The organism is Nostoc parmelioides FACHB-3921, from assembly GCF_014696625.1.
GTDB lineage: Bacteria > Cyanobacteriota > Cyanobacteriia > Cyanobacteriales > Nostocaceae > Trichormus > Trichormus parmelioides.
This window is the reverse complement of sequence record NZ_JACJQL010000015.1, coordinates 1-57,671: the sequence shown is the minus strand read 5'-3', so window position 1 is coordinate 57,671 and position 57,671 is coordinate 1. Positions and strand designations below refer to the sequence as shown.

Sequence of the window (57,671 nt, the reverse complement as noted above, 5' to 3'; positions counted from 1 at the left end):
AATTAATTCATCAACAATATAACTAGTGAATCCGACAATATTATTGCCCTCAACTGCAACCCAGAATGTTTCTGATTTCATCCTTTTGAGAATATGAGAACCATCTGGTTTAGACAGATGATTACGCCAAGCTAACAATTCTTGGCGGGTGTAAAAAGTTGTAGGTAGAGCTTTGATAGCAGCAATATGAACTGCACTCAGTACCCACGCATCTTGTTTTTCAGCAGGTCTCAAAAATATTTCATTGGCATTCATACAGAAATTTTATAGTTGAGAGATTACTGCTGGGGTAAGGAGTTGTGTGATCTCATGTTCTAATGTCAGGATATCAAGTTTCTTGAGCCATGTTTCACTTTTGGTTAATTACATGGACAATTTGTCGCCTGGTTTCCGGTAAATTTTGACTAGCGGCTTGGACACATACCAAAACATCCGCAGGAGTGGTTGGAGAAGAACTAGCTACTATTAACGGGAGCTTGGGGATTGTATTTGATTTGTAGTTGAATGTCTTGAGCGATCGCCTCTCTAAATCTTTGACTGTAATGCGATTACAGTCAATGCCTGCCCGTTCTTTTACTACTTCCACGGAGTAGGAAGCAATGATAATTTTTTCTCATCTCTGCTCATCTGTCTACATGGCAAATTATCACAAAATTAGCAGATTTACCCCTCCTATTGCGCTGTAAACTACTTTTACAGGAGTTTAATAGGTAAAAGCAGCCTTGGAAAAATTGTTGAAAATATCGAGAATAATTGATGCCTTTACAGAACGCATAGGTCGATATACCAGTTGGTTGGTATTAGTCATGGTCATACTAGGTGTGTGGAACGTTGTCGGGCGATATTTAGGGCGCATTAGCGGTAACAACCTCACATCCAACGCTTATATAGAAGCTCAATGGTATATTTTTGATGTAATTTTTTTCTTAGGGGCCGCTTATACCCTGAAGCATAATGAACACGTCCGCGTTGATATTTTTTATAGTAATTGGCAACGTCGGCGTAAAGCGATCGCAGACTTTCTCGGAACCATATTTTTTCTCATTCCTTTCAGCATCATAGTGATTTTTGTTTCTTGGGACACCATTGTCGCATCATGGCAGATTGGTGAATTATCGCCCGATCCTGGTGGGTTGCCCCGCTACCCCATTAAAGCCATGATTATCGTTGGTTTTGTGTTGTTAATTATTCAAGGAATTTCCCAAGCAATTAAAAACTTAGCAATTATCCAAGGCAGACTAGAACCCCAGGAGGAAAATCATGACACTGGCTTATGAGTGGTTGGGGCCAGTCATGTTTGCTGGTGCTTTAGTTTTATTGTCTTCAGGTTACCCAGTAGCTTTTGCTTTGGGTGGAGTGGCGATTTTATTTGGATTGTTGGGAATTGGTTTAGGTGTCTTTGACCCTATATTTCTTACAGCCATGCCACAGCGCATTTTCGGCATTATGGCTAACTATACCCTGTTAGCAATCCCCTATTTTATTTTTATGGGGGCAATGTTAGAAAAATCTGGCATTGCGGAAAGACTCCTAGAAACAATGGGTATTTTGTTAGGACGCTTGCGGGGTGGACTGGCTTTAGCTGTTGTCTTAGTAGGCGCATTATTAGCCGCAACCACTGGTGTAGTAGCAGCCACAGTGGTGGCAATGGGTTTGATTTCTCTACCAATTATGCTGCGCTATGGATACAACAAAGAATTAGCCACTGGTGTGATTGCGGCATCGGGAACTTTGGGACAAATTATCCCGCCAAGTGTAGTGTTGGTAGTATTAGGCGATCAATTGGGTGTATCGGTAGGAGATTTGTTCATCGGTTCCGTGATTCCCGGTTTGATGATGGCAAGCGCTTTTGCCCTTCATGTATTAATTGTGGCTTTCATCAGACCGGATGTAGCTCCCGCCTTACCTGCCGAAGTGAGAGAAATCGGCGGTAAAGCCTTGGGAAAAAGGGTTATACAGGTGATGATACCGCCTTTGATACTGATTTTATTAGTATTAGGGAGTATCTTTTTTGGCTTTGCTACACCAACAGAAGCAGGTGCAGTAGGTTGTGCTGGGGCGATCGCTCTTGCAGCTGCTAATGGTCAATTCACTTTAGAATCATTACGCCAAGTCTGCGATACTACCTTACGCATCACCAGTATGGTAGTTTTTATCCTCATTGGTTCCACAGCATTTAGTTTAGTTTTCCGGGGATTGAACGGCGATCAATTCATGTTCGATGTTTTAGCCAATCTCCCTGGTGGTAAGGTGGGTTTTTTGTTTGTCAGCATGACGACAGTATTTATTTTGGGCTTTTTCATTGACTTTTTTGAAATAGCCTTTATTGTCATACCTTTATTTGTTCCAGTAGCCCAAAAGTTAGGCATTGACTTAGTTTGGTACGGTGTGGTTTTAGGGGCAAATTTGCAAACATCCTTTCTCACACCCCCCTTTGGCTTTGCCCTATTTTATTTACGAGGTGTAGCACCACCAGAAGTCACAACATCAGACATTTATCGCGGTGCCATACCCTTTATTTTGCTACAACTTTTAGTCCTGCTGTTAATCATTATTTTCCCTGGAATTGTGAGTTTTTTACCTTCTTTGGGAAGTTAATGTTTAGGAAACCAAGAACAACTTAAATGCAGCTTTTTGGCTAGCTGTCAACGATGCAGTCATCAATGGTTGACCGATATTTATGACAGCTTCTGTCAATTCCGAGCCTGCGTTTTCTGGGGAACCACATCCAAATGGAGGTAAAGGATTATACTCTAGTATCAACTCAATTAACTTAAGTTGAGTCATATCTGGATAGATAACTAGACCAATAGTATATTTAGGCTCATCATTCATATGAGAAAGTTAAAAGGTTGTCATGAATACAGTTATCCTAAAGTTGAATAATTGAACTGCCAATTACCCAGTTGAGTACATTTTGCTATGTCCCATAGCTTTCACACTTTGATTCACAAAATAGCGATCGCCAAAGATGAACTCCAACTACGCTTAAACTATATGGATATGGCGGGGGATTTATTTGATAGTCAACACTGGGGGATTTATTTGTACGATAGCCAAGAAAAAAGTCCCACCATTGATCTTCAAGGACTACCCGATAGTTTTATCGATTACTACCAAAGCATTGGTGCAGCGATTGATCCAATCATGGATTACGTCAGCCAAAATCATGCACCTGCCCACGAAGAAATCATTTTTAGCCCATCAGACTGGAAGCAGAGCCAACTATATCAAATCGGGTGTGGCAAAATTTATGACCATGAACATATCATGACGGGGCCGATTGTTGGGCAGGGAAGACTAATTGGTACTGTTCATTTTGCCCGAACCAGTGGAACCCCCGCTTTTGATATGGGGAATTTAATGCAGTTAAGTGCCATTTGCGCGCATATTTCCACAAAGTTAGCATTTTTGCGATCGCAGTCTGATTTGATTTTTTCGGAAAAGACGACTTGCTTAACTCCAAGAGAATTACAGATAGCAAGCTTAGTCGCTAATGGTTTAACCAATGCAGAAATTGCTGCCGAACTTTGGATTAGTCAAAATACCGTCAAGCAGACATTAAAGAGAATTTTTCAGAAACTGAGTGTATCGGCACGGGCTGAAATGGTAGCCAAATTACAATTAGCTAGATAAACAGGCACAAATCAATCAGTAGATTCATGATGTAGATGTAGCAAAATTTTCATAGCTCAATTCATTTACCCGATTCCAGGCGAAAATCTGCTTACGGAAGGCTTTCCACTGGTCGTAAACTTGTTTGAAAGCTGCATCCTTACTAGCATTTTCTTCAAAAATATCAAAAGAAATTTTCTGAGCTGCCTGCATAATTTCTGGACTGTAGGGAACGAGCTTTGTTCCACCTGCTAGTAACCTTGAAAGGGCTTCTCCGTTTAAAGCATCATACTGATTGAGCATGGTTAAGTTAGCTTCTACCGTCGCCGTTTTAAATACTTCCTGATATTCCTTTGGTAGACGATTCCAAGCATTCAGGTTAACTAATACATCCAAAGTTGGGCCTGGTTCCCACCAACCAGGATAATAGTAAAATTGAGCAGCTTTATTCAAACCTAGTTTCTCGTCATCATAGGGGCCTACCCACTCGGCTGCATCAATTGCACCTCTGTCTAAAGCTAAATAAATTTCGCCGCCTGGTAATACTTGCACATTTACACCTAAACGGGACATGACTTGTCCGCCTAAACCAGGAATCCGCATTTTCAAACCTTTGAGATCAGACACAGATTTAATTTCTTTTTTGAACCATCCCCCCATCTGTGCGCCGGTACTACCAGCTGGAAAATTAATCACGTTGAAATTAGCATAAATTTTTTGGATAGCGGCTAGTCCACCACCTTGATAAAGCCAAGCATACTGTTGTTGGGCATTTAAACCGAAAGGTACAGAGGTGGCGAAAGCCAAAGCTGGACTTTTACCGATGTAATAATAACTAGATGTATGACCGCATTCTACAGTTCCAGCTTGTACAGCATCGAGAACTTGCAAGCCTGGTACTAATTCCCCCGCCGCAAATGGTGTAATTTTGAAACGCCCGTTGGTCATTTCTGCTACTCTTTTGGCAACGGTTTCTGCACCAATAAAAGTTCCTAAAGACTTAGGCCAGCTAGTCGTCATCCGCCAGCGCACGTTTGGTAATCCTGCTTGTACGGAAGATGTACTAGTTTTGGTGCAGGAAACTAAAGCTGTAGTTGCTGTGGCGATCGCAGCAGTATTCAAAACTTCTCGGCGTTTCATAGTTTGGTGTTAGTTTGGGAAATGACGCAAATCCAGGCTGATACAGCACTTTATCAGTTTTTTGCCATTTTTTGCTTATTCTGCATTCAAATAAGCGAAAAATATACCAGCTCGTAACTCGACAGATGCACCTACAAACACAAAACTTTGTAGAATGGGAAACTATAGGTGTTGACGGTTGACGGTTAACTGTTGACAGTCAACCGTCAACAAATTTAAGTGGAATAATTTATTTTTTGGTTTTCCCTTATAAACTAAATTTTAATTTTGTAGCTTGAGCTTGCCGGAGGGTATTTTGAATTAATGTTCTCTATCAGGTTGACTTAGTTTGGTTTGTCTTCATACAAAATTGGTACAACAAACTAAAGTCATTGAATCTTTGCTGAATTGATGATATATATTTCTCATCCCAAATACTACCTAATAATAGTACCCAATCTCCTTCATTTGAGGGAAATAAATGAATGTCTAGAGCAATTCCATTATTAGTTTTGATATGGGGTAAAAACAAAGGAATATCATCAAGCGGTAATAAACCTTCCAAAAAAAAGGCTTGCTCATTAAATTTTTCTCCCTGATAGAGATTTGTAAATCCATATTTAGCTATATCACCCCCCCATGTTGATAAGCTACCATCTTTGTTTACTAAAAAATAGGCAGGCGATCGCTCCATCAAGATCATATCCAGCAGATAGTTAATTACTGGATTAGGTATATTTAGCATTTATGTCTCCATAATTTTTTGAGCCAAAATTTGGAAAACCTCCTCTACTCCTATTCCAGTTTTAGCACTGGTTTCTACTACATTCCACCCTTTTGTTATTAAAGAATTAATTTCAGCCGCTTCTATCTCCCATTCATCAGTTATATCCCATTTATTCATCACTAAAACAAAAGGAATTTGACCAAAGTTAGCTTCCAAACTATTCTGTAAACTATAAGCTGTTTCTAATGTATTTTTGCGAGTTCCATCTACTACTAATAAATAGCCAGAACATCCGCGCATATATGACATTTGTAATTTCTGTAATTCATCTTCACCGTAAATATCCCAAATGATTAAATTAATGGGATTTTCTGAGAGATTAACAATTTTTTTATCAATTTTGACACCAACAGTAGTTTGATATTTTTCCGAAAAAAGGCTATAAACAAATCTAGCTACTAAACTAGTTTTACCAGTAGCAAATGCACCCACCATACAAATCTTTTTTTGAATCATACCCTTGAATTTGATTTATTTCTAGCGGTCAACCCTCATAATTATGACCTTGAAAGACACTCTGCGATTAAGTTTTTTACCTTCATCTGTCAATTCTGCTTGCAAAGGTTCGCTAGAACTTACACCTAATACTTGTAACTGGTTGGTACTAATTCCTTGAGAAGATAGATAAGATAAAACTCTCTTACTGCGTCCTTGGCTTAGTTGAGCATTCCTTGATTCTGTACCAGTGGTATTAGTATGTCCTATTATTTGAATACGCACATCTTTCTCTAGATATTTAGCAACAGCTAAAAGTTTTTTAACTGCTAATATCACTTTATTTAATTTAGATAATTCACTAGGAATAATTTCTTGAGAGCCTTCTGGAAAAAAGATAGTTTCTCGCTGAATTTGACTTTGGTATAATGCCAATTCGTTTAGTTCACTTTCTACAAGATACTGATCTTGAAATTGAGTTAATCCGGGTATCACAGACCAAGATTTACGTGTAGCTAAAATCCATTGACGGGGTGCAGAACCAACAGCATAAAGAACACCATTTTGGTCAATTTTTAGTGATGCAGTAGGTGGAGGTTGGAGTAATTTATTTACCCTTTTTATCATCAACTGGGGTTCTAAAGATAAATAACTTTGCCAATGACTGACAATTGTTTGCGGATTGAGTTTTGTTTGTTGTAGTAAGGTATGGGGATCTGATGCTAGGGGATCACGTAATCCAGAGATAAAATATTTACCGAACTGCTGTTTGGTTTCAGTTACCACAATACCGGGTTGAGAATTGAGTTCTTGCAAGTAAGCACGCCAACGTAATTGTTCTCTGACAGCAAAAAAACTCCAAATCCCACAGGCGATCGCCACGATACCTAAAAAAGTCCAAGCATATTTGTAACTTTTTTTTGACGCAGATTGATACTGACTGACTAGGCATGATTCTAAATAAGGCTGACATACTTGAAATGGTTCTGCATCCCCAGCAAAGTCTTTCATCTCTCTACTCAGCTTGAGATGAATTTTTTCAATTGCTGCTTGCAGACCTAATCTCAATGTTTGGGGAGGATTACCCCGGATTGTCGCCGCTAATAATGCTTGTGGCCCTTCTGTAATCCAGATTTGCAGTTCTCCAAAGCGCAAACTTTGCAATTGATCCGTTTTTTGAACACTAAAAGAGTCTTTGATAAAATCTTGAATAGCGGTCAACATCGCAACCACTAAATCTGGGTCTTGGCTGTTTACTCGATTGGCCACAAGATGTCGCAACAATAATCCTGTGTTTTTATGTATTAAGAATATCTGTTCTACTCGATAGACTAATGTCCGCAGTAGAACTATTTCTGCAAATGATTTCCCTGTACGTTTCGCTTCTAGTCGCCATTGCAAACTTTTTAAGGAAAAACTATGCTCTAGAGATTGGTTGAGGGATTGCATCATTTCATCCAGTAATGAGGCGATCGCTTTGCGAGATGCAGGAAGAATAACTGGAAAAAAAGCTTCTGCAAGTATATTTTCATCTTGTTGAACAGAAACTTGAATTGCTTCTTCAACAATAGAAATCATCGCTGTAATTAGTTGTTTATCTTGCTGCGATCTTAAGATTACAGCTTCTGGAAGTAAGCGGCTAATATCTTCTGGTCTGATTTGCGGGTTATCTAACAACTCATAAAGTTGGTTAAGTTTAGCTGGCTCAACTCCCAACAACAAACTACGAAGTTTACTGAGTTCTTCATCAACTTTAGTCCTTTCATTAATTAATGAAAAGTCATTACCAGGGGATACTTGACTGCTGGGATCTATTGCATCATTATCCACTAATATAATCCCTCAAACTACACTCTATAATTAAATAATTTTGGTTTTTCAGTACCTAGTATGCTGTATTAAAGCTTGAAATAGGAAACAGGAAACAGATGAATAAACTAGGCTAAAAACCTCCTTCTTAGCCTGACAATCACTGCCTTATCCAATCTGCAAATATCTATGCTATTTTGCTTATCTAATGAAATTTTGGATAATTTTTTATTTATTGAGCCGAAAAGCAATTTCCGTGAATAAATCTGCTAGATGAGTCCTGTCAGCTTTATCATGAATTAGTTGCTGAGTTTCTTTTTCTATCAAACTATTTATTTCTTCATATTTTTGTCTAATCTCATCCTGTAAATTTTTCGATTGAATCAGTATTTGTTCGCGTAGATTACGTTGATTACTAATAGTTTGTTCAGCAAATTGAAGCAGTTTCTTCTCTAGTGATGTATGGAGAAATTTATATTCTTCTGTAATTGCCTTTAAATGAGATTCTCTTTCCAACTGCTCATTTTTTATACTTTCGCTTAAAACTTCAACTTCCGCTTTTATATATACCTCTAAAGCATCCAAGCGTTCTTTAGTCTCATCTCGTACATGAGATAATTCTTTAACTATCCGTTCTTCCAAACCAGTAAACCTTTTGTCAAGTTCCTGCATTTGGTTGCCGATGAGAATCTCTCTAATTTTGTCTAAATTATTACTTTCACTAACACCAGTACGGGATTGCTGTTTATTTATTGTTGAATTGATACCACCGTTTTCTAATGATTTTGCGTTGTTATCGGTAGAAGCTTCGGTTAGATTCATAGATGACAATCCTGATTAATACTGAAAAGATATACAAGATTTATTCCTGCATATCATCCTCAATAATAGCATTCTAGATAAGAGTGTGTAATTATACCCACTACAAGTATTAAAGATATCTAATTTTCACTGAATGTAAATAAATTCTGCTAAATCAAAAACCGGATTAATACGTACAATGCGGAGGCAATTAGTTGTAATATTGTGACTGGAATACCATAGTGAAGAAAAGTTTTAAAAGAAATGCGTCGTCCGTGCTGCTCGGAAATTCCCGCCGCTACGATGTTAGAAGATGCACCGACTAACGTACCATTCCCGCCTAAGGTTGCACCAAACATCATGGCGTAAAACAGGGGTAAAACTTCTGGGGGAAATTGTCCTTGAAAGTCCCGTGCTAAGACTTCTGCGGGTGCTAATCCTACAGTGACAATGTATTGCTTAAGCAAGGGAACCATCGCCACTACCAAGGGAATATTAGGTACGAGACTCGATAAAATTCCTACAAGAAACAACAACACCAGGGAACCCAAAATAATATTTTTTCCTAAAATAGTTGCCAATATCCCTGATAAACCACCAATTACACCTGTTTTCTCTAAACCGCCAATCAGCACAAAAATACTCATAAAAAATATTAATGTACTCCAGTCTACATCACGTAAAATGTTGTTGACTGTATCAATTCTGCTATGGTGAGATAGTAGTAAAGCCAAAGCTGCACCTAACAAAGCTACAGCAGCCGGAGAAATCGGTATTGGTAGAGATTCTCCAATCACAAAAAATAGCAGGACAAAAGCGACAATTACTGCACCCAGACTCAAAACCCGTGGATGATTAATTTCTGGGTGTGGTAATTCTTCCAAATTTTCTAATTTTGTATGCCAAATTTTGCGAAATAAAAATGGCAAAGTGAGAGTTACCATAGCGACTGCAATGACACCACCTAAACTTAGTTTCCATAGATAATCTACAAAACTTATATTAACGGCATCACCCACAATAAATGTCGCTGGGTCGCCTACTAATGTCAGCAATCCAGCACTATTAGCAATCAAAACCATCAATATCAACAAAGGTACAAAATTTATCCCTATTTCTTGTGCCATTGGTGGAATTAGTGGTGCTAACAACATAACTGTTGTTGCATTTGGTAACACTGCACAAATGGGAGTGACAATACCAACAATACCAAGTAAAAGGCGCTTACCATCGCCTTTAGCTAAGATCACTATTTGGGTTGCTAAATAATCAAATATCTTAGTAGGCTCAAATGCTCTAACTAAAACCATTACCCCAAAAAATAATCCCAGTGTGCCATGACTGTTACCAATGTAAGCAACAGCTTCTTGTAAAGTCATCACATTAGTAAATACTAATAATAATGCTCCTAATAAGGCTGCAATAGTCAAATGCACCCATTCCGTCATAATTAAAAAGATGACGCTGATAAATACGATGACACTTAGGAGTGCTTGCCAGTTTTCCACGCCTACCTCTTGTAGTTTATGTTGTTGTGTAATAGCGAAAAAGTCACCTATAATACGGTGACTTTTTGCGGTATTTTCATTTAGGTAAATAACTTCTGAAAGTCAGAATTATTCATCTATACATTCAGGAATCCCTAAGACAGCACAAGGGAAATTATAACCCAATGTTTCAATGAGAGGATGATAAACAGATTTACAACCTACAAATAAGATATCAGCAGCTTCAAATTCTGCAACTTTTCTCAATTCTGTACTTACACAACCAAAACGTAGATGAGATTTGAATGAACCTTGCCATTCTTCAGCCAAACTTCTTGCCTGCCAAATCACTCTATCTGCTTCTTGCAGGGGTGTTAGTGTTTCTGTTTGAAGATATGATTTAATTCCTGTCAGTTTCGGTTGAGTAATTACAGAGGTGCTGGATTTTTTTGTTTCACTTGGCGGCAATTCTATTGTCGGCAAGCGTTTAGCAAAGCTTAAAATATTAGAACAATTTGTGGTGTTGCTATCTTCCACTACATAAACAGCTTGCACTGTGACTTGTTGATTAGTCGCCAACCTTGTTTGATGGGCAATCCAACAAGCTATATCTAGTGCTGTATGGCTGTTAGGAGAAGCGTCATAACCAACGATTAAGTTGATTGATTGTGTTGTTTGACCTTTTTTTTGGGGTTCTGGCAATAACACCATTTGGTCAATTAAATCATCACGACCCATAGCACTTTGCAGACGTGCTAACATTGGCTTAATTTTCACAGCTTTAACTTCTCCCAAACTTAACGAACACATCAATGAGAAGCAGGGTAAAACGGACATTTATATCCGTAAGGAAACCCCAATAACAACTGGTATAAAAGCCAAAGTCTTGGGGGTTCCTTCCATTGCCGACGGAGTTAGCTGACGGGCTAAGACTGGAAGGTGTCTCTCTTAAGAGTGCTGAGTAATGAGTGCTGAGTTTAATACTTTGTTACTCTTCGCTTTTTACTCATAGGTTAGCTACTCTCTGCAAGATGCGCCCCATAACATGGTTCCTCCGTTCCAAATGATCGCAAACTTAATTTGAATTAGGCTACCCACTAAAGAGATAATAGACTACTTTACTCTTCTTGAGCAAAATATTTGTCGAGAAAGTTTAAGGCATGATTACGAAGTTCAAAGTATTCTTTTGAGTTACGCATAGCAGACCTGTCCCGTGGATGAGAAAAAGGTACTTCTATTATTTCTCCAATGTTGGCGGCTGGGCCATTTGTCATTAAGACGATGCGATCGCTCATATAAATTGCCTCATCGACATCATGGGTAATCATCATTACTGCTTGGCGATTATTTTCCCAGATATCTAATACTTGTCTTTGTAATTTACCTCTGGTTAAAGCATCTAATGCGCCAAAAGGTTCATCCATTAACAGCATTTTTGGACGAATGGCTAAGGCTCTGGCAATCCCTACTCTTTGTTTCATACCTCCAGAGATTTCATCAGGATATTTATCTGCTGCCGGGGTTAAGTTTACCATTGCTAAGTGTTCGTTCACAATGCTAATTTTTTCTGCTCTATTAGCATTTTTTAACACTTCATCAACTGCCAGACGGATATTTTCTCTCACTGTTAACCAAGGTAAGAGGGAATAATTTTGAAATACCATCATTCTTTCCGCACCTGGCTTGTGAATTTCTTTACCGTCAAGCCTAACTGAGCCAGAAGTGCTTTTTTCTAAGCCCGCTACAATTTTTAACAAAGTGGATTTACCGCATCCAGAATGCCCAATTACAGAGATAAATTCGTTTTCACCGATGGTTAAATTCACTCCATCTAAAACAACAAAGTTACCTTTATCTGGTGTTGGATAAGACTTAACTAAATTCTCAATTTCTAAAAAATTAGAGCTAGACTTAGTTTTTGGATGATTATCTACTAATGGCGGTGTATATTTCATATCAAATACTCCTAAAAATCTTTAACTATATATCAACAACAATCACCGTCTCTAATCTTCGATTCAAGACATAAAAAAACGAGTGGGCGCGTTAGCCCTAATTACAAAACTATTTAAATAGCTAACGGGATCACTGGGGTCAAAACCTTTCTTATCTATAAATACTTCTGGTGGTTCGACTTTGTAATCGTCCTGGGGACATTGAATCCCCATTTCGGCGGTTATCTGGCGATATAAATCTGTTCTCCAGCCTTTTTCGGCTAATTGTTCAGCATTTTTGGGAAATTCTTTGATTTGTCCCCAACGGACGGCTTGAGTCATTAACCAAAGACTTCTGGATCGCCATAAAAATGTAGAATGTTCGCCTGGTTGTTTGGGCAAGTTGTCGGGAATGTCGTAGAAAATTGTCGTGTCTGCGGCGGGAATTGTGCGGTCTTTGCCATCAAATCCGCCATAGTTGTATGAACCAATAATTCCCGGTGCTGTTAATTTAGTGATTGGTACATTTTTATTTTTCGGTCTTGTACCAGTGAAGGAACGGTTTGTAATTAGTTCGGCGACTTCTTGGCGATTTTCTGGCTTACTGCAATATTGGCAAGCTTCAATCATGGCTTTTACCAAGGAACGGTAGGTTTTGGGGTATTGATCAATAAAAGACTCCATCACTCCCAATAATCTATCTGGGTGTCCTAGCCAGACTTCTTTTCCTTGGGCAAAAGTAAAACCAATGTCTTCGTTACCTGTTATTGCTCTGGTATTCCACGGTTCTGCTACCATGTATGCTTGCATTGCCCCTATTCGCACATTGGTCACCATCTGCGGCGGTGGAACAATAATGACGCGAAATTCTTTGAGGGGGTCAACACCAGCCGCAGCTGAGATATAACGGACGAAATATTCGTAAATTGCCGAACTTAAAACTACAGCCCAAACTTTGTTTTCTGGTGGTTGTTTATCAAAGTAACCCCGAAAATCCCGTCCAAAGGCTTCTAATGCACCATCGCCATATTTTTCTTGATATTCGTACCAAGGACGCAGGCCAAAATCCCACATGGCTTTGTTCATGGTCATGGCGTTACCGTGACGATGGATTGTCATGGCTGCACATAGGGGGGCGTGGCGTGCGCCTTCTGCACCTATGCGGGCGTTGGTGACTGCACCAGATACTACAGGCGCAGCATCAAGACGACCAAAAATTAAGCCGTCGCGGGAGGTAGCCCAACTAGCTTCGCGGTTGAGTTGGACGTTTAAACCATACTTGCGAAAAAAGCCTTTTTTCCAGGCGATCGCAAATGGCGCACAATCATTTACAGGAACGTATCCCACAATCAAATCGGGTTTTTCTAAATCGCTGGATTTGATTACTGGTTTGATGGCTAGGGCTTCTGGGGTTAGGCCTGTGGCGGATCTATCTCCTGAAGGGTTACAGGCAGATAAGGTAATGCCGGCTGTGGTGGCTCCTACACTTTTGATAAAGTCTCTTCTAGTCCAGTTATGATTGCTCATGTTGTGGCTGGGATTAATTCAGTAGTTAAGCTATTCTGCTTTTAAGTTGCACAATCCATCGTGGGGGCTATTAACTGTCAACAACCCTTATTAGTAGTTATCCAATTTAGAAGCGCATTAGCTTATTTAGCTGTTGTGGGGCGATGGGTAACAAATTCTTGGAGTTTACCAACGGCGAAATCTAAGATTAGTCCCGTTAAGCCAATGATGAAGACGGCGAGAAATACTGAACTGAGGTTTAAACGACTCCATTCGTCCCAGACAAAGAAGCCGATGCCAATACCGCCTGTAAGCATTTCTACTGCAACTATGACTAGCCAAGCAATGCCTAAGCTGATGCGTAAGCCTGTAAAGATATAAGGTAAGCTGGCTGGCCAAATAATTTTGGTAATTCGCCGCCAACGGGGCATTTCTAGTACTCGTGCTACGTCTAAATAATCTTTGGGAACGCTGGCGACTCCTAAGGCGGTATTGATAATGGTCGGCCAGAGGGAGGTGATAAAGATCACAAAAATGGCTGAAGGGTCTGCCAAGTTGAAGATGGCTAAGGCAATGGGTAGCCAAGCTAAGGGCGATACGGGTTTGAATATCTGAATAATCGGATTGAGTGCTAACATCGCGGGTCTAGACATCCCAATCAAGAATCCCAAGGGAATGGCAACTACTGCACCTAACAGAAAACCAATCAAGACTCGTCGTAAACTGGCTATCAATAACCAACCAATCCCCAAGTTACCGGGGCCTCTCTGATAAAAGGGGTTTAATATATAGTCCAGGTTGGCTACTAATGCTTCTGGTGGAGTGGGCATTAATTTATGATTTGCCAGGGCAATCACCCACCACAACAAGATAATTCCTAAGAATCCCAAAGCGGGAAGTATGACTACATCCCTAAGCAAAATTGGTTTTGCTGTTTTCCATGCAGCTTGAGTTGCAACAGCTGCGATCGCTGCTAAATTTAATTGAAAGATCATTGTGCCACCCCAACAGAGTTCAGTGCAGGTACAAAAAATGAGCAGTACCAGCCTCGGACACTGATGAGAGCAAAACATTTATTAAATGCTGCCTCTTCAGTCTCCTCTCAATGCCTACGAAGTTAGCTGACGGGCTAGGGCTGAGAGATGCCCCTCTCTTGGGAGTGCTGAGTAACGAGTGCTGAGTTCAGTATTTAGCTAGATTTAATGTTTAACTCTTGACTCTTTCTTTGACACTCTCTGTGAGATACGCCCCACAAATTGGTTCCTCCGCTCCAACTTTAAATACTATGGTGGGTTGGATTAGGCTGACTTACTCGAATAGATAATAGTAAAGGTAACCGTAACATCTTTTTTACAGAAAAACAATCCCCAATTTGTAAATGTTGTTTACATCATTACAAACAGGTAACTGAGTAAGGAAGTATTCCATAATCAATAACCGCAATTGATTGAGTTATTCTGCTTTAAAGTTGCACAATCCATTGTGAAGGGTGCTGACTGTTGACCGTTGACTGTCAGCAGTCAACAGTTAACAGCCCTTATCAGTATTTATGCAATTTAGGCACGCATCAGCTTAGTATCATAACCAAGCACAATTAAGCATGAGAATACCTAACTATGTGATTAGTCTTATGTTTAGCCACTGGTAATAATCAATGCTGCTAGAGAGTTAATCAGGATTTTTACTGAGTTCTCAACAATATCTATCACTTGATAGGTGAATTTTCGCTCTGCTGGCGATAATGTCCGCTCTGCTCGTTAAACTAATTTCATATAGAATTAATTCCTCTATCTTGTAGCTGAATTTAAAATAATGGAATTTAGTCAAGTACTGGCTGACAATACTAACATCATCATCGCCAAGTGGGTTGTGGCAGTGCGTGAGGATAGACAGATAGAAAGCGCTGATGATTTATCATACACAGCCATTAAAAACCATATTCCTGATGTTTTTAAGGCAATGGTTACAGTACTTTCACAATCCCAGGAGAGTGATATTAAATCCATTGTAACGGCAAGTTGGCAGCACGGATTACTACGGGCTGAACAGGGTTTTGATCCGTCGGAAATTGCCCGCGAATATAGACTATTAAGAAAAGTTATATTTGATACGATAGAAGCTGATTTATTACAGGGAACACCTGCCGAAATTATTCGTTATATGCGTTTAATTGATGCGGTGATTGATGAAGCGATCGCCAGATGTTTTCATAGTTATGTTGGGGAACGCTTACGGGAATTAGAACATTTGCAAGCCTCTTTGGCGCTTCATAATGAAGAATTGACACGTTTAGTCACGAGCAATGAAGATAAACTATCACAACTAGCCCACGAACTTAAACACCCACTAACGGCAATTATTGGTTACTCAGATTTATTTTTACGGCAACAAAGGCGAGAAATTGCAAGGAGAGATAACACCGTCAACATAGAACATATTGAGCGCGTATTACGCAATGGCAGACATTTATTGCGGTTAATTAATAATGTCCTAGAACTGTCACGCTATGAAGCCGGTAAAATTCAGTTGCAATCGGCACCAATTAGTATTCGAGACTTAATTAACAATGTTTGTGAGATGCTAGAACCTTTAGCGGCGGAGAAGAATTTATCAATTTTAGTTAATTGGGTACAAGCACCTAGTGAAATAATTACAGATGGTTTTCAATTACAACAGGTTATTACCAATCTTGTGAGTAATGCAATTCGCTATACAGATTCAGGAAATATTAGTATAGTCTGTGAAATAGTAGATGATCAAAAGTGGGCGATCGCTGTCTCTGATACAGGAATTGGCATTGCCGAAAAAGACCAAACTAAGATATTTGAACCTTATTTTCGCGTTAGTTCCAAAGACCGTCCCTACCTTCCTGACAGTACAGGCTTAGGGTTAGCAATCGTTGCGCGGTTAGTGAAGCTATTGCAAGGTGAAATTTACTTAGTCTCAAAAGAAGGAATAGGTTCCACATTTACTGTGACTTTACCTTTAAAATTAAAAACCTGAGCGACTATCAACCAAAAGGAAACGGAATTTTACGCTCGATCAATAAATTTTCCTGCACGAAATTCTCCTGCCAGTCGCCTCAACTTTAAAATAGATGTAGTTGCAATTATCGCCTCATTATATTCAAACTGATGGACAAAAAGAGCAAGCCAGACTGGGCTGGTGAAAGTTTACTCTCCAATTTCGTGAATTTGTTGATTCAAACTAAACCCATTTACGGGGTAATGAAACAGCAGGCTAGACAAGTCCTTATCAAAACGGCTGAGAAAAACGGTATTCCCTGGCGCAAGAACTACGAAGCACTCCAAGCATCACCTGCAAAAAAACTCCTGGCGGCGGTGACTAACCCTCATGTGATTTATCCCGACTACTATAAAGTACCCTTTCACGCTTATCCGGAAGGCAATTTATGCTGGGACGCTGCTTTTGAAACTGAATCAGCTACCTATGCAATGGCGTTGCGGGTATGGCCGCAAGAAAATCTCACTTGGGAAGCTGCTCATGGTAGGCTTAGAGGCACTTTTCATGACGCTTTAGAAACATACGCTCCCCAGCAGGTTAGAGATATTTTAGATATTGGTTGCTCAGTGGGTATTTCTACCTTGTCTCTGCATCGTTATTACCAACGCCGGGAAAGGTATCCAGTCAGGACTGTGGGTTTGGATTTATCGCCCTATATGCTAGCTGTAGCTAAAACTAGGGATGTTAACAGTGAAATATCCGAATGGCTTCATGCTAGAGCCGAAAACACAGGCTTACCGGATAAATCTTTTGATTTGGTGACTATCCAGTTTGTTACCCATGAACTACCTAGCTACGTCAGTCAGGAAATTTTCGCCGAAGCCAAACGGTTATTACGTCCTGGTGGTTATATTGCTTTAGTTGATAATAACCCGCGATCGCCTGTCATCCAAAATCTTCCCCCTGTCCTCTTCACTCTCATGAAAAGCACTGAGCCGTGGAGTGATGACTACTACACATTTGATATAGAAGCCGCGCTACAAGCTGTAGGTTTTGCACCACCAATCACCGTCCCCAGTGACCCTAGACACCGGACAATTATTGCGAGGAAACCAGATTAGGGTGTAGGGGTTTAGGGGTGTAGGGGAAACATCTTTATGCGTAATTCTTACCAGACTAAACACAGACTCCGCGTATCGCCACGTTTAAAGGCCAACTCTGTTTAGCATCGCCAAATGCTGACTGACTGGAACTAGGGTATTAGCCACAATCATCCCACTAGCGGCGACGGCTGGCAGACCGATACCAGGAAATGTGGAATCACCACAGCACATTAACCCTGGAAGGGGTGTACCATGACCAGGAAACAAACCAGAGGCGGAGGAAATTGCGGGGCCGTAGGAACCACGATAGCGGCGTAAAAATCTCTCATGGGTCAGGGGTGTACCTACCAATTGGATTTCACAACGAGAGCGAATATCAGGAATGATACGTTCTAAAGCTTGCCACATCACTTCGGCACGCGATCGCTTTTGTTGTTCATATTCCTGACTTCTCCTGTCCAACCCTTGCCACAGTGCGTAAGGTTCATTACCAGGGGTATATACATGAATTACGTGTTTGCCCTGTGGCGCTAAAGACGGGTCAAGAATTGAGGGAATCGATACCAAAACCACATTCTGGGGTGCAGTAATCCCCAATTCCCAATCATTCACCACAATATAATGACAAGCCAAATCTGCGGGTAAACCTTGGCCATTAATACCCAAATGCAGGTGCATGAAACTATCACATTCAGGTGTGGCTTGGCGCTGGCTGCGGAATGTTGGAGATATAGCCCCCTCCGGTAATAACTTCAGCGTATCCCACACCGAAGCATTAGACACAACCGCCCGCCGCGCCCGAATTTCTTGCCCATCTCGCAGCCTGACACCCACCGCTTTGTTACCTTCTACCAATATTTGTTCAACATGGGCATTAAGTAGCAATTCCCCACCGTGTTTTTTTAATCCCTCTACCAAGGCATTAACTAAAGCACCACTACCACCAATTGGGTAATCTAAAGCTACTCCTGGGCGATACCAATCAGCGAACATGAATGCTACCTCTGCCGCATTGGTTCCCGACGCTGGAAGTCCAGAAAGGAGGAAACACAGTAAATTCAGCCAGTTACTAATAAAAGGGTCATGGACAACCCCATTCATGATGCGAGAGAAAGGCCCCGTTAACTTGAGGAAATTCACAGATTGTTTAGCCAACGTGGGAGCAAATCGGCCGATAGTTAGTGCTGCGCCTATATCCCAGCGTAATGCAGCTGGGGGAAGAGCGATCGCCGCCTGGGCTAGTGGTGTCATCACCTGTTGCAACCGCCGCCATTCAAGCACAGCCGCCTCTCCCCGCAGTCTCCCCAGCACTTCACAAAATTGTTCTGCACCCACCGCAGCATCAAAATCACCTTCAGGTAAGCAACAGCCCCAAGTATCATAAGTGACGCAGGGCAAATCAACACCAACTGCATCTAGCACCTGTCGTAAAGGGTTAACCGAAGGACTATAAGACAACCCAGAGTAAAGAGAAGGCCCCGAATCAAACTTAAATCCTTGACGTTCAAAACCGTGCGCCGCCCCGCCAGGAATCGAATGACTCTCACAAACAGTCACATCAAAGCCATAACGTGCCAGTAAAGCAGCACAACTCAACCCCCCAACGCCGCTACCAATAACTACTACATCTGTTTGCTTCATCCGCGTTTATCCGCGTTTATCTGCGTTTAATTTTTACCCATCCAATACACTATTCTAAATTAGACAGTCCAGTAGTATATCTTTTATAGCTGTTGACGGTTGACTGTTGACAGACTTGACAGACTTGAAAGCCTTGTGTTGTCAGTCCAGTAGGGTGCGTCAGTATGAATAATTTCTTTGTAAAGCTAAGTTTTCTCGCACTGACGCACCCTACACTTTGGATATTTTTTTACCTGGAAGTCCCTAAAAAAAACCTCCCAATGTGTGGGAGGTGAGAAATTTAGCGGAGAAAATCTGTCTACCTACACCAGAACAACAGCGATCGCTCCTCCTAAGGCGGCGAATATTGCGGAAACCACTGCTGTGGCAAATAACCACCAAGAAGCTGTAGCGGCAGCTTTGCGGGTTTCTTCGGCTTGCCGTTGGGCTTGATGTTTCACTTCTTCCAGGCGGCGTTGGGCTTCGTGTTGTAGACGTTCAGCCCGTTGTAATACGGTGTTGCGCGCTCGTTCTATCTGGTCAATGACGCGGTTAGCATCTTCCTCAGAGATGTCCTCGCGGGAACTGACGATCGCTACTAAAGTTTCGCGGTTGAATGAGGATAGGCGATCGCGCAAAGCATCGAATCCGGCCTGTGGGTCTTCTAATAAGGTGCGAACATCCCGCTTAATGCCATCGTAGTTGAGTTCGGGACGTTCCAAAGCGTTGAGGTAGTTACGGATACGGTCAAAAATCCCGTCAATTACGTCGTGAATCCGCCGTTGGATACTCCGCACCTGTTCGACAAATTGCTCTTTTACAGAAACTATATTGTCAGCAATTCTGGCTGCTTCCTCGTCGCTGATATCTTCTCTAATCTTCAACAGAGCAATAATTGTGGAACGGTCAAAATGGGCTAGGCGATCGCTCAAGCTTTCTACCCCAACTCGTGGATCATGCAGTAATAACTGCACGTCACGTTTAATGCCTTCTGGATTCAATTCTTCCTTACCAGTTTGCCGCAAGTATTCTGTCAAGTATGCTTGGAAGTTCTGCACCTGTTGTTGAGTGCGGGTAGCTAGGCGACGCGGCGCGCGCACAATATTGCGGATGGAAGTTTGTACTGAGTCAATCACTTCATTGACTTGCTGTTCGCTCAAGTCTTGGCGTTGACTAAGTAATTTTACTAAGGTGTCCCGGTCTACTTGGGATAAACGACGACGTAAAGCAACTGCACCTTCTTGGGGATTTTCAAACAGTCTATTTAAATCCCGTTGAATCCCTTCGGGGTTAAGTTCTTCTTTGCCTGTTTTGCGTAGATAATCAGAAATAGTTGTGGTTACAGTGTCGTACTGCTCTTTGGCTTTGTCGGCTACTATTTGGGGTGTGTGGCGGACACTATGCCAAGACTCTTCCACAGTATTAATAATCTGATGGGCTTGGTCTTCGCTAATATCTTGGCGTTGACTGAGCAACTGCACTAATGTATCCCGGTCAAAGCGAGACAAACGCGCCCGAATTGCTGAGATTCCAGCTTGGGGATCTGCTAATAGTGTTTTCAGATCGCCACGGATCGCATCAGGGTTTAATTCACCTTTGCCAGTGTTACGCAGATATGACTCGACATTTAACCACAGGGTTTCTGCTTGATATTTGGCTTGGTCTGCCAAGTTTTTCGACTCTAACAAGACGCGATCGCGCTGTCTTTCCAAATCATCAATAATTCTGTCTGGTTCCCCTGGCTGCATATCATTGCGTTCTAACAATATCTGCTGCATGGAATAGCGGTCAATTATTGCCAGTCGCCGAGTCAGGGTTTCATGATCTGCATCTGCATCTTCCAAAAGGGGTTTGAAATCTCGCTCAATCCCTTCTGGTGTCAAATCTGCTTTATTGGTCACCAGCAAATAACTTTCGATTCGGCGTTGCAAATCTTGGGTAATTTCTCGTTCCTCATCGGCTGTGACTATTACCAGAACTGACTGACGCACAGCTTCTAGCTGGTCGGCAATGTGCTGAATTTGGGCTTGGGTAAGTAGTCCCCGTTGTTGCAAGATGTTCACAAAATCATTGCGGGAAAGGCGTTCTAGTTCCCGGCGCACTGTCCCAGGGTCGGCTGCTGGGTCATGGATGACATCACGGAATTCTTCCGCAATTCTTTGCTCACTCAACTGCCAAGCATAGGTGTTAGACAGATAGTTTTCCACATCCGCCCGAATGGGGCTATATGGTTGTGATGGCACAGGTAAGCCTAATTTACCTGCTTGATCTGTAGCTTTATCTTTAGCTGTGGTGAGTGCTTGCCAAATTTTTTCCACATCCAAATCAGATAAATCTGTTCTCCCCAAAGCAATCCCAGTGAGTGCGGATATACCTTGTTGGATGGTGCTTTGAATTGGCCCTACTGCTGTAGATTTTTGGTCTGCTTCCTTCGCGGAACGGCTGTCAGTAATTAATCTGTCCAACTTGGCACTGAGTTCATCAGTCTTAGCTTGTCCCGGTGGCAGAGATTTTAGATATTCAACCAACTCACCCAAACGGTCTTGGGTAGGTTGTTGCTGAGTTACCGTTTGCTGCCAAACATTGTATAAGGTGTCAGCTATCCGCTTCACGTCTCGCTTGGAAAGGTCGGTACGGCTGCTCACTAAATCAATGAACTTTTGCCGATCAATATTACGTAAATCTGGACTACCGGCGATCGCTTTTAATTGAGGGTCACTCAGTAACCTTTCAAACTCACTGCGAATATTAGATATGTCTAACTCTGGTGGACGCAGTTTTTCAATATAATCTTCTATGTTTTCACGGATACTCAAAGGGTCGATGGCACTGCCTAATTCTCGACGCACGGCGGCGGCGGCGGCTTCGGCTGTGGCTACAACCTGTTGATTAACGGCTTTTGCTCCTAAAGCGGCGGTAGCTGTCCCCATAATAGCCTGAAAGCCAGAGGTGGCGGTGTTAACTACCGATCCGATGAGGGAACCAACTGTAGTGGAACTCACCCAAACTAACAGCAGGAAGTATGCACCCCAAATCACCAGACCGAGAATTGCACCCAGTCTAGGGTCTAGAATGACTAGGCTGAGTTTGACCGCTAAGAAAGAAGCGACTAATAAGGCGATCGTCACAGTAATTAGTGTCCACAGCCCCACAGCTGTACCAATCTTGCGAATCGTCCCTCCAAAGCTTCCTGTTTCCCCCGTATCTGACCCTGAGTCAGATGAACGCCCCAGGTAGGAAATACCTGCGGCTACAGAGAGGTTGGTTAATACTAACTGGAAGGCAAAGGCGAGAATCACCCCAGAAAGCAAAGCCACGAAAAAGCGCGGGCCAGAAGTCAGAACCGATGCTTGTGCTGGTGTAACGCCTGTTGTCTCGACTGGAATTTGTGCCACCCATAATGGGGGCTTGAACATTTCCAATATAATTTCCGTACTTTGAAACATTGTATTTCCTTCTTCTAAGCAATTTAAATTTGGATGGATTTAGAATTTTGTCAGCTACGACTGTAATTTCTGTATCTATCGCAATACCCAAATCTTCTTGCTTACAGAATCCAAGAATTTAGTACATCAGAACATCCCTCCAAAGTTTGAAACCTATATCCTGCGGTAGATAGAACTTTGATTATTTAAAGATGGCAATTTTCTGGGAATTTTATCTGAATATGAACCCAAAAGCCTTGCTAATCATAGTTATTCTAAATTTGTTTTTAATTGCTTGATAACCGTGAATATATTTATTTAAATAAGCTATTTTTTTGTGAATTTATCTAGCAAGTTTACATTTATTTACAAATATGATTTTTATCACCTCCTTCAGGGGTATTTGACAGCATTGAAATGTATTCAGTAATAGTCCCCTAGAAGTGCCTATACTTTGTACCCACCGACAGAAAGCATCTGCTCGATGAATAGCTAAAGTAAAGTTAAGTAACGCAATTATTCAGGGTAAAAAAATGGAAACTCGCTCTACTACTGACTTACCAAAAGTTGCCACAGAATACAACGGTGTAGACCGCAACGCTTTTCTGTTTGGTTGGAATCCCCAATCGGAAATATGGAACGGACGTTTAGCAATGATTGGATTTCTAGCTTATTTGCTGTGGGATTTAGCAGGCTACAGCGTTCTGCGTGATGTATTACATCTTATCGGCTATTAGAAAATTTCATCACTGAATATCAGCTTTATTTAGAGGAGAAAAAAGATGGCAACTCGTGAAACTCGTCCTTCTACCGACTTACCAGCCATCGCACCCGAATACAACGGTGTAGACCGCAACGCTTTTCTGTTTGGCTGGACTCCCCAATCGGAAATATGGAATGGTCGTTTGGCAATGATTGGATTTCTAGCTTATTTACTGTGGGATTTAGCAGGCTACAGCGTCCTGCGTGATGTATTACATCTTATCGGTTACTAAAAAATTCTGTAGTCGAACATCAACTTTATTATAGGAGGAAGAACGATGCAAACTCGTCCATCCACTGATTTACCACCTGTTGCACCCGCATATAACGGTGTAGACCGTAATGCTTTTCTATTCGGCTGGACACCACAAGCCGAAATATGGAACGGCCGCCTAGCAATGATTGGATTTCTGGCTTATTTGCTGTGGGATTTAGCAGGCTACAGCGTCCTACGCGATGTATTACACCTCATCCGATATTAAAATCACAGCATCAAGACCCGACCTTTCCAACAGGTCGGGTATTTTTCTGCATGAATTCTTACAACAACCCCTCTATTATTTCGTCAAAATTACGCTGATAAACTTGTTGAGAGTAACTTTGCCAATGTTTTTCTGAAGCATAAGGAGAACGTTTTAATGTTGCCTGCTGCACATAAGCCATCAATGGGCGACGAAGCGATTCATATTTCTCAAATGCTGTATCTATAGCTTGTTGGTCATACCAATCATTACCTTGGGCAATTTTAGCAATTAGTGTGGCTACTATTAACGCATCTTCCAATCCTTGATTAGCACCTTGAGCCATGAATGGGGGCATTCCATGTGCCGCATCACCAACTAATACAACTCGTCCAACACTCCATTTGGGTTGAATTTGAGAAGATGTATTTATACTATTGTCTGAATCTGAACTAGTGACGCGATGCACATAATATGGACGCTGTTTTATATTAGCTGGTGGAGATAAAAGAACTAATTGCCGCAGAGAATCGGGAAATCCCGCTTGTGCAAATACCTGCATAACTAATTCTTGTAAAGAATTATTAGGCGGATTTTGCAAAGACTCCAAAGCTACGGGCAAATGTACGATATATCCAAACTGATTAGCTCTGTGGAATAACAATATTCTGATATCTGGTGTATCATCTGCCGCATTTTTGGATATTTCACCATCAAATATGGTAACAATTCTTGAGCCTTGTAAAAACTTATCTTCGAGTTCTATTTCTAATTCCTTGGGGAGATCAACAAGACCTTGACAAGTTATAGCGGCAAACCCAGAATATTCAGGTCTGGATAAATCTTGATTTGGACTATCTTGATACATAACTCTACGGATTGTCGAGTTAATTCCATCTGCGGCTACTATTAGTTTAGCTCGGAAAGATTTTGTTACTGATTGTTGGAAATTATCCTCAGAATTTTCCGAATCTGTGTCATTCCAATGAGCATAAGGATTGGCTTCTAGTGTAGTGTCAGATAAAAAATCTAACTGCACATATTCATTCTCTGGCTCATCTACAATATTGATGCAACGGTGATTAGCCTTAACTTTATCTTGGGGCAGTAAGTTTCTTAAAGCTGTTTGCAAATCGTACCAAGTTATTGTTAATCGACCTTCACCGTAATCTTGAACCCATTGATCAAAATCGAGAGGAATGGAGTAAATTATCTGTCCTTGTAAATTTCTGCAATGCCACTTTTGTGCAGTATCAGGTTCTGTTTTATTTTGAGATTTAGGCTGAGACTTCGCAAAAGTAATACTGGCCGTTTTCACTGCTTCATAAGCATTATTATCCAAACATCTGAGAGCTTTTAATCCATTGGGAAGAAGATCCAAACTTTGACCAACCTGACGAAAAGCACGGGTCTGATCTAATACAACAATGTTTTCAATACCCCGTTTATGTAAACCGATAGCTGTGGCCAAACCAATAGGCCCAGCACCAACAACAATCACATCGTATATATGTGAATTTACATCAGTGGGTAATGGAAATTGTTGTAATACAGATTGCTCTTTCGTTGTTTCGTGTGTTGATTTATTTTCTGGCATACTTATACGGATAAAGATTTAATAAGCTATTCTGCTTTTAAGTTGCATAATCCATCGTGAGGGCTGTTAACCGTTGACTGTCAACAGTTAACTGTTAACAGTTTTATATTATTAGTTATGCAATTTAGGCGTACATTAGCTTATAAAGCAAGTAATCATAAATATAATAAACTACTGTCGATTCTACGAATTAAATAGTAGGTAATATCTTTAAATATCTTTTTATACTCGTTCATTAATACATGAGTGCTTATTATCTAATTATTCAATAAGCTTAGGAACTTCTTATCAATGGACTCCATCATCATAGATAATGTGAGGAGTTACATCCATGTTTAAATTCTCAATCAATATTGTATTGAATTTAACAATTATCGGATTGTTTTTCAGTTATGTAGCAACGTTTACAAATCCTGTTATTGCTGGTGAAGCGATAATTGATAAAAATTGTCGCTATCATCGCAGAACGCCACAAAATATGCAAAAAATTCCGCCACAAAGCCGCGCAACTATATACTTTACATCGAGGTTTAATGCTAATAAAGAAAAATATTTTTTACAAGTGCTAAAACTTCCCAATTCCACAGGTGTTTTTTGTTTGTTTAGTACTAACTCTCAAAAAACTAAGAAAATAACCGAAACCCAACTGATTCAAAATAAACAGATTGAAAACGTGGAAAAACTCTCTGACCAAGCTGCAACTTATATCATTACCGTAAAAGGTAATAAACATGAAAATATATTCCGAGCTTTCTATAAATTAAACCTTAGCAATCCCTATCACCCGAAGATGACACCAATCATAAGAATATATAAAAGCTAACCATAGAGAAAGCCATCTGTAGAGATATGGCAGTTTTCCGAGAGTTGAGGACATATTTTAGTAACAAAATTTTGATACTAAAAGCCTTCCAAGCCTATTTCCTGTCCTCTCTGCCCCTACAAATGGCTTTATTTATGGTAAATAAAGCTAGTATAAGCTCAACCTAGTCGTTTTTTATTTTCATTTTAGCGATCGCCTGACTAACATCTGCGGTAGCCAAAAAAGATAGGCATATGCTTGTTTTGCGTGACTGTAAAGCGAGAATAACTGGGCTTTACTTAATAATGTATAGGGTTGGAGTGTTTTGAGAATTTCTCCCAACTTATCTTTTCCTACAGTTTGACTGACACCACTAACAACATAATCTTGTAAATGCGGCGGTAATTGCCAGTCAATATTAGCATCTGGTTGATGTGTGACAGGTTCAACATTACCTCGCCATGCAACTCCCATAATTTGCATGGTTTGATATACCATTGTGTTCCAACCTTTCTCTTTCAAATAGTCTAACCCTTGCCCTACATCAGGAGAAGCCAAATCGTGAAATAAAATTAAAGCGTCCGGTTCTGCAAATTGTTCACAAATAATTGCATCATTAAGTGGGGCTGGTGCTTCGTGATGACCATCTATAAAAATCAACGACCATTTACGTTGAAATTGATTTGCTATCTCTTCTACTTTTTGGGGGCTGTATCCTGGTATGAGATTTACCGATTCCTTCACCCCTGCTAACTTCAGTGATTCTGTCACGCTTTCATTAAACAATTGTTCAGCGAGCATAGGATCAATGACATCAAGTTCCACTCCTCCTAGAGCTAAATGACAAGCTGACCAACCCATCCAACAACCTATTTCTAAAGCTTTTTTCCCCTGAAATTTTAAAGCTGTATTGTATAAAATGTGAGCCTCATCTCTGCTAACAAATCCCACCTCTTGACGGCGCTGATCAACATAAAAGTTATGGGCAATATCTCGCCGGAGATAAAACCACAAAGAATCATATCTGTTGCCCAAAATCATATTAGGAAAACATGAATCTGGTTGAATAGTAGAAAACCCAGACGAAACATAATCTCCTGCTGGAAATGACTCATTTTTAACTACTTTTACCGTGTTTTCGTTCATAAATCATTGTCTGAGTATCAGGTAAGCCAAAATTTAGCCACAATATATAGAGCCGATTTTGGTCATAGGTAATGGGTCATTGCTAAATGTTGTCCCAATTACCCATTACCGAAAATTCCACCCACAAGGGGATGGAGTCTTTCATGTCATCGAACTCACGTTGTATCAATCCCTGTCAGGAATCGAAATAGATTTTAACCAAATAACTGATTGATCAGTGGGAAATTTAGCTTAAAACAAGAATTTCCAACTCAGCACGGTTCGTTAACGATGAACTAGCCCGTCAGGCATAATCGCACCACTTAAGTTTGCGCCTATCAACTTTACCAGTAGGCGATCGCCTGAACGAATCCGCGCGCCTGTCAGGTCTGCACCCCGCAAGTCAGCACCACTCAGATCAGCACCAATTAAATTAGCAGAACGTAAATTAGCTTCTCTTAAGTCAGCTAAGAGTAAATTGGCTCTAAACAAGTTGGCCTCTGACAAATCCGCGCCTCTGAGAATCACTTTGTGCATAAAAGTGTCACTGAGATTAGCACCGCTCAGGTTAGCATAGCTGAGGTTTCTGCCAGATAAATCTTTGTTACTCAAATTTGCCCGACTAAAATCTTTGCCACTCAAGTCTGAGTTCTGTTTTTGTGGCTGATGGGTTTCTTGGTATGATTTTTGGGGTTCTGGTGGGCGATGGTGATAAACATGATGAGCCTTACCATTGCCATTTAACGAGCGTAATTTGTCACGAGCTTCGTTAATAGCCTTGAGTTTGTCTTGTGCTTTTTGTTGCAAGCGGACATTATCTTTGGGTAGGCGATCGGGATGCCACACAAACACCAAATCTTTATAAGCTTGGTTAACTTCCTCAAGGGTAGCCCCTACTTCCAATTCCAATACCCTATAATACCGCTCCAGCTCGCTCATAAGATGTTTTAGTGGCGAATCAACTTAATTATGAGAGATATAGCCCTCCATATTTATCAATAGGGACTGGGCAGTTCCGTAGTCACTTTTACATAGTAGGACTTACGCAAACAGATTATCTGTTGAGACCGGGTGTAAGGGTTTAAGGGTACAGGGGTGTAAGGGTTTCAAGCATTTATACTCTTATACCCCTACACCCTTGTCCAAACCCTTGATCTTTGGTTTTCATGGGTAAGTTCTACATAGTTGTAGATGCTACGGTAAAACATTAGTACTCAGACATTATATAAGCCTATCGCAGCAAACTCAGTCTATCAATAACTTTTTTCCCTGCCAGGCCGGAGATGGGAGTTCAGAAATCAGAATCGAGTGTGGAAATCCAACTCTACTTGTTGCTCTATTCTAGATTCTGAAGGCTTTAGCAATTATCTTTCGGCTTGCCTATTTGTCCACCTAGTGATAGCTCGAAAATACGCAGCTACGGGAATTTGATAAACTTCTATCAAAATCCAAATAATAATTGATAAATGTGACAAAAAAGTTAATATTGTCCAAAGATACGGCAGCCAAGTTAGAGGATCATGGACTGTCGGTGGAAAATAATAAGCGACAATGCCAATCAAAGTTGTAGGCAGTAAAACAAAAATAGTGGCGGCTAACCCATAACCCCAACCTAATTCCACACCTTCTAACTGAGCTTCCGCCCAGTTAAAACCATTCCAGCGCCAAACTAAAGGAGGTTGACGAGAAGGCATCTTAATTTGCTGTTGTTCTATATTGACAGTAAAAATCTCGTGGCAAAAATCACAACCCATCGCCTCCATCAATGGTATGTGAGAAATTTTCCCCACTCGACAAACCGGACAGGGATAAACATCATGAGTATCGAAAGGTTTGGTAAAAAGTTTAGACCTGGACATAATCAAACTGTCTTGAAAATAGGAATTAGGAACTGGTGAGCCGACGGGGTATTAGGAGCTTCCCTCATTTTCAGGTTAGCCTTCTCGTTGGGAATTGAGAACAGGAAAGACTGGGCTAACAACATTTCAAATGAATACAGCGTCAGTATTTCGTTGATAGAAAATGGGTTTTTATTTACCAGATTTTCGGTTGAGACCGGGTATAGGGGTATAGGGGTGTAAGGGTGTAAGGGTATAAGAGTTTAAGGGTATAGGGGTGTAAAATAATTATTTTGAATTTTGAATTGATTCATACTCCTATACCCTTCTCCAAACCCTTGATCTTTCGTTTTCATGCGTAAGTCCTAATAGGTTGTACTGCATTTAATTCATAAATCCAATAATTTTGTGTAAAAAATACCTCTATAGGCTCATGTTATAGTTTGATTTACAGATAATTATGCTCATCGATTACTCATTACATAAGCAATAAGAGTGATCTAAATTGAGAACGGTCTATTAATAATAAACATTCCGCTATATATCTACCAGGAAGAGGTTTTTAGTCTTAGATTTGTACTGAGTTTATCGTTTTTCTAGAAGTTTTGCTGGTCTTGACGCTACCAAATTCTTCTGTTATCTTTGTTGGAAGATAACCTAATACATATACTTCTCGCTTACTATCGTGAGTACAATCAGCAGCAATCTTTATTTTTATTTTTGGCGTAAGGCGGTTCACAGGGTGTGAATTAAGTTTCCCAATGGAAACCGCCCAGTGAACCGCAGAGCGAACTCTGCGGTTTTTGTTTTTTCAGGAGTAAAATTTCATCGTCATGACCTATTTTATTAGCTGGTTTTATAGCTTTTACTTTTGGCCCAGACCAAGTTCCGGGTAAATAGCGTCATGCCGATAAATCATACGCGCCCGGAACCCCAAGGTTCTGGGCTTTTTTGTTTTCAACACTCCAGGGAGTCATCAATTCAAAATACCCTACGGGTTCGCGGTAGCGTTCCGAAGGAAAGCTAAAGCTACAAAATTCAAAATTCAAAATTCAAAATTGATAATAACTCCCCAGTCCTTAATCCCCAACCCTTTAGGAGAATCCAACCATGATTAACGCTAAACTCGTTGCCCAATCTCACCCTAATCACCAGACAATTGTTCAAATCTCAGAAACAGTTGCTTTCGGCGGAAAGGAATTAGTCATTATCGGTGGCCCTTGTACAGTGGAAAGCTTAGAGCAAATGGAGACGGTCGCCCAACATTTAGAAGGCTCGTCTGTACAGGCGTTGCGGGGTGGTGTTTACAAACCGCGCACATCACCCTACGCTTTCCAAGGTATGGGAGAGGCTGGATTAGATGTTTTAGCTCAGGTGCGATCGCTTTACAATATGCCCGTTGTGACTGAAGTGATGTCAATTGCTCAAATTGAGGCGATCGCCACCTATGTTGATATGTTGCAGGTGGGTAGCCGCAATATGCAGAACTTCGATTTGCTCAAAGCCTTAGGACAAGCGGGTAAGCCCATACTTCTCAAGCGTGGTTTAGCCGCGACAATAGAAGAATTTGTGATGGCGGCTGAATACGTCGTCAGTCATGGTAATCCAGATGTGGTGCTGTGTGAACGGGGTATCCGTAGTTTCGATAATTACACCCGCAATGTTTTAGATTTAGCAGCAGTAGTAGCACTCAAGCAAATTACTCATTTACCTGTGATTGTCGATCCTTCCCATGCAGTTGGTAAACGGGAACTAGTTGCACCTTTAGCTAAGGCGGCTGTGGCTTGTGGTGCCGATGGTTTAATTATTGAGTGTCATCCAGAACCAGAAAAATCTGTTTCTGATGCCCGTCAGGCTTTATCTCTAGAAGATATGGTGAGCTTGGTTGATAGTTTAAAGCCTGTAGCTTTAGCTGTGGGACGGACTATATCAGAAACAAAAGGGGTGGGTTTCAAGCCTACCCCTATTTGTTGTGTGGCTTAAATTTTTCCTGGGAGTGGGGAGACATAATTTTGTTAGGACTTACCCATGAGAACGAAATATCAAGGCTTTTGGTAAGGATGTAGGGGTATAGGGGTGTAGGGGGCGTAAGTCCTCTTTGTGTCTCCCTTATCCCATCAGGTTTTATTTTGAACTATCAAAAGAGCGATCGCTTGCTTCTAAACTAAGAGTGCCAGAACCGTAGGCGAGGATGAGTAACAGTCCACCAATAATCGACAAGTTCTTGAAAAAATTATTGAATTGACTAGGGTCAGCAAAGGGATTATGAAACACGATGGTAGCAGGAATGAGGAAAATGATCAGTAAAATCGCGCCAATCTCTGCTTTATAGCCGAGAATAATAGACAGCCCGCCTAATATCTGAAATGCAATAGTAAAAATTAGTAGTACTCCTACAATAGGTAGTCCGGCTTTAGCCATAGATTCACTAGTCTGGGCAAAGTTCAAGACTTTGTTCACGCCAGCGTAAATAAAAATCACAGCCAGAAAAGAACGAGCGACCAAAGGAATGTATTTTTTTAACATGGTAGATAGCTCCAGATTCAGGTAGTGAAATTGGGTTAGGGGTGCAAAATGCAAAGATACTGGAAAGTACTAAAACTATTTTGGAGTGCAGCGATCGCTGCTGAGATAGAATATCGTATCAACTTCTTCATCGCTACCCTCAGTAGTATAGGCAATTTAGCAGGCAGTCTGTTTGGACTATTCTTGTTTTACCGGAATGGCTATACTTTTAGTGGCTGGTCATGGGAAGCGGCTTTAGTAGTGTTGGGAATTTTTACTTTACTGCAAGGATTTTCTGCTACCTTTCTTGCTCCCAATCTCAACCGTATTGTTCGCCATGTCCAAGAAGGGACTTTAGATTTTGTTCTGCTCAAACCTATACGTAGTCAGTTTTGGCTTTCCACTCACACCATATCCCCGTGGGGAGTACCAGATTTAATTTTTGGTGGAGTGATTATTGGTTATGCAGGTAAACGCCTGGGCTTGGGAATTACTAACTACCTACCAAGCATCATTCCGTTATTGTGCGGTTTGATAATTCTTTACAGTCTTTGGTTTATACTAGGTGCAACTAGCATTTGGTTTGTAAAAATATATAACGCTACTGAGGTGTTACGGGGGTTATTAGAGGCGGGTAGATATCCGATGGTAGCTTACCCTGCCGCTTATCGCTTTTTCTTCACTTTTATAGTTCCAGTAACATTTTTAACTACTGTGCCAGCCGAAGTCATATTAGGTAGAGTGGAAATTCCTTGGTTATTAGGTGCATTAGTCTTGGCTGCGGTGCTTTTTTGGGCTTCCAGCAAGTTTTGGAGCTTTGCTTTGCGGTTTTATACCAGCGCTTCGAGTTAGTAACAGCTAATTTCTTGCTGCTAGATTACGATATTTTTACATAAGATTCAAAGTTATTACTGAGCCAAAAAGATACATTCATAAATGAAGCTAGAGGGAGTAATTTTTGTGTGCATTTATGAAATTAAACCAGACACTCAAACTAGCTATAATTCCTTTCCTGACAGCATTTAGCGTTTTGGGGACATCAAGTCTAGCACTAGCTGACTACCTCAGCAGTCAAGGAACGGGAGGTAAGTATCGTTACGAATTATGGTCTAGTGATGATAACAAAAGTTACTATCTCAAAATCTGGTTACGTGACGCAAGTCACGACAGTAGCCCCTACACCACAACTAGAGCATTTACCTCTACAAGGGATGCTCTAATTTATTTTGACTGCAATTATGCTGAGAAAAATTTACCAGAATGTTAGGAACTTCTAGATAAAAAATATCCAGTAGGGTGCGTCAGTGCGATATCACCTAACTATACTCAGACATTATTCATACTGATGCACCCTACCAAACCATCAATTTCGGATAATTTATTTTTTGGTGTTCCCTAGTAGTAGGCAATTGGTAATTGACCAGAAGTTCCAATTACCAATTACCAATCCCAGATAGCTGCATAGCTGTTTTAGCTTTCCGAAGTTTCTTGAACAAACTTCTTACGGATGGTTTTTCTTTGTTCTCCACTATTGACAGTGATCAGATAATCTAGCAAGTCTTCAGAGAAGGGGACACGCAGGTGAAAAGTGCCGTCAGATTTGAGGGTGATTGGTTTGCCGGCAATATTGACTGTTGCACCTGGATCTGTGGCTCCGTGGATAATTAACTCAGTATCTGCTAAGAACCAAAAATCTCCTTGAGGACTACTAAAGACACGAACAGTGTCGGAACTGGCGATAGTTACCCATTCACCCTCTGGGGTAGTGTAACCAACTTCTGTCATATAGTCATGATCGCTCTGGGGAATTGACACATAGCGATCGCGGGTGATTTCATCAAATTCATATTGCTGCACCAATTGGGGGCGCTGGTAACTCAAGTCAATATTGGTGGCATCATAAAGCCGTAGTGCTAACTGGGAAATCCCGGCATCCTTGAGTAATTGCTGATGAGTTGGGGAAATGTCCCAACTTACATAAGCCCATTTGGAAGTGCGGTGCTGGAAGACAACACTGCTGGCTTCGTCTATTCCTGGTAAATTTGGCGACAGAGAGTCTATATGTAGACGATCAAAGATGTGGACGCTGGGGGAACGGGCAATAGTAGTCCAGTGTTCACCGCCGCTTAGATAGCCAATTTCGATTATATAATCACGCTCGATCGCCGGAATGGGTACATAGCGATCGCTTGTTCCTGGCTCACATTCATACTGCTGTGCCTGGTGGGGATTTTGGTAACTCAAATCAACGCCAGTAATGTCATAAAGCCTCAATGCCAATTCTGAGGAACCTTGAGCCTGGAACTTTTGCTGATCACTAGGTGAAATATACCAAGAAACATAAGCCCATTCAGGGTTACGGGGTCTAAGGACAATATTACTGTCTTCTTCCTCGTCTGCTAACTTCTCAGTTGTGGCTACTTCAGGAGTATTAGGTGATGCTGGCACTGTGGATGTGTCACTTTCCTCAACATCATTTTTCCCAACCCAGGTTTCTACCCCTACACCTGCTAAGACTGCACCACCGGCTAAAGCCCCTAAACTAGCTGGAGTCAGATATTCTGGATTTTCCAGTGTGCCACCCTCATGAATTTCGGCTGCATCAGCTACCAAATTGAGCGCATCTTCGGGAATATCGGCAAATTTTGGCAGTGAAGCTGTTACTTCCGCCGTTGTTTCTTGTTGGGGTAATTCAGTCGAGGCGATCGCTGCTATGGTTTCCTCTACCTGTGCATCAACAGATGAGATATTTGTCTGTTCTATAATTGGGGCTGTCCAGTTGTTAGCGACTTCGCTATTTTCTTCTGGTTCATCGGCAAAAATCGCCTCAAAGTCTGGTAATTCTGGCAGTGAATCTACTATCTCAGATGTATCTTCGCTAACTGGATAAGTTGTTAATTCGGGTTCTTGGTTATCTTCTGGCTCCCCATGAGTCTGATCTGCTAAATTCTCTGGTGCCTGGGGTTGTTCTTCTGTGATTGGGTGATGATTGTCCCCAGTAGATGAGATTTCGGGGATTTCTGGGGCGATATCTGTTGTTTGTGTTTCTGTATTAGTGGGCGCTTTCCCTACTTCAATCATTTGAGGATAGGAAGTGTTAACCACAGATGCGGGTGCTTCCATATCCCAAGGTGATTGCTCCAATTCAGGCGGGATTTTTACTTGATAATTACTTGTGTAATTGGTGTTTTTCGGCTCTTGATCAGCTACAGCCGTGGTATTTGTGGTGGGGGATGCTACTGTGCTTGTCCCTGCAACTGCGGTCACAGTATTGCCATCACTTACGGCAGGATGTAGCCCATTGCGGTTTTCTACTAATGGTTCAGTGGCAGATGTTTCCGTCTCACCAGAAATGGGTTCTGTAGTGCTTTCTAATACTTTAGTTGCGGATGGACGTTTGACAAACCACAATAAGAGTCCAGCGATAGCCCCTACTGGCAACAACAACCACCATAATAAGGAGCGATCCAATCTAGGTGTTTCCGGGGGAGCTACGATCGCAGGCTGATTCACATTAGCGCTGGTACTAGCAGCATTAGGAAAAGTGTTAGCGGTGGGTGTAGTTTCCAGAATGGGAGAGGAATTGATTGCTGGTGTGGTTTCTGCTGTGGGGGAAGAGTTAGCTGCTGGTGTAGCCAGAGAATTGGCGGTTGTGAAGGATGCTTGTTGGACTGCATCTTTAGCGATCGCTTCTGCTTCAGCTGCTCTTGCCGTTTCTATTGCTTTTTGTCCTGGTGATGCTAAAGCAAAACCGAGAAAAGCGGCGATCGCTGGACTAGGATTCTTTTTATAAACGTAAACTAGCGGCTGAGAAAAAGGATATTTAGGGTCATCTGGTGGGGTATCGTGTAATTCAAGTACCCGCACACCAGGCAATTTAGATATTTGATTGGCTCTGGCGTAGCTGATCCCGTCTTTACCTAGCTGTTTGACAATTTCGGCGGTGTTGTCTTCTGTTACCTGAGTCGCAGTTGAGCCTGTAGCAAATTTAGCAGCCTTGAAGACTGGATAGTTATTTAATGCTTCGCGGGTATCGCTGGTGCTAGGGCGATCAATCACCCGAATCTTAGCTGATGACCCTCCTAGTTGTGACCAATTAGTAATGCGTCCGCGAAAAATTCTGGCAAATTGGCGATCGGTCAAGCTGCCTTTAAAGGGATTTTCTTCCCCAACAATAATGGCTATCTTTTCCCGATGTAACCTGACCTGTTCCAGGCCTTGGGCTTTTTCTTCCGGGGTCAGACCACGACCAATAGCCGCCACATCGATATTTCCAGCTAATACAGATTTGAGAGCAGCTTCTGTACCATTAGTAGCTACATCTACTCTTGTACCAGTGAACTGTTGCTCAAAACCCTGTTTTAGGCTTTGATTCACCGCTATCAAGGTACTTGAGCCATCAATCCGCACCGTCGTTCCGCTTTCCACGGTTTGCGGTAGCGCAAAAGTGGGTGTGTCAGTCTCCGATTGTGCCAGCATCGGGTCTGACAATAATAGATTTGCTGCGATGGGGGTAGTTGTTAAGGCAAACAATAATGCCAGATTCACTATGCCACTATCTTGTTTATTTTTTTGCCACATAATGCTCCTATTCAGGTACAGGGAACAGAAAACGAATAAGTTTTAAATTTATCTTGTTATACAGGAATAAACTGGCTAATTATACATCTGGTGTCAATATTTATTCTCACATTGTTAATTTACTTAGTATGATTAAATACTTTAAATTTTAATTAATCTGTAAAATTTAGCGGGGATAGGGGACTGGGGAGAAAGTTTCCCCCTGCTCCCCGCCCCCCTGCCTCCTTCCCCCTGCCTCTTGTTGACTGCTGTACCAAAAGTTATAAACTATAGTTTATGGCATCTACTATTCAAGCTTTACCTCAAGAAGTCGTGTACCTCATTACAGCAGGGGAGGTCATCGACTCATTTGCTGCTGTAGTGCGGGAATTGGTAGAAAATTCCTTGGATGCAGGTGCAAACAGAATTGTAGTTTATTTATGGCCGCAGCAATGGCGTGTTCGTGTGGCAGATAATGGTTGCGGGATGAACTTAGATGATTTGCAACAAGCCGCTTCAGCCCACAGCACCAGTAAAATTCGTTCTAGTGCAGATTTGTGGAAAATTCATAGTTTGGGATTTCGGGGTGAAGCACTACATAGTTTAACGACACTAGCAGATGTAGAAATTATCAGTCGCGCCCCAGAAAATGTGGGCTGGCGAGTGGTTTATGGTGATAATGGGGAAGCAACTCAAGTTGAAGCGACAGCGATCGCTCCTGGTACAGTAGTCACAGTCTCGAATTTATTCGCCAGTTGTGCGGCTCGTCGTCAAGGCTTACCCACAACAGCACAGCAAATGAAAGCTGTGCAAGCCACAATTCAACAAATCGCTCTTTGTCATCCCCAAACCACCTGGCAAGTTTGGCAAAATGACCGGATTTGGTTCACCATCTCCCCCGCCGCCTCAGCCGGGCAACTCATACCCCAATTTCTTCCCCAACTACGTCCCGGTGATTTACAAGAAATCAAGCTAGAGATACCCAACCCAGAAAACCCACCACTCAGCACCAACATCGAGCCAAACGCCACAACACTTTCCCTAGTTGTAGGATTACCAGACCGTTGTCATCGCCATCGTCCAGATTGGGTACGGGTAGCAATTAACGGACGGATGATTAAGTCGCCAGAATTAGAACAAACAATTTTGGCAGCATTCCACAGAACATTACCACGCGATCGCTACCCCCTTTGTTTTCTCCATCTTCTGATTTCCCCTGACCAAATCAACTGGAACCGCAACCCCGCGAAAACAGAAATTTACCTCCAGGATTTGAGTTATTGGCAAGAACAAGTGACTCAAGCCATTAACCAAGCACTACGCATTAGCGCTGCCAATATAAAAGAATCTGTCCAGACAACGCGAGTTAGTCAACTACTCAAAGCCGCCGAAGAAAAGGGAAACTATAACTTTAATCCTCAAAACCCAAATCCAGCAGACAACACTCAGCACTACCTAAAAGCAGTAGCCCAAGTTAGTAACACTTATATAGTCGCAGAACATCCTGGGGGAATGTGGCTAGTAGAACAGCACATTGCCCATGAGCGAGTTTTATACGAACAATTGTGTGATAGCTGGCGACTTATTCCCGTTGAACCACCAATTATTCTTTATCAACTATCCCCAGCCCAAGTTGCCCAACTGCAACGCATCGGTTTAGATATTGACATCTTTGGCGAACAACTTTGGGCAGTGCGTAACTTGCCAGCAATGTTACAACAACGTGAAGACTGTGCCGAAGCTATTTTAGAACTCAGTTGGGGAGGCGACTTACAAACAGCCCAAGTAGCCGTCGCCTGTCGCAGTGCTATTCGCAACGGTACTCCCATGAGTTTGCCAGAAATGCAGAAATTACTAGACGATTGGCAACGCACTCGCAACCCCCGCACCTGTCCCCACGGTCGGCCGATTTATTTGTCATTAGATGAATCTTCCTTATCTCGGTTTTTCCGTCGTCATTGGGTGATTGGCAAAAGTCACGGTATATGAATCAATTCAAAATAAGTCAACAGTCAACAGTCAACAGTCAACAGTCAACAGTCAACAGTCAACAGTCAACAGCCAACACTAAAATCATCAGATTGAGTCAGCATTTGACTTCCACTCAGGGTTAATATCGCTCTACACTAAATATTGTCCTTACTGCAAACCGGCATTAGCCCAGAGATACTGTCCATGCTAGTCTTGAAAACAACCGACCAAGAATTTTCTACCAGATTCCAAAGCTTGGTGAGCGATCGCCGAGAAGCAACGGTTGATGTGAGTGGTACAGTACGCGATATACTCGCTCATGTAAAAACGCATGGTGATGCCGCAGTCCAGGAATATACCAGTCGTTTTGATCACTATAGCCCCCATTCTCATCATTTGAGTGCGGCTTTCATCAGCGAACAAGCAGCGAAATGTTCAGATGAGGTAAAAGCAGCCTTAGAACTAGCGGCTGCACGTATTAGTTCTTTTCATCAAAAACAACTACCCCAAGATATTGGTTACACCGATGCCGCAGGCGTAAAACTAGGCTTAAATTGGGTAGCTTTATCGCAAGTGGGAATTTATGTCCCTGGCGGACGCGCCAGTTATCCCAGTTCGGTCTTGATGAATGCCCTACCCGCCAAAATTGCAGGTGTAGAACGCATAGTTATGACTGTTCCTATGCCTCATGGGGAAATCAATCCCGCCGTCCTGGCTGCTGCCCAAGTTGCCGGGGTGACCGAAATATATAGTATAGGTGGGGCGCAAGCAGTCGGGGCGTTAGCCTACGGTACAGAAACTATCACCCCAGTAGATAAAATTGTGGGGCCTGGTAATGCCTACGTTGCTGAAGCCAAACGCCAAGTATTTGGGACTGTGGGGATTGATAGCATTGCTGGGCCTTCGGAAATTTTAGTTGTCGCCGATCGCCAAAACAATCCCGAATGGATCGCCTGGGATTTATTATCCCAAGCTGAACACGATCCCAGCGCTCAATCAATTTTAATTACCGACTCCGAATCCTTTGCCCAACAAGTAATTGGAACTGTTGAGCAAATTCTGACCACGTTACCCACCACCAAAGTAGCCAGTAGCAGTTGGCAAAATCACGGGGCAGTAATTATTGTCAGAGATCTAGCCGAAAGCATCCCTTTACTCAATCAACTAGCTCCAGAACACGTAGAACTGTGTGTAGATAATCCCCAATTGCTAGCTAGTCAAATTAAGTGTGCTGGCAGTTTATTTTTAGGCCGTTATACTCCAGAGGCGATCGGCGACTATTTAGGTGGCCCCAATCACGTATTACCTACTTCCCGTTCTGCCCGCTTTGCTTCCGGCTTAAGTGTCTACGATTTTCTCAAGCGAATCACCTATTTAGAATGCAATCAAGCAGCATTACAGAAAATAGGCCAGTCCGCCGTCACTCTTGCAGAAACCGAGGGTTTACCAGCCCACGCAGGTAGTGTATCGGTGCGTTTGCAAGCGTTGAGAAATGAGTAGGTCAGGGTGTAGGGGTAATAGGCTGTTCAGTTAGCGTTAAAAAACTGATTTAGTGTAGGTTGGGTTGAGGAACGTAGGCGCAGCCTTCTCGTAGAGTAAACCAAAATTCTTGCCACTTTGTTGGGTTTCGCTATCGCTCTACCCAACCTACAATTATCCTTAACTGAACCGTATTGGCTTTTAGTCAGGGTTTTGGTAAACAGGCCAAAGTGATGCTGAGATTAGCTCCCAGCCAAACCCAAAGCCAGTCAGCTTGAGCTATTTCCGTCAGCAGCCCCACGCCGTCCCGGAGGGCGGCGCAGGGAGTATGTCACGAGGTATTCATGCGGGAACGATTGTCAAAACATTTCAAGATTCAAAATTACTCCGTGGGTAGGAAATAGTTGTATTACCTCTGAAGCATCGCCCACACAAAATTAGCTCCCCGACCTTGAACTCTGGCCATTTGAATCCACAGCAGAGTCATGTGTTCTAGATGCAAACTCATAGAAAGATTGCCCACATCAACAGCTTCCCAACCCAGTTGTTGGCAGAGAGTAGAGACAACTTGCTTTGCGGTGACATCATTCCCAGCAATTAACATAGCAGGTTTGAGGTTGCCATAACCAGGATAGGTATTATTTTCAAAGTTTTCAAAGCCATAAATCGTAAATGCTTTGACTACTTTGGCTTGAGGTACAAAACTTTGAACAAGTTCACTACCGGATTGTTCACTTTTGAGTCCGTGAGTCAGATTTGCCCCCACAGGATTAGTGCAATCAACGAGAATTTTGCCCGATAAATCACCAACTTCTGCTAAAGCTGCTTGATTAGCAGCAAATGGGGTAGCTAGAAAAATCACCTCAGCTTGAGCGATCGCCTCTTGGGGAGAAGAAACTTGTAGTGCTGGATATTTAGCTAAAGCTGTTTTGACACTATCTGAATTAGGGTTGCGTGCAGCAATAGTTACAGTGTGGTCTAACGACAGTAATTGACCTGCTAATGCACAACCGACTTGTCCAATACCAATAAATGCAATCTTCATTATTAGACTCCTGTGATACCCAACGCATCTAAGACGAGTTTGGCGGTTTCTGTCCCAGAGTTCTGTTGTTGTCCAGTAATCAGATGTCCATCTCTGACAGCATGAGGTGCAAAAGCTTCTTTAGTGACGAAGTTAGCACCTAACTTTTTGGCTTCGTCTTCAATGCGGAATGGCATGATTTTTTGACCAACGACATGATCCGCATAATCTTCTTCGCTATTAGCAAACCCCGTGATTGTTTTACCTTGAATCAGAGGTGAGCCATTGTTTAACTTAGTTTCTAATAGTAAACAGGTACCGTGACATAAAGCTGCACTGGGTTTGTGATCTGCGTAAAATTTGAGAAACAAATCCACCAAAACGGTGTTTTGACGAAAAGTAAACATAGGGGATTGCCCACCGCACACCACAATTGCATCAAAATCATCTGGATTAAGGCTGGCGATCGCAGGTGTATTTTCCAGTAATTGCATGAATTTGGGTTGCTGAATATACTCCAGTGACAGTGTGTCATCTTGGGAATAACCAGAAGCATCACGAGGATCGCTGAAATTATCAAATTCCACTTTGCCCCCTTGGGGACTAGCAATAACTACTTGCAAGCCAGCTTTTGTAAATACATCGTAAGGATGTATCAGTTCTGATGCCCAAAACCCGACAGGCACACCCAAAGTAGTTGAAATGGAAGGGTTGGCCACAATCATGAGAATCTGCTTGCTCATGGAAATCGTTGTCCTAATTACGACCACAGTGATAATTTCATCCTGGATCAGGGATGATATATTTGTCCAATGGATAATTTGTATGAGTAATATTCACCACATCAATTTAGCCGGGATAGATTTAAATTTGCTGGTAGTTTTTGATGCACTGATGACTGAGCAGAACGTTACTCGCGCCGCTCTCAGATTGGGGTTAAGCCAACCAGCAACAAGTAATGCTCTAGCTCGGTTACGTAATTTAATGGAGGATGAATTATTCGTCAGAAAAACCACAGGATTGTCCCCCACTCCTAAAGCTATAACTCTGGCGCAACAATTACGTCCCGCCTTGCAACAAATTCAATCAGCCCTATTAGAACCACCATACTTTGAACCAGCAACGAGCGATCGCGTCTTTGCGATCGGAATGTCAGACTATGTAGAATTTATATTATTGCCAAGATTAGTAGAAACTGTACAAGTAATAGCACCTAACATCAGCTGGCAAATCAGATCAGGGGAGCGTCAAAAACTACTCACTCTACTGGATAAGGGTGAAGTTGACTTAGTATGTGGAATTTTCCCAGAAAAAAATTCATTACACCAAGAACAATTTTTGTTTGATGAGGTTTATTGTTGTTTGTGTCGTCAAGCTCACCCCAGGATTGGCAGTAGTTTATCTATAGAGGACTATCTTGCAGAGTCACATTTACTGGTTTCTATTCAAGAAGATCGAGTTGGACGCGTTGATACATTATTGGCACAAAAGAATCTACAACGACATATTGCTGTGTCTATACCGCATTTCCTCATAGCACCGTTCATTCTCGCTCAAAGTAATTTACTAGCAACTCTACCTCAAAGAGTAGCCCTAACATTTACCCAGAGCCAATCATTGAAACTGTTGCCAGTCCCGTTGTCAATGGAAGGTTTTTCGGTGTTTATGCGTTGGCATCAAAGCACAGATAATATACCTGCTGATGAGTGGCTGCGAGCATTAATCACACAAGTGAGCAATGCAATTTAATTGTGGTGGCTATTTTAACTTAATATTTGCTTTCGTCTCAGTAATAATTGCGCGTTGTTACCGTTATACTTCAAATATCAGAAAAACCTGATGATGATACATTTACTCTCAATTTTGATGTGTGAAGATTCACTCTGAAAATATTTTATGAGAAACGTTGATCAAATTTCTTTAGAGATTATATCGGGAAAAAGTAAATCTACAATGGTAGTAATCTGTATATATAGCGAGATTAACTGATAATATTGAAATTAATATGCCGCACCAAAAAAAAGACCGCAGTGGATGTGGGTGCCTAAATATTCCATTATCCGTAATACTAGCTGTCGTGGGAGGTGGTTACTGGTGGTTCAGTAAAGCAGAAAATTTAGATACGTTCAGCAGATTTTTATCCAAGAATGAACGAATAAGTATCCCGATTTTCAATCCTACTCCAACGTCCGCCTCAATTTCCCTACCCACTGCTTCTGCAACTCCAAAGAATTCTTTACCTACATCTGTAAATGTAGCTTCTAAAAATAACAAAGCTTCAAGCACAATAACACAAGAGAGAAAAACAGTATTACCTCCAACTCCTTGGGAGAAAAAACTAATTAGAGGGATTTATTTAAGTCGTTATCAAGCTACAAATAATGCCGATGAGCAAACGATTCGCCAGAGAGTTCGCTACTATCGTTCTCAAGGTATCAATACCATTATTCATGGTGTTTGGGGTAATGGTTGTACGATGTACAAAAGTGATGTGATGCAGCAAACTTTAGGGTATAGCAGTTGTCCTAATCAATTTCAAGAAGAATGGTTAAATTGGCTGATTGATGAAGCACATAAACAAGGAATGCAAGTTCATGCTTATTTTGAGAAGGGAATTAAAATAGATAAAAATAGTCCGATTTTTGATTTAGCTGTTGCTAAAAATTGGATTGTGCCAGGAATAGATAAAACTTATGCCGGGATTGACCATTATGTACTTGATGTAGAGAAACCAGAAGTTGCTACTTTCTTCAAAAATATTTCAGTCGAGTTCGTTAAGAAATATCCTAATGTTGATGCAGTTCAATGGGATGATTATCTAGGATATTATGCTGAATTACCGGGAAAAACTGACAGAACTAAGCATTTAACTAAGTTTGTACAACAAATGACAAGCTCGATGAAAGAAGCGAATTCTTTGGTAAGTTTTGATATTTGTCATCATAACCCTTATTGGGCTAAAAAATATTTTGCGGCTGATTGGGAACAGTGGGGTGTAGACCGAGTATTTATTCAAGCATATAATGATAATAATTTTACTGAAGAACTAAATTACGCCCAAAAATATGCTGGAATTGCAATTACAGATCAGCAGCTTAGTCGTTTAAAAGAATTAGTGAATAATCCCAATATTCAGAGTATTTTAGTTTTCCCATTTTCCGGTAATCCAGAAATGACAGCTTCTAATTTAAAACAAGCTATTTGACATTTATTTTGTCTTAGGGGCGCGATCGCCCCTGTCATCAGGCTATCTCGGCTCTATGTCATCTTGCCCCTAGTGTCAGCTATGCTATGTTGACCCCAAGTTACATTAAGTCTACGGACTTTTGATTAACTGTTTTTGTAACGCAACAAGCACAGCTTGAGTGCGATCGCTCACTTCTAATTTTTGTAAAATCGCATGGATATGAACTCGCACTGTTCCAGGTGCAATACACAGTTGATGAGCGATTTCTTGATTAGTTTTTCCAGCCGCTAATAGTGACAGAATTTCTTGTTCACGTCCAGTTAGCGGGTTGGAAAGCTTTGCTGTATTTTCTGGCTCAAGTTGAGGTGTTTCGTAACTCAAAGAAGAACGAATTTCTTGTGTTGCAGTTGCATCCCACCAGGAAGCACCACTCGCCACAGAACGTAATGCTAACACTAATTTTTCCGCAGCAATTCCTTTGAGACAGTAGCCTTGTGCGCCTGCTTCAATCAAACGTGTAATTAGCGGCTTTTGCGAATGGGAAGTGAAAACTAAAACTGGTAGTAGAGGATTTTGCTGTTTAATTTGTCTACAAGCTTCTATTCCTCCAATTCCTGGCAAACCTACATCCAAAAGCACTACATCCAGAGGAATTTGCTTAAGTAGCTCGATAGCTGTTTCACCATCTTCAGCCTCAGCGACAATCTCTAAAGCTGGTTCTTGTTGCAATCGCACGCGCAAACCCAAGCGGAAAAGTTCGTCGTCCTCAACAAGCAGAATTTTAATTGGGATAGAGGACATTTTACACAGTTAGAGATGAAAATGGATAAACAGGCAGTTTGAATGCAAACATAGCACCAGTGGGTACTCTGTTCTCTGCCCAAATTATACCTCCGTGGGCTTCAATAATTTGGCGCGATAAATAAAGTCCTAATCCCGAACCCTTGGCTTGGCGTAGGCAAAGCCCGCCGAAGGCATCGCTATGTCCTTGATAAAATCGTTCAAATAAATGAGGTAACTGTTCTGGTTGAAGACCTGCACCTGTATCTAAAATCTTCACCACTTGGTAAGAGGCTTGCCCTTCTAAAACTACTTCTACCTTTGCGCCCCGCCGGGAATGATTGATCGCATTCACTAAAAGGTTATTAAAAACTCGTTGCAGTTGCAGCGCATCACCTTGAACCCACAATGCGCGTCGCCAATCAGAATCACCGTAACTAACTGAGAGATGAACGCGACGATTGGCAGCTAATGCAATCAAACTACTAGCCACATCTTCTGCTAAGTTGGTCAAATCTACAGGTGCTAAGTTCAGTTTTAAGCCTTCAATATCGTTGCGATAGACATCTAACAAAGTTTCTACAAGTTGTAGAGAAGTCTTGTGGCTGCGTGCCATTGTGTCTAATACTTGCTGCTGAGTGGGTGAGACTGAGCCAAATTGTTCTTGCTGAAATGCTTTGATTGTTTCAATTGCTCCCAGTAGCGGTGTTTTTAAATCATGGGTGAGTGTAGAGGCAAAATCTTCTCGCAGTTTGATTAATTCTTGTTGAGATTCGAGTTTGGCACGGGTAATGGCGATCGCTTCTTGGGAACGACGCAGGCGCTCGCTTAACACACCAGTTACAATTAAAGCCATTGCGGCGATCGCTCTACTGGCAACTGTGGATGTTTTAATAACTTCACCCCCTGGTAAGAAAATATTTAAAATCGTTAAGAAAACTGCGATCGTCGTCGCTCCAAAGGTCGCCCTCCCCCCGAACCATGAGTTCGTTAATAATATTGGCCCTGTATAAAAGTAGCCAAAAACATACTCTGTAGGTGTAGTAAACTCCAACAGCACGACAGTTACAAACAGCCCTAACATGACTAGCAATCTACTCAATCGTGAGTTTTTAGTCAGAAGTTTCGTAGGAAGTAGAAGCATTGAGGATATATTTTTGGTCATGGAGGCTGTTAATTCCATGATAAATAATTAAATTCTGATATTCAACTTAGTAGAATTTATTTAATTCTTAACAGCCAAGATAACGTTTAGATAAAAAATATTTTGTTTAGGAATTAAGTATATCCGGTGCGCCTTAAATTTAACGGTAAAACTATAATTAATAAGTTATTTATTTTAAGTTAATCAAAATAAATTTTCATAAATAAAACATAAAACCCTACTTAGGCAAAACTAGCGTTTAGAAAAAAATAAACATACTAAACGTTTGTGTATATTTTACCTAAACGATAGATATAGAAATATAAACGCTTTATAAATAAAAAATAAGCCTATTTTTATATCTTCTATGTCTTGTCTTCCTTCGCAAATCAATGAGATTATGTAAATAAATTGATACAAAAATTGCAGACAACTCTATGTCTATGTACGGCAACTCAAGGAATTAGTATTAACTCCTCCAATCAAAGCAGAGTATTTGATGAAATTGAAATGTTCTGACTTACAGCAGATTGCAGGTGAATGAGGTACAAATTTTAACCAAAAGCCATGAAAAAAAGACTTTCAAACCTGTTACCTGCTGTAGATCTGAGCCTGATTGATACTCAATATTTCCAATAGCTTTGGATATTCTTTATTACAAATAATCAATTGGTATAACTCATGCTACAAGGATGGCTACAAATAGCATTAACGCTACTAATTGTCGTAGCAATAACTCCCTTTTTTGGGCGATATATGGCGCGTGTCTTTCAAGAACAACGCACTTTGCTCGATCCAATATTGAACGGTGTGGAGCGATTGGTTTATTCTCTGATAGGTGTTGCCACTAAAGAAGATATGACAGGGTGGCAATATGCCAGAGCCATACTGTACAGCAATGTAGTGATGGGAGTATTTGTTTTTTTGCTGATCCTCAATCAAGGATGGTTGCCCCTCAATCCTACTAATTTAGGTGCGCCAACTTGGGATACAGCATTACACACCGCTATTTCCTTTATTACTAATACCAACCAACAGCACTACTCAGGGGAAACCTACTTAAGTTACGGTAGTCAAATGTTTGGGCTGGGATTTCATATGTTTACCTCAGCCGCAACAGGGCTTTGCGTAGCTATTGCCTTTATTCGTGGGTTAACTGGTAGACCATTAGGCAACTTTTATGTAGACCTAACCCGCAGTATTACCAGAGTTTTGCTACCGATTTGTATTGTCGGTGGGATTGCGCTGATGGCGGCTGGTGTTCCCGAAACTTTAGCAGGGCCAGTTGTCATTCCTACCTTAGAAGACCCTAACATTAGTCAGGCGATCGCTCTTGGGCCTGTGGCTCACTTTGAAATCATCAAAGAACTAGGAGAAAACGGCGGCGGTTTTTTTGGTATCAACTCAGCACATCCCTTTGAAAATCCCAACGGGTTTTCTAACTTAATTGAGATTGTGGCAATGCTGTCGATTCCCACATCTCTGATTTACACCTACGGTTTGTTTGCCAATAACACCAAACAAGCTTGGTTAGTTTATGGCATGGTAGGGGTTATTTACGTAATATTTATTATCATTACTGCCATTGGTGAGTATAACGGCAACCCGGCTGTCAATGCACTATTGGGCAGTACACAACCTAACTTAGAAGGAAAAGAAGTCCGGTTTGGTTGGGCGCAGTCTGCATTGTTCGCTGTCAGTACAACTGGAACTATGTGCGGTGCAGTTAATAGTTTGCATGACTCCTTTATGCCTAATGGGGGTTTTGTCACACTCTCTAATATGTTTTTGCAAATTGTCTGGGGTGGACAAGGTACAGGCACAGCTTACTTATTTGCCTACTTGATTCTGGCAGTGTTTGCAACGGGTTTAATGGTAGGACGCACACCAGAATTTCTCGGACGCAAAATTGAAAAGCGCGAAGTGGTGCTTGCCAGTTTTCTGATTCTGTTAGTTCATCCCATCGCCATTATGATTCCGGCGGGAATTACCCTAGCATTTCCTGATCAATTATCAGGCATTAGTAATCCTGGCTTTCATGGTTTTGCTCAAGTCATTTATGAATATGCCTCGGCTGCGGCTAACAACGGTTCGGGATTTGAAGGCTTAGGTGATGGACAGCCTTCACCTTTAGCTATTGCAGGCGGCGCACAACCAACAATTACAGGTTTGTGGTGGAACCTCAGTGCTTGCTTTAGTCTTCTCGCCGGACGCTACATCCCCATTATCGGTTTGTTGTTATTAGCAGATAGTATGTCCCGCAAACAACAAGTTCCTTTCACCGCAGGCACATTGCGAACCGACACCGGATTATTTACAGGCGTAACCGCAGGCGTAATTTTAATCCTCGGCGCACTGACATTCTTCCCAGTCTTAGCATTCGGCCCCATCGGTGAAGCCTTTTTGATTGCCAGAGGTATTGGATAAGGAGTTATTGGTCAATGGTCAGTCCAGAGTCAAAAGTTATCTTTCCTTACTCCCCTAATTCCTCATCACTTCATTTCCTATAATCTATGACAACTAATATAAACTCATCACCTCGTCCTCCCCGCGTTCCTCAAGGAACTCGTGATTCACGCAGACATACTCCCAAGGCAGATATGCGGGGGCTTTATCAAAGAGCCATAAAAGAATCCTTTGTCAAGCTTAATCCCCGCATTGCTGTCAAAAACCCAGTCATGTTTGTGGTTTGGGTGGGAACAATCGTCACTTTTTTGGTAACTCTTAACCCTAATTTATTTGGCACAATACAGGCAGATGTTAACCAGCAACGCTTGTTAAATGGCTTAATTACCTTAATTCTGTTTTTTACAGTTCTGTTTGCTAACTTTGCCGAAGCAGTTGCCGAAGGTAGAGGTAAAGCACAGGCAGATTCTTTGAAGTCAACCCGTTCCGATACCATTGCCCGTAAAATACTGCCTAATGGTTCGATTCAGCAAGTTAATTCCACAGAATTACGCCGCAACGATTTGGTGAAAGTGGTTGCCAATGACATGATTCCTGCCGATGGTGAAGTAATTCAAGGTATCGGTTCGGTGGATGAATCAGCAATTACTGGGGAATCTGCCCCTGTGCTTAAGCAACCAGGTACAGATATTGCCTCTTCTGTAACTGGAGGTACGCGCTTACTTTCAGATGAATTAACAATTCGCATCACCGCCGATCCTGGTCAGGGCTTTATTGATCGGATGATTGCTCTTGTGGAGGGGGCAGAACGGACAAAAACACCTAACGAAATTGCCCTGACAGTATTGTTAGCCGTACTGACGCAAGTTTTCTTAATTGTCGTGGCTACCATGCCTCCCTTTGTTAATTACATTGCTAACTTTATCAGTACCGTGTTTGGGGCAGAAGCAGCAAACAGCTTACGGGCAGGTGCTAGCGTTGCGATTTTGATTTCGCTATTGGTAGCTTTAATACCCACAACTATCGGTGGTTTACTCAGTGCGATTGGTATTGCTGGGATGGATAGGGTAGCTCAATTTAATGTTATTGCTACCTCTGGACGTGCTGTAGAAGCTTGCGGCGATATCAACGCATTGGTGCTGGATAAAACAGGTACAATTACCCTGGGAAACCGCATGGCTGATGAGTTTATCCCTGTGAATAGCTACACAGTTGCAGATGTAGCGCGAGTTGCCCTAGCCGCCAGTGTATTCGATGAAACACCAGAAGGCAGGTCAATTGTCAAACTAGCCGAAAGTTCTGGCGTGAAAACTGATTTTGACCTGAAACAAGCAGAAGGTGTGGAATTTTCTGCCAAAACTCGGATGAGTGGTACTAACTTACCCAATGGAAAGGAAATTCGTAAAGGAGCAGTGGATGCAATTAAAGGATTTGTCCGTTCTCGTGGTGGTCGAATTGCTGATGATGTAGATACAGCTTATGAGCGAGTTTCTCGTTTAGGTGGTACACCACTAGCCGTATGCCAAGATGATCAAATTTTTGGAGTCATTTATCTCAAAGATATTGTCAAACCCGGCTTACGAGAAAGATTCGACCAATTGCGGCGCATGGGTGTGAAGACTATCATGCTCACAGGTGATAACCGCATTACCGCCAGTGTCATTGCTGAAGAAGCCGGAGTTGATGATTTTATTGCCGAGGCTACACCAGAAGACAAGATTAGTGTGATTCGTAACGAACAGTCTCAAGGTAAGCTGGTGGCTATGACTGGTGATGGTACTAACGATGCACCTGCATTAGCTCAAGCTAACGTGGGTGTGGCGATGAACTCTGGTACGCAAGCCGCCAAAGAAGCTGCTAATATGGTGGACTTAGATTCTGACCCCACCAAGTTGATTGATTTGGTGACTATTGGTAAACAATTACTCATTACCCGTGGGGCGTTAACAACTTTCTCCATTGCCAACGATATTGCTAAGTATTTCGCCATTATCCCGACTATCTTCGCGGCGGCTGGCATTGGCGCACTTAATATTATGGGATTAAAAAGCGCCCAATCTGCGATTATCTCAGCCTTAATTTATAACGCTTTGATTATTCCTATACTCATTCCTCTTGCACTTAAAGGCGTAAAATTCCGTCCCCTGTCAGCAGATCAACTACTAAAACGTAACATCCTGATTTATGGTTTGGGCGGCATTATTGCACCTTTCATTGCCATCAAACTCATCGATGTCGTTTTACCTTTGTCTTAATTTCTAGTTACTCAAAACTACTATGAAACCCCCTCTGAAGAAGATTATTCCCCTTCTTTTACCCCAGGTACTTGCAGGAGTAAGTGAAATTTGGTTGCAGTGGCGCAAACAAAAACTACCTCTGTATTTGTTCTTGGCAATGTGTTTAAACCTGATAGTTGCACCTGTTGTCTATGCAGCTACGGGCGAACAATTTTCTCATTTTCAAGCTTGGACATTAGGACTGTTAGGGCTAGTAACGTTAGGGCTTTCTACATATTTATTTTTTGTAATGTTTGTACCGGAGAAATTCTAATGAGTTTTGCAAGAGAAGCCAGCAGAGCAATTCGTTCTACCATCGTTCTTTGGGTGATTAGCGCAGTTATTTATCCGTTTGTGATGATTGCGTTTGGACAAATTGTGTTTCCATCTCAAGTAAATGGTAGTTTAATCAGAGATAGTCGGGGTCAAGTTGTGGGTTCTAGTTTAATTGGTCAACCATTTAGTAGCGATCGCTATTTTAACTCCCGCCCCAGCACCACCAGCTACAGCACCGCCGACCCGAAAAAAGATGAGGCTAAAGTCTTACAAACAGGAGTCTCCGGCGCAAGTAATTTAGCTCCCAGCAATCCAGCTTTAATAGAACGTATCAAAGGTAAAGATGACCCAGATCCCAGCAAACGGGTAGAAGGCGATTTGAACAGACTGAAAACAGCAGGTGTCCAACCTACCGCAGATTTAGTTTACACCTCTGGTTCTAGCCTTGACCCCCACATTACCCCTGAAGCTGCCAGAGCGCAAATTACTCGTGTCGCCAAAGCGCGAGGAGTCCAACCCCAACAGTTAGAAACTTTGATTAGTCAAAATACTGATGGTCGCTTTTTGGGAATCTTTGGTGAACCTGGGGTAAATGTTTTGAAATTAAATCTTGCTGTAGATACTTTAAAGTCTGCGAGTTAAATCAGACCAATTTTCATGATTACACTAGAAAAAATCAAAATATTGATTTGTTTTCACTTTATTACCTGGATGCTATTCACATCTCTCTATTTCTGGTTCATTTTGGGATGGAAACATCAATATTTTCCATTGTTAACCGACATGATTCTGCTAACAGATGCTCAAGAAATACAACTATTTCAGCGTGAACGTGGTGGTGTCAGACGTATAGGTAACAATAGCCAAAGAAATATCACAAAGATAACTTTGAGCAAAACAGTTTAAATCATGCAATTTAAGGAGTAATCCGTTGTATGTGCGGCGGTTTTCCTGATAACCAAAAAGACCTACAGTCTTCAGCAGTAATTAGTGATTCTGGATGTAATCAGTCATATAACTTACTCAATGATCGCTACCGTATTATTAAACCTCTAGGACAAGGCGGCTTTGGAAGAACTTTTCTCGCTATTGATGATAAATCCCCCCAAAACAGCCCTACCAACTTCTGTGTCATTAAACAATTTTTACCCCAGTCTCAAACAGACTACAATAACCAAAAAGCCTTTGAACTATTTCAACAAGAATCTCTCCGGTTAGCAGAACTTGGTAAACATTGCCAAATTCCTGAATTACTAGATACTTTTGAGCAAGAAGGTCAAAAATATTTAGTTCAAGAATGGGTGGATGGACAGAACTTAGAACAGGAATTAGCTGAAGCTGGAGCATTTAATGAAGCTGAAATTAGGCAATTGCTTGGTGAATTATTACCTTTATTACAATTTGTTCATACCCATCAAGTAATTCACCGAGACATTAAACCTGCTAATATTATCCGTCGCCGCCAAGACCGCCAATTATATTTAGTAGACTTCGGATCTGCTAAATATAATTGGCAAAGTTTACTAACCGGAACTATTATTGGTAGTGCTGAATATGCTGCACCGGAACAGATTCGCGGTAAGGCTGTATTCGCTAGCGACCTTTACAGCTTGGGTGTAACTTGTCTACATTTACTTACCCAGATATCACCATTTGACCTCTATGATTGCAGTGAAAATAATTGGATATGGGACTCATATTTAGTCGAGCCGATAAGTCCATCTTTAGAGAAAATTCTCTGCAAATTGGTGCAACCAGCAACTAAACTACGCTATAATTTTGCAGCAGAAGCACTGATAGATTTGAATAAATTACCAAAATACTTTAGTGGTTCATCAAATCCGTCTGGTAACACAAATAATGAAGACTTTGAAACTCCTTACTTTGGGTGGAGGCGGGAAGCAGATTTACTTGGTTCTGTAACATCATTTGCAGATAGTTCTGTTGCATCTGTCACTATCTTTGACCCTAAAACAAAAACTTGGCATTACATACCTGCTAAAACTGAAGGTGGCGAACTGGCGCGAAAAGTAGCAGCATTTTTATCCCCACGCCTAGCCGTGCAAGAGGAAAAATCGATTGCGGTTGATAAGAAAGGTAGGAACAAACTAAACAAGATGTACCAGATAATTGTGACTGCGATCGCCTTTACTATTGCTTGTCTAGCTTTAGTAGTTGAATCAAACTCAATTTCTACCAATTTGAAAGCGGAAATATCGAGAACCATACAGCAATTTATGAACATCGGACATAACGAAACACCACAGCATTAAGTCTTCAGTTTCTTTGTCTGAATTTCTCGAAGTTCTGTATTAGCAATCATTTTCTCGTAGCTATGAACTTCAAACACTTTAATCTTCAACCAACTTTTTCTGTGAGTATTGTTTCTCATTCGAGTCAGCCAAAATTGGCAAATCAGCCGGAACAAAATAGTGGTTATCTAGCAGGTGTTTTTGTAAGTTCCATAATTATTGGCTTTCTCTTAGGATGCTACTTACGGTATAAAAAGTTCAAAAATCTACGTCATCAGCATTCAATAGAAATCATCCGCACAATTAAATCATTAGATAATGCCCAGGAACAAGTACCTGATATTGATCAACAAATGACCACTGAAAGCAGAAAGCAAATTGAGATTTTAGAAAAAATCTGGAAGAAATCTGCTTAGTAGTGAGCTACTACGTCTCTACATAAACCAGGTGTGAGGAAAAGACAAATGTTTCATCTATTATGGAAAATTCTGGTGTTAAGTCCAGTGGGTTTAGCAACAACTTTGTTAGTAATAACTAATAGCATTGATAGCGTCAAAGCTGATGAAAATCGCATTTTAGAACAAGTCAATATTTACAGCAGCGAGGCGAAAAATCAAAATCCCATGTCTCAAGTGACATCAGTTTCCCAGTTTTCTGATGTACAGCCAACGGATTGGGCATTTCAAGCATTGCAATCTCTAGTTGAACGCTATGGTTGTATCGCTGGGTATCCCAATGGTACTTACCGAGGAAACCGTGCCTTAACCCGTTATGAATTTGCGGCAGGTTTGAATGCTTGTTTAGATAGAGTCAATGAACTGATTGCGACAGCAACCTCTGATTTGGTGACAAAACAAGATTTAGCCACCCTCCAACGTTTGCAAGAAGAATTTTCCGCAGAATTAGCCACTTTACGTGGTCGAGTAGATGCTGTAGAAGCGCGTACTGCGGAGCTAGAAGCAAATCAATTTTCTACTACAACTAAGTTAGTCGGTGAAGCAATTTTTGCTGTTACTGATAGCTTTGGCGACGACGACGACAACAACACCGTCTTTCAAAACAGGGTACGTCTAAGTTTGCAAACTAGCTTTACAGGTAAAGATATTCTTTACACCAGGCTTGCTAGTGGTAATGCGGTGGGATTAACTTTACCAAATGGCACATTTGAAGGTACTCAAACTTTTAACATATCGCCCAATACCAGTAACGGTGTTGGTATAGATTGGTTAGCTTACTCTTTCCCCATAAGTAACTCCCAAGTATATATAGCAGCTACAGGCGGTATTCACAGCGATTATGTTCCTACTGTTAACCCCTATTTTGAAGATTTTGACGGTGGTAACGGTGCTTTGTCTACCTTTGCATCTGAAAGTCCAATTTATCGCATAGGTGGCGGTGCAGGTGCAGGTGTTAATTTAGTTTTTGGTAGTGGGAACAGTAGTTTTAAACCTTCATTAACCTTGGGCTATTTAGCTTCCGAAGCGAATAACCCAAACCCCAGTGCAGGTTTATTTGAAGGTAATTATGCCGCTTTAGCACAGTTAAATCTGAATGTGGGCGATCGCCTCACCTTAGCCGCCACCTATGTTCATGGGTATCATGGGGCAAATAGTGCTTTATTTTGATGCTGGCTTGGTAAGTAGTGCTGTAGTCGGGACTGCACAAGCTAACTTTGTCGGTGGTGGTAATCCCTATCAAAGTAATTCCTATGGTATAGCTGCGGCTTTCAAACCCAGTGACAGACTTTCGATTAGTGGTTTTGTACTTTACAGCGATATTACAGACTTAGTAGCCAATAATAATGGTGAAGTTTGGAGCTATGGAGTAGGAGTAGCTTTACCAGATTTGGGTAAGAGGGGTAACGTTTTAGGGTTGTTTGCAGGTACTCAACCGTACTTGGGGAGTGTAAGTGGCGATCGCCCCTATCACATTGAAGGTTTTTACAAATATCGCCTCACTGACAACATTTCTATCACTCCTGGTGTGATTTGGTTAACCAATCCAGGTCAAGTTACTAACAACAATGATGCCGTGATTGGCACATTGAGAACTACCTTCACTTTTTAAAATTTCACAACTTCATTAAAACAAAATCAAAGGACTTATGAGACAGAAAGAAACAGTATTTGTCATTCCTACCCATCGCTTAAGAGATGTAGCCCAAACCATTGAAAAGTATGACGAAAATTTTTGGGCTAATGGTCATGCTACTAAAATTATCATCTTTGATGATTCCAGTATTGCCAACTACGAAAAATACTATCCACTGTTGGAACAAACCAAAACTGTAAACGATGTATTTTATGTTGGCCCTCAAGAAAAAGAAAAGTTTATTACTTTCTTAAACGAGAGATTGCGAGATAAAAAACTAGAGTCACTTGTTAAAAACCTATTTCGACCTAGTTACGGTGGAAACCGCAACTTCACACTGATGTACACTCTTGGACATTTAATGGTCAGTGCAGATGATGATATGCGACCTAATGCACTAGTAGAAACCAGTCCAGAATCTTTATCACCGGATGAAATTTGTCGCGGTAAACTAATCAAGTCTAATCAGGAAGGTGGGTATATTCATAAATCTTTCGATTTACTTACTGCCTTTAATGATGTTTTAGGTAAAAAAGCCAGTCATGTACCAGAAAACTACGAAGCTGGCGAGTTTTTGATTGACACAGCGATGGATTTAGAAACTAATACGACAAAAGGTTACTTTACAGAAAACTCTTTGTTATTACAAAGAGGAAGAGTATTAAATAACTCGGTTGTCAAAATTGCTCAAACATTCCGCACAGGTACTAACGATATTGATACACTTGACTTTGTGCATATGTATCTGAATGATGAGAATCAAATCAGTCCTTATGACCTGAACGATTATTATATTCTCACTAATTTTAGACCTGTTGTTACTAACAAAAATTGGCGAATGGATTGTGGTGTTGCTGGATATGATAATCACTTAGGATTGCCACCATTCTTCCCAACTCGACTCAGATTTGAAGATTATATCTATAGGCTTTGGATACAACAAGAGGGTGTTGTAGCTGCACACGTTGATGCTGTACAGAACCATATTCGCAACAATTATATGCGTAATCCTTTAGCTAGTGAGATTTTTAATGAGGAAATATGCAGCCTGCTCAAAAAGAAAATTAAAAATAGTGTCTATCATATTGATGATTTAGGAATCAAATTTGACTACTCTGGTGAAGTGACTTTACTTGATTCGGAAGAGATTTTGGAAAAAATATCTGCCATTCACCAGGACATAGTTAAAGCTTCTTTGTCTACGCAAAACGATGAACGTAAACAGTCTCTGCAATTGTTTGCTAATAATCTATCGAGGGTATTTTATGGCTTTGAAGCAGATTTCTTTCAGCAAAATGTCTCTAGAATTGTCGATGATGTCATTAGTCAATTTCATGCTTCTCTAGAAATCTGGCCGACTCTAGTGGAAATTTGTTACTTACACAAAGATAAGAAAGATTTGCCTCAAATCAGAGTTAAAAATCAAAAAGTTAAGTCAATAAACGGATATAAAGCTGGTGAGATAGTAGCGTAAATCTATAGTGCGAAGGTAATTAAGCTCGATTTTCTCCATAGATGAGAGGTTGTTTGCAAAGTGGTTGGCTGTGATTTGAGATACTGATTGATCCCCCCTAGTCATTCTTAAAAAAGAGGGAAGAATCAAATTCCCTCTTTTTAAGGGGAATCTGAAAGTATTTGCTACATCATAAAGAAATTTTCCAACATTTATGACCTCCATCACAAAAATCAGCATTGTGATAGTGCAAGTAGTGTAAGTTTCATTCAATTATAAGCAACGGTGCTGTAACCAGATGAAAATACCAACAACTTCAATTATTATTATCATCACATTCAGGTTTTAGCAATGCCTAAAAGAAAAGAAACTCAATCTCTTATTTTATCCCTCCTAATTCCAATATTTTTTATTGGTGGTATGAGTTTTTGGATATTAAAAAGTTATGATTTCGGAAATTTGTATGACTCAATATCTACACCTAATAATTCCACATTACAACCTGAAACTAAATTTTAAAAAATAGTAGTTTTAATGGTGACTTATCATCTTTGCTTTTCAATTTTATTAGAGCATTAGATTACACTATCGTTAGCCAAAACTTACAATAGCTTAATCAGAAGCAAGCAAATGAAGATAATACAGAAGTGCTTGTGTAAAAGTTGGAAACTTTATTTACGTCGATTGTTATGTAAATTGTATTTTATTATTTACGCTAGGAAGACTCAGTTATGCAAAAGCCCAATGAGGGAAACAAAGAAAGCTTTCTCTACCCTCGCAGTCGCTACTACGGTTCAGTCAAACCAGAAAATTTAGTATTTAATGCCAATCTTCAAGAATTTGCTCAAAAAATTAGCTACATCGTCAATTTACAAACAGGCGGAAAACTCTCTTCTGAGGTTGCCTACGAACGCATTGAGACACTTTGGAAACAATTAGAATTTAGTAAGAAGGAATTAGGGATTAGTACCAGGGCGAACGCATCTTAATTGCTAATAAGAATTGGGAAGCAAATTCAAACATCTAGAATAAAGCCAATTGTCTTAGATAAATAGTGAATGTAAGTCAAAGGATAAA

Annotated in this window: 50 protein-coding genes, 1 pseudogene and 2 riboswitches (1 of these 53 running past the window's edge); of the genes and pseudogenes, 26 read left to right on the top strand and 25 right to left on the bottom strand. The window is 41.2% G+C overall.

Annotated elements, in window-relative coordinates:
• Window positions 1-255 carry the 5' portion of a GNAT family N-acetyltransferase gene (locus tag H6G14_RS12705; protein WP_190567759.1) on the bottom strand. The gene continues 240 nt to the left of window position 1, outside the view, so the window shows 255 of its 495 coding nt (coding positions 1-255); it begins with the start codon at window positions 253-255; its stop codon lies off the left edge, out of view.
• Window positions 256-349: 94 nt separating this feature from the next.
• The gene (locus H6G14_RS12700; protein WP_190567758.1) at window positions 350-586 is read right to left on the bottom strand and encodes a hypothetical protein; all 237 of its coding nucleotides are present in this window, start codon (window positions 584-586) and stop codon (window positions 350-352) included.
• 136 nt (window positions 587-722) lie between these two features.
• On the opposite strand from H6G14_RS12700, the gene H6G14_RS12695 reads away from it, so the two are divergent.
• Both H6G14_RS12695 and H6G14_RS12690 read left to right on the top strand, forming a co-directional pair.
• Window positions 723-1,277 (top strand): TRAP transporter small permease subunit, encoded by a 555-nt coding sequence (locus tag H6G14_RS12695; RefSeq protein WP_190567757.1) that lies wholly within the window; start codon window positions 723-725, stop codon window positions 1,275-1,277.
• A complete protein-coding gene (locus H6G14_RS12690; RefSeq protein WP_190567756.1) occupies window positions 1,261-2,598 on the top strand; it encodes a TRAP transporter large permease in 1,338 nt (445 codons plus the stop codon). Before H6G14_RS12695 ends, H6G14_RS12690 begins: the two co-directional genes overlap by 17 nt.
• Window positions 2,599-2,601: 3 nt before the next feature.
• On the opposite strand, the gene H6G14_RS12685 is transcribed toward H6G14_RS12690, so the two are convergent.
• Window positions 2,602-2,835 carry a hypothetical protein gene (locus H6G14_RS12685; protein ID WP_190567755.1) on the bottom strand — a complete coding sequence of 78 codons (234 nt, stop codon included), beginning with the start codon at window positions 2,833-2,835 and terminating at the stop codon, window positions 2,602-2,604.
• 87 nt (window positions 2,836-2,922) lie between these two features.
• Here H6G14_RS12685 and H6G14_RS12680 point away from each other — a divergent pair, with 87 nt between their 5' ends.
• Complete coding sequence (locus H6G14_RS12680) at window positions 2,923-3,636, top strand: LuxR C-terminal-related transcriptional regulator (RefSeq protein WP_190567754.1); 714 nt, start codon at window positions 2,923-2,925, stop codon at window positions 3,634-3,636.
• Window positions 3,637-3,660: 24 nt separating this feature from the next.
• On the opposite strand, the gene H6G14_RS12675 is transcribed toward H6G14_RS12680, so the two are convergent.
• The 10 genes from H6G14_RS12675 to ntrB form a co-directional block, all read right to left on the bottom strand.
• Window positions 3,661-4,755, bottom strand: a complete 1,095-nt coding sequence (locus H6G14_RS12675) for a TRAP transporter substrate-binding protein (RefSeq protein WP_190567753.1) — start codon at window positions 4,753-4,755, stop codon at window positions 3,661-3,663.
• 313 nt (window positions 4,756-5,068) lie between these two features.
• Window positions 5,069-5,479: a hypothetical protein gene (locus tag H6G14_RS12670; protein WP_190567752.1), complete on the bottom strand. Its 411-nt coding sequence runs from the start codon at window positions 5,477-5,479 to the stop codon at window positions 5,069-5,071.
• A complete protein-coding gene (locus H6G14_RS12665; protein ID WP_190567751.1) occupies window positions 5,480-5,977 on the bottom strand; it encodes a Rab family GTPase in 498 nt (165 codons plus the stop codon).
• A gap of 21 nt (window positions 5,978-5,998) precedes the next feature.
• Window positions 5,999-7,786, bottom strand: a complete 1,788-nt coding sequence (locus tag H6G14_RS12660; RefSeq protein WP_190567750.1) for an OmpA family protein — start codon at window positions 7,784-7,786, stop codon at window positions 5,999-6,001.
• Between the two features lie 207 nt (window positions 7,787-7,993).
• A complete protein-coding gene (locus H6G14_RS12655) occupies window positions 7,994-8,587 on the bottom strand; it encodes a hypothetical protein (RefSeq protein WP_190567749.1) in 594 nt (197 codons plus the stop codon).
• A 149-nt stretch (window positions 8,588-8,736) separates the two neighbouring features.
• Window positions 8,737-10,074 carry an SLC13 family permease gene (locus H6G14_RS12650; protein ID WP_190567748.1) on the bottom strand — a complete coding sequence of 446 codons (1,338 nt, stop codon included), beginning with the start codon at window positions 10,072-10,074 and terminating at the stop codon, window positions 8,737-8,739.
• Between the two features lie 108 nt (window positions 10,075-10,182).
• Entirely contained in the window at window positions 10,183-10,815 is a 633-nt protein-coding gene (locus H6G14_RS12645) for a universal stress protein (protein WP_190567820.1), read from the bottom strand.
• Between the two features lie 126 nt (window positions 10,816-10,941).
• A riboswitch (cyclic di-AMP (ydaO/yuaA leader) is annotated at window positions 10,942-11,155 on the bottom strand.
• Window positions 11,156-11,171: 16 nt separating this feature from the next.
• On the bottom strand, window positions 11,172-12,008 hold the full coding sequence (locus tag H6G14_RS12640; protein WP_190567747.1) for an ABC transporter ATP-binding protein: 837 nt from the start codon (window positions 12,006-12,008) through the stop codon (window positions 11,172-11,174).
• Window positions 12,009-12,071: 63 nt separating this feature from the next.
• A complete protein-coding gene (locus H6G14_RS12635) occupies window positions 12,072-13,514 on the bottom strand; it encodes an ABC transporter substrate-binding protein (protein WP_190567746.1) in 1,443 nt (480 codons plus the stop codon).
• A 122-nt stretch (window positions 13,515-13,636) separates the two neighbouring features.
• A complete protein-coding gene (gene ntrB, locus H6G14_RS12630) occupies window positions 13,637-14,488 on the bottom strand; it encodes a nitrate ABC transporter permease (protein WP_190567745.1) in 852 nt (283 codons plus the stop codon).
• A 96-nt stretch (window positions 14,489-14,584) separates the two neighbouring features.
• Window positions 14,585-14,808, bottom strand: a riboswitch (cyclic di-AMP (ydaO/yuaA leader).
• Window positions 14,809-15,305: 497 nt separating this feature from the next.
• Between ntrB and H6G14_RS12625 the strand changes: the two genes are divergently transcribed.
• Window positions 15,306-16,496: a sensor histidine kinase gene (locus tag H6G14_RS12625; protein ID WP_190567744.1), complete on the top strand. Its 1,191-nt coding sequence runs from the start codon at window positions 15,306-15,308 to the stop codon at window positions 16,494-16,496.
• 131 nt (window positions 16,497-16,627) lie between these two features.
• Window positions 16,628-17,578 (top strand): class I SAM-dependent methyltransferase, encoded by a 951-nt coding sequence (locus H6G14_RS12620; protein WP_190567743.1) that lies wholly within the window; start codon window positions 16,628-16,630, stop codon window positions 17,576-17,578.
• A gap of 84 nt (window positions 17,579-17,662) precedes the next feature.
• Here H6G14_RS12620 and H6G14_RS12615 read toward each other — a convergent pair whose 3' ends face one another.
• Window positions 17,663-19,201: a phytoene desaturase family protein gene (locus H6G14_RS12615; RefSeq protein ID WP_190567742.1), complete on the bottom strand. Its 1,539-nt coding sequence runs from the start codon at window positions 19,199-19,201 to the stop codon at window positions 17,663-17,665.
• A 302-nt stretch (window positions 19,202-19,503) separates the two neighbouring features.
• Complete coding sequence (locus tag H6G14_RS12610; protein ID WP_190567741.1) at window positions 19,504-22,626, bottom strand: MFS transporter; 3,123 nt, start codon at window positions 22,624-22,626, stop codon at window positions 19,504-19,506.
• A gap of 512 nt (window positions 22,627-23,138) precedes the next feature.
• Here H6G14_RS12610 and H6G14_RS12605 point away from each other — a divergent pair.
• Genes H6G14_RS12605 through H6G14_RS12595 form a run of 3 tightly spaced genes read left to right on the top strand, consistent with a single transcriptional unit; the run spans window position 23,139 to window position 23,849 of the window.
• Window positions 23,139-23,342 carry a chlorophyll a-b binding domain-containing protein gene (locus H6G14_RS12605; RefSeq protein ID WP_010997193.1) on the top strand — a complete coding sequence of 68 codons (204 nt, stop codon included), beginning with the start codon at window positions 23,139-23,141 and terminating at the stop codon, window positions 23,340-23,342.
• A gap of 45 nt (window positions 23,343-23,387) precedes the next feature.
• Window positions 23,388-23,600 (top strand): chlorophyll a-b binding domain-containing protein, encoded by a 213-nt coding sequence (locus H6G14_RS12600; protein ID WP_190567740.1) that lies wholly within the window; start codon window positions 23,388-23,390, stop codon window positions 23,598-23,600.
• 45 nt (window positions 23,601-23,645) lie between these two features.
• On the top strand, window positions 23,646-23,849 hold the full coding sequence (locus H6G14_RS12595) for a chlorophyll a-b binding domain-containing protein (protein ID WP_011317722.1): 204 nt from the start codon (window positions 23,646-23,648) through the stop codon (window positions 23,847-23,849).
• A gap of 58 nt (window positions 23,850-23,907) precedes the next feature.
• Here the strand turns inward: H6G14_RS12595 and H6G14_RS12590 are convergent, their stop codons facing one another.
• Complete coding sequence (locus H6G14_RS12590; RefSeq protein ID WP_190567739.1) at window positions 23,908-25,425, bottom strand: FAD-dependent oxidoreductase; 1,518 nt, start codon at window positions 25,423-25,425, stop codon at window positions 23,908-23,910.
• Between the two features lie 331 nt (window positions 25,426-25,756).
• Between H6G14_RS12590 and H6G14_RS12585 the strand changes: the two genes are divergently transcribed.
• Window positions 25,757-26,248: a hypothetical protein gene (locus tag H6G14_RS12585; protein ID WP_190567738.1), complete on the top strand. Its 492-nt coding sequence runs from the start codon at window positions 25,757-25,759 to the stop codon at window positions 26,246-26,248.
• Window positions 26,249-26,428: 180 nt separating this feature from the next.
• Here the strand turns inward: H6G14_RS12585 and H6G14_RS12580 are convergent, their stop codons facing one another.
• The 3 genes from H6G14_RS12580 to H6G14_RS12570 form a co-directional block, all read right to left on the bottom strand.
• The gene (locus tag H6G14_RS12580; protein WP_190567737.1) at window positions 26,429-27,373 is read right to left on the bottom strand and encodes a class I SAM-dependent methyltransferase; all 945 of its coding nucleotides are present in this window, start codon (window positions 27,371-27,373) and stop codon (window positions 26,429-26,431) included.
• Window positions 27,374-27,637: 264 nt separating this feature from the next.
• A complete protein-coding gene (locus tag H6G14_RS12575) occupies window positions 27,638-28,291 on the bottom strand; it encodes a pentapeptide repeat-containing protein (RefSeq protein ID WP_010997199.1) in 654 nt (217 codons plus the stop codon).
• Window positions 28,292-28,716: 425 nt separating this feature from the next.
• Complete coding sequence (locus H6G14_RS12570; RefSeq protein WP_190567736.1) at window positions 28,717-29,211, bottom strand: hypothetical protein; 495 nt, start codon at window positions 29,209-29,211, stop codon at window positions 28,717-28,719.
• Between the two features lie 1,089 nt (window positions 29,212-30,300).
• Between H6G14_RS12570 and aroF the strand changes: the two genes are divergently transcribed.
• Entirely contained in the window at window positions 30,301-31,173 is an 873-nt protein-coding gene (aroF, locus tag H6G14_RS12565; protein ID WP_190567735.1) for a 3-deoxy-7-phosphoheptulonate synthase, read from the top strand.
• 141 nt (window positions 31,174-31,314) lie between these two features.
• Here aroF and H6G14_RS12560 read toward each other — a convergent pair whose 3' ends face one another.
• Window positions 31,315-31,716 (bottom strand): DoxX family protein, encoded by a 402-nt coding sequence (locus H6G14_RS12560; RefSeq protein WP_190567734.1) that lies wholly within the window; start codon window positions 31,714-31,716, stop codon window positions 31,315-31,317.
• A 48-nt stretch (window positions 31,717-31,764) separates the two neighbouring features.
• On the opposite strand from H6G14_RS12560, the gene H6G14_RS12555 reads away from it, so the two are divergent.
• Window positions 31,765-32,547, top strand: coding sequence for an ABC transporter permease (locus H6G14_RS12555; protein WP_190567733.1), 783 nt, complete (start codon window positions 31,765-31,767; stop codon window positions 32,545-32,547).
• A gap of 118 nt (window positions 32,548-32,665) precedes the next feature.
• Window positions 32,666-32,962: a hypothetical protein gene (locus tag H6G14_RS12550; RefSeq protein ID WP_190567732.1), complete on the top strand. Its 297-nt coding sequence runs from the start codon at window positions 32,666-32,668 to the stop codon at window positions 32,960-32,962.
• A 203-nt stretch (window positions 32,963-33,165) separates the two neighbouring features.
• Here H6G14_RS12550 and H6G14_RS12545 read toward each other — a convergent pair whose 3' ends face one another.
• Window positions 33,166-36,276 (bottom strand): DUF4912 domain-containing protein, encoded by a 3,111-nt coding sequence (locus H6G14_RS12545; RefSeq protein ID WP_190567731.1) that lies wholly within the window; start codon window positions 36,274-36,276, stop codon window positions 33,166-33,168.
• A gap of 276 nt (window positions 36,277-36,552) precedes the next feature.
• Between H6G14_RS12545 and mutL the strand changes: the two genes are divergently transcribed.
• Together mutL and hisD are read left to right on the top strand one after the other, a co-directional pair.
• Window positions 36,553-38,244 (top strand): DNA mismatch repair endonuclease MutL, encoded by a 1,692-nt coding sequence (gene mutL, locus H6G14_RS12540; protein ID WP_190567730.1) that lies wholly within the window; start codon window positions 36,553-36,555, stop codon window positions 38,242-38,244.
• Window positions 38,245-38,430: 186 nt separating this feature from the next.
• Window positions 38,431-39,726: a histidinol dehydrogenase gene (gene hisD / locus H6G14_RS12535; RefSeq protein ID WP_190567729.1), complete on the top strand. Its 1,296-nt coding sequence runs from the start codon at window positions 38,431-38,433 to the stop codon at window positions 39,724-39,726.
• A gap of 388 nt (window positions 39,727-40,114) precedes the next feature.
• On the opposite strand, the gene H6G14_RS12530 is transcribed toward hisD, so the two are convergent.
• Window positions 40,115-40,750 carry an NADPH-dependent F420 reductase gene (locus H6G14_RS12530; RefSeq protein WP_190567728.1) on the bottom strand — a complete coding sequence of 212 codons (636 nt, stop codon included), beginning with the start codon at window positions 40,748-40,750 and terminating at the stop codon, window positions 40,115-40,117.
• A 2-nt stretch (window positions 40,751-40,752) separates the two neighbouring features.
• On the bottom strand, window positions 40,753-41,472 hold the full coding sequence (locus tag H6G14_RS12525; protein ID WP_190567727.1) for a type 1 glutamine amidotransferase domain-containing protein: 720 nt from the start codon (window positions 41,470-41,472) through the stop codon (window positions 40,753-40,755).
• A gap of 82 nt (window positions 41,473-41,554) precedes the next feature.
• Between H6G14_RS12525 and H6G14_RS12520 the strand changes: the two genes are divergently transcribed.
• Together H6G14_RS12520 and H6G14_RS12515 are read left to right on the top strand one after the other, a co-directional pair.
• Window positions 41,555-42,478, top strand: a complete 924-nt coding sequence (locus H6G14_RS12520; protein ID WP_190567726.1) for a LysR family transcriptional regulator — start codon at window positions 41,555-41,557, stop codon at window positions 42,476-42,478.
• A gap of 256 nt (window positions 42,479-42,734) precedes the next feature.
• A complete protein-coding gene (locus H6G14_RS12515) occupies window positions 42,735-43,934 on the top strand; it encodes a family 10 glycosylhydrolase (RefSeq protein ID WP_190567725.1) in 1,200 nt (399 codons plus the stop codon).
• A 111-nt stretch (window positions 43,935-44,045) separates the two neighbouring features.
• On the opposite strand, the gene H6G14_RS12510 is transcribed toward H6G14_RS12515, so the two are convergent.
• Both H6G14_RS12510 and H6G14_RS12505 read right to left on the bottom strand, forming a co-directional pair.
• Window positions 44,046-44,717 carry a response regulator transcription factor gene (locus H6G14_RS12510; RefSeq protein ID WP_190567724.1) on the bottom strand — a complete coding sequence of 224 codons (672 nt, stop codon included), beginning with the start codon at window positions 44,715-44,717 and terminating at the stop codon, window positions 44,046-44,048.
• Between the two features lies 1 nt (window position 44,718).
• Window positions 44,719-45,780 (bottom strand): sensor histidine kinase, encoded by a 1,062-nt coding sequence (locus H6G14_RS12505; RefSeq protein WP_422394072.1) that lies wholly within the window; start codon window positions 45,778-45,780, stop codon window positions 44,719-44,721.
• A gap of 741 nt (window positions 45,781-46,521) precedes the next feature.
• Here H6G14_RS12505 and kdpA point away from each other — a divergent pair.
• From kdpA to H6G14_RS12455, 10 genes and pseudogenes are all read left to right on the top strand, one after another.
• Window positions 46,522-48,267 carry a potassium-transporting ATPase subunit KdpA gene (gene kdpA / locus H6G14_RS12500; protein WP_190567723.1) on the top strand — a complete coding sequence of 582 codons (1,746 nt, stop codon included), beginning with the start codon at window positions 46,522-46,524 and terminating at the stop codon, window positions 48,265-48,267.
• An 86-nt stretch (window positions 48,268-48,353) separates the two neighbouring features.
• Window positions 48,354-50,501, top strand: a complete 2,148-nt coding sequence (gene kdpB / locus H6G14_RS12495; RefSeq protein WP_190567722.1) for a potassium-transporting ATPase subunit KdpB — start codon at window positions 48,354-48,356, stop codon at window positions 50,499-50,501.
• 22 nt (window positions 50,502-50,523) lie between these two features.
• Window positions 50,524-50,796, top strand: a complete 273-nt coding sequence (locus tag H6G14_RS12490; protein WP_190567721.1) for a potassium-transporting ATPase subunit F — start codon at window positions 50,524-50,526, stop codon at window positions 50,794-50,796.
• Complete coding sequence (kdpC, locus tag H6G14_RS12485) at window positions 50,796-51,440, top strand: K(+)-transporting ATPase subunit C (protein WP_190567720.1); 645 nt, start codon at window positions 50,796-50,798, stop codon at window positions 51,438-51,440. The genes H6G14_RS12490 and kdpC overlap by 1 nt, the downstream gene beginning before the upstream one ends.
• 15 nt (window positions 51,441-51,455) lie before the next feature.
• Window positions 51,456-51,704 (top strand): hypothetical protein, encoded by a 249-nt coding sequence (locus H6G14_RS12480; protein ID WP_190567719.1) that lies wholly within the window; start codon window positions 51,456-51,458, stop codon window positions 51,702-51,704.
• Between the two features lie 29 nt (window positions 51,705-51,733).
• The gene (locus H6G14_RS12475; RefSeq protein WP_190567718.1) at window positions 51,734-53,071 is read left to right on the top strand and encodes a serine/threonine-protein kinase; all 1,338 of its coding nucleotides are present in this window, start codon (window positions 51,734-51,736) and stop codon (window positions 53,069-53,071) included.
• 62 nt (window positions 53,072-53,133) lie between these two features.
• Window positions 53,134-53,466, top strand: coding sequence for a hypothetical protein (locus H6G14_RS12470; RefSeq protein WP_190567717.1), 333 nt, complete (start codon window positions 53,134-53,136; stop codon window positions 53,464-53,466).
• A 48-nt stretch (window positions 53,467-53,514) separates the two neighbouring features.
• A pseudogene (locus tag H6G14_RS12465) lies at window positions 53,515-55,117 on the top strand (iron uptake porin).
• 37 nt (window positions 55,118-55,154) lie between these two features.
• On the top strand, window positions 55,155-56,615 hold the full coding sequence (locus H6G14_RS12460) for a hypothetical protein (RefSeq protein WP_190567716.1): 1,461 nt from the start codon (window positions 55,155-55,157) through the stop codon (window positions 56,613-56,615).
• 710 nt (window positions 56,616-57,325) lie between these two features.
• Complete coding sequence (locus H6G14_RS12455) at window positions 57,326-57,583, top strand: DUF7219 family protein (protein WP_190567715.1); 258 nt, start codon at window positions 57,326-57,328, stop codon at window positions 57,581-57,583.
• Window positions 57,584-57,671 lie beyond the last annotated feature (88 nt).

Bases quoted from the DNA above. Each gene is read 5' to 3' on its own strand.
- H6G14_RS12690 (WP_190567756.1), top strand. From the start codon at position 1,261: ATGACACTGGCTTATGAGTGGTTGGGGCCAGTCATGTTTGCTGGTGCT.
- H6G14_RS12685 (WP_190567755.1), bottom strand. From the start codon at position 2,835: ATGAATGATGAGCCTAAATATACTATTGGTCTAGTTATCTATCCAGAT.
- H6G14_RS12680 (WP_190567754.1), top strand. From the start codon at position 2,923: ATGTCCCATAGCTTTCACACTTTGATTCACAAAATAGCGATCGCCAAA.
- H6G14_RS12675 (WP_190567753.1), bottom strand. From the start codon at position 4,755: ATGAAACGCCGAGAAGTTTTGAATACTGCTGCGATCGCCACAGCAACT.
- H6G14_RS12670 (WP_190567752.1), bottom strand. From the start codon at position 5,479: ATGCTAAATATACCTAATCCAGTAATTAACTATCTGCTGGATATGATC.
- H6G14_RS12665 (WP_190567751.1), bottom strand. From the start codon at position 5,977: ATGATTCAAAAAAAGATTTGTATGGTGGGTGCATTTGCTACTGGTAAA.
- H6G14_RS12655 (WP_190567749.1), bottom strand. From the start codon at position 8,587: ATGAATCTAACCGAAGCTTCTACCGATAACAACGCAAAATCATTAGAA.
- H6G14_RS12645 (WP_190567820.1), bottom strand. From the start codon at position 10,815: ATGTTAGCACGTCTGCAAAGTGCTATGGGTCGTGATGATTTAATTGAC.
- H6G14_RS12640 (WP_190567747.1), bottom strand. From the start codon at position 12,008: ATGAAATATACACCGCCATTAGTAGATAATCATCCAAAAACTAAGTCT.
- H6G14_RS12635 (WP_190567746.1), bottom strand. From the start codon at position 13,514: ATGAGCAATCATAACTGGACTAGAAGAGACTTTATCAAAAGTGTAGGA.
- ntrB (WP_190567745.1), bottom strand. From the start codon at position 14,488: ATGATCTTTCAATTAAATTTAGCAGCGATCGCAGCTGTTGCAACTCAA.
- H6G14_RS12625 (WP_190567744.1), top strand. From the start codon at position 15,306: ATGGAATTTAGTCAAGTACTGGCTGACAATACTAACATCATCATCGCC.
- H6G14_RS12620 (WP_190567743.1), top strand. From the start codon at position 16,628: ATGGACAAAAAGAGCAAGCCAGACTGGGCTGGTGAAAGTTTACTCTCC.
- H6G14_RS12615 (WP_190567742.1), bottom strand. From the start codon at position 19,201: ATGAAGCAAACAGATGTAGTAGTTATTGGTAGCGGCGTTGGGGGGTTG.
- H6G14_RS12610 (WP_190567741.1), bottom strand. From the start codon at position 22,626: ATGTTTCAAAGTACGGAAATTATATTGGAAATGTTCAAGCCCCCATTA.
- H6G14_RS12605 (WP_010997193.1), top strand. From the start codon at position 23,139: ATGGAAACTCGCTCTACTACTGACTTACCAAAAGTTGCCACAGAATAC.
- H6G14_RS12600 (WP_190567740.1), top strand. From the start codon at position 23,388: ATGGCAACTCGTGAAACTCGTCCTTCTACCGACTTACCAGCCATCGCA.
- H6G14_RS12595 (WP_011317722.1), top strand. From the start codon at position 23,646: ATGCAAACTCGTCCATCCACTGATTTACCACCTGTTGCACCCGCATAT.
- H6G14_RS12590 (WP_190567739.1), bottom strand. From the start codon at position 25,425: ATGCCAGAAAATAAATCAACACACGAAACAACGAAAGAGCAATCTGTA.
- H6G14_RS12585 (WP_190567738.1), top strand. From the start codon at position 25,757: ATGTTTAAATTCTCAATCAATATTGTATTGAATTTAACAATTATCGGA.
- H6G14_RS12580 (WP_190567737.1), bottom strand. From the start codon at position 27,373: ATGAACGAAAACACGGTAAAAGTAGTTAAAAATGAGTCATTTCCAGCA.
- H6G14_RS12575 (WP_010997199.1), bottom strand. From the start codon at position 28,291: ATGAGCGAGCTGGAGCGGTATTATAGGGTATTGGAATTGGAAGTAGGG.
- H6G14_RS12570 (WP_190567736.1), bottom strand. From the start codon at position 29,211: ATGTCCAGGTCTAAACTTTTTACCAAACCTTTCGATACTCATGATGTT.
- aroF (WP_190567735.1), top strand. From the start codon at position 30,301: ATGATTAACGCTAAACTCGTTGCCCAATCTCACCCTAATCACCAGACA.
- H6G14_RS12560 (WP_190567734.1), bottom strand. From the start codon at position 31,716: ATGTTAAAAAAATACATTCCTTTGGTCGCTCGTTCTTTTCTGGCTGTG.
- H6G14_RS12555 (WP_190567733.1), top strand. From the start codon at position 31,765: ATGCAAAGATACTGGAAAGTACTAAAACTATTTTGGAGTGCAGCGATC.
- H6G14_RS12550 (WP_190567732.1), top strand. From the start codon at position 32,666: ATGAAATTAAACCAGACACTCAAACTAGCTATAATTCCTTTCCTGACA.
- H6G14_RS12545 (WP_190567731.1), bottom strand. From the start codon at position 36,276: ATGTGGCAAAAAAATAAACAAGATAGTGGCATAGTGAATCTGGCATTA.
- mutL (WP_190567730.1), top strand. From the start codon at position 36,553: ATGGCATCTACTATTCAAGCTTTACCTCAAGAAGTCGTGTACCTCATT.
- hisD (WP_190567729.1), top strand. From the start codon at position 38,431: ATGCTAGTCTTGAAAACAACCGACCAAGAATTTTCTACCAGATTCCAA.
- H6G14_RS12530 (WP_190567728.1), bottom strand. From the start codon at position 40,750: ATGAAGATTGCATTTATTGGTATTGGACAAGTCGGTTGTGCATTAGCA.
- H6G14_RS12525 (WP_190567727.1), bottom strand. From the start codon at position 41,472: ATGAGCAAGCAGATTCTCATGATTGTGGCCAACCCTTCCATTTCAACT.
- H6G14_RS12520 (WP_190567726.1), top strand. From the start codon at position 41,555: ATGAGTAATATTCACCACATCAATTTAGCCGGGATAGATTTAAATTTG.
- H6G14_RS12515 (WP_190567725.1), top strand. From the start codon at position 42,735: ATGCCGCACCAAAAAAAAGACCGCAGTGGATGTGGGTGCCTAAATATT.
- H6G14_RS12510 (WP_190567724.1), bottom strand. From the start codon at position 44,717: ATGTCCTCTATCCCAATTAAAATTCTGCTTGTTGAGGACGACGAACTT.
- H6G14_RS12505 (WP_422394072.1), bottom strand. From the start codon at position 45,780: ATGTTAGGGCTGTTTGTAACTGTCGTGCTGTTGGAGTTTACTACACCT.
- kdpA (WP_190567723.1), top strand. From the start codon at position 46,522: ATGCTACAAGGATGGCTACAAATAGCATTAACGCTACTAATTGTCGTA.
- kdpB (WP_190567722.1), top strand. From the start codon at position 48,354: ATGACAACTAATATAAACTCATCACCTCGTCCTCCCCGCGTTCCTCAA.
- H6G14_RS12490 (WP_190567721.1), top strand. From the start codon at position 50,524: ATGAAACCCCCTCTGAAGAAGATTATTCCCCTTCTTTTACCCCAGGTA.
- kdpC (WP_190567720.1), top strand. From the start codon at position 50,796: ATGAGTTTTGCAAGAGAAGCCAGCAGAGCAATTCGTTCTACCATCGTT.
- H6G14_RS12480 (WP_190567719.1), top strand. From the start codon at position 51,456: ATGATTACACTAGAAAAAATCAAAATATTGATTTGTTTTCACTTTATT.
- H6G14_RS12475 (WP_190567718.1), top strand. From the start codon at position 51,734: ATGTGCGGCGGTTTTCCTGATAACCAAAAAGACCTACAGTCTTCAGCA.
- H6G14_RS12470 (WP_190567717.1), top strand. From the start codon at position 53,134: ATGAACTTCAAACACTTTAATCTTCAACCAACTTTTTCTGTGAGTATT.
- H6G14_RS12460 (WP_190567716.1), top strand. From the start codon at position 55,155: ATGAGACAGAAAGAAACAGTATTTGTCATTCCTACCCATCGCTTAAGA.
- H6G14_RS12455 (WP_190567715.1), top strand. From the start codon at position 57,326: ATGCAAAAGCCCAATGAGGGAAACAAAGAAAGCTTTCTCTACCCTCGC.